The sequence below is a fragment of the Arthrobacter sp. SLBN-112 genome (assembly GCF_006715225.1).
Lineage (GTDB): Bacteria > Actinomycetota > Actinomycetes > Actinomycetales > Micrococcaceae > Arthrobacter.
Map to the genome: position 1 here is coordinate 2,976,617 of NZ_VFMU01000001.1, position 57,671 is coordinate 3,034,287.

At 63.3% G+C, this 57,671-nt stretch carries 49 protein-coding genes and 2 pseudogenes (2 of these 51 running past the window's edge); 39 read left to right on the top strand and 12 right to left on the bottom strand.

Going from position 1 to position 57,671, the window contains the following annotated elements; genetic code table 11:
- Positions 1 to 444, bottom strand: partial view of a transposase gene (locus tag FBY33_RS20940; protein ID WP_142031045.1) — the 5' portion only. 54 nt of this gene lie to the left of the window's left edge; only the first 444 of its 498 coding nucleotides appear in the window; it begins with the start codon at positions 442 to 444; its stop codon lies beyond the left edge, outside the window.
- Positions 445 to 480: 36 nt separating this feature from the next.
- The gene (locus tag FBY33_RS13755; RefSeq protein ID WP_142031046.1) at positions 481 to 717 is read right to left on the bottom strand and encodes a hypothetical protein; all 237 of its coding nucleotides are present in this window, start codon (positions 715 to 717) and stop codon (positions 481 to 483) included.
- Positions 718 to 1,365: 648 nt separating this feature from the next.
- On the opposite strand from FBY33_RS13755, the gene FBY33_RS20945 reads away from it, so the two are divergent.
- Positions 1,366 to 1,503, top strand: coding sequence for a hypothetical protein (locus FBY33_RS20945; protein WP_200831382.1), 138 nt, complete (start codon positions 1,366 to 1,368; stop codon positions 1,501 to 1,503).
- A gap of 231 nt (positions 1,504 to 1,734) precedes the next feature.
- Here the strand turns inward: FBY33_RS20945 and FBY33_RS20360 are convergent, their stop codons facing one another.
- Positions 1,735 to 2,034 carry a carboxypeptidase regulatory-like domain-containing protein gene (locus FBY33_RS20360; protein ID WP_160141956.1) on the bottom strand — a complete coding sequence of 100 codons (300 nt, stop codon included), beginning with the start codon at positions 2,032 to 2,034 and terminating at the stop codon, positions 1,735 to 1,737.
- A gap of 1,557 nt (positions 2,035 to 3,591) precedes the next feature.
- Here FBY33_RS20360 and FBY33_RS20365 point away from each other — a divergent pair.
- The 3 genes and pseudogenes from FBY33_RS20365 (at position 3,592) to FBY33_RS20725 (ending at position 6,298) form a co-directional block, all read left to right on the top strand.
- The gene (locus FBY33_RS20365; protein ID WP_160141957.1) at positions 3,592 to 4,329 is read left to right on the top strand and encodes a PASTA domain-containing protein; all 738 of its coding nucleotides are present in this window, start codon (positions 3,592 to 3,594) and stop codon (positions 4,327 to 4,329) included.
- Positions 4,330 to 4,992: 663 nt separating this feature from the next.
- Positions 4,993 to 5,394, top strand: a pseudogene (locus tag FBY33_RS20720) (M23 family metallopeptidase); the annotation flags it as partial.
- A gap of 583 nt (positions 5,395 to 5,977) precedes the next feature.
- The gene (locus FBY33_RS20725) at positions 5,978 to 6,298 is read left to right on the top strand and encodes a hypothetical protein (RefSeq protein WP_235010680.1); all 321 of its coding nucleotides are present in this window, start codon (positions 5,978 to 5,980) and stop codon (positions 6,296 to 6,298) included.
- 145 nt (positions 6,299 to 6,443) lie between these two features.
- Here FBY33_RS20725 and FBY33_RS13780 read toward each other — a convergent pair whose 3' ends face one another.
- Positions 6,444 to 6,761, bottom strand: coding sequence for a PAAR domain-containing protein (locus tag FBY33_RS13780; RefSeq protein WP_142031049.1), 318 nt, complete (start codon positions 6,759 to 6,761; stop codon positions 6,444 to 6,446).
- 10 nt (positions 6,762 to 6,771) lie between these two features.
- The gene (locus tag FBY33_RS13785) at positions 6,772 to 8,097 is read right to left on the bottom strand and encodes a COG1470 family protein (RefSeq protein ID WP_142031050.1); all 1,326 of its coding nucleotides are present in this window, start codon (positions 8,095 to 8,097) and stop codon (positions 6,772 to 6,774) included.
- A 252-nt stretch (positions 8,098 to 8,349) separates the two neighbouring features.
- Here FBY33_RS13785 and FBY33_RS13790 point away from each other — a divergent pair, with 252 nt between their 5' ends.
- From FBY33_RS13790 to FBY33_RS20530, 10 genes are all read left to right on the top strand, one after another.
- Positions 8,350 to 8,973, top strand: a complete 624-nt coding sequence (locus tag FBY33_RS13790) for a response regulator transcription factor (protein WP_142031051.1) — start codon at positions 8,350 to 8,352, stop codon at positions 8,971 to 8,973.
- A 300-nt stretch (positions 8,974 to 9,273) separates the two neighbouring features.
- Positions 9,274 to 13,134 (top strand): DUF11 domain-containing protein, encoded by a 3,861-nt coding sequence (locus tag FBY33_RS13795; protein WP_160141958.1) that lies wholly within the window; start codon positions 9,274 to 9,276, stop codon positions 13,132 to 13,134.
- Between the two features lie 3 nt (positions 13,135 to 13,137).
- Entirely contained in the window at positions 13,138 to 13,794 is a 657-nt protein-coding gene (locus tag FBY33_RS13800; protein WP_142031053.1) for a DUF4255 domain-containing protein, read from the top strand.
- Entirely contained in the window at positions 13,727 to 15,898 is a 2,172-nt protein-coding gene (locus FBY33_RS13805) for an ATP-binding protein (protein WP_235010565.1), read from the top strand. The genes FBY33_RS13800 and FBY33_RS13805 overlap by 68 nt, the downstream gene beginning before the upstream one ends.
- A gap of 115 nt (positions 15,899 to 16,013) precedes the next feature.
- On the top strand, positions 16,014 to 16,730 hold the full coding sequence (locus FBY33_RS13810; RefSeq protein WP_142031054.1) for an eCIS core domain-containing protein: 717 nt from the start codon (positions 16,014 to 16,016) through the stop codon (positions 16,728 to 16,730).
- 19 nt (positions 16,731 to 16,749) lie between these two features.
- Positions 16,750 to 20,874: a hypothetical protein gene (locus tag FBY33_RS13815; protein WP_200831383.1), complete on the top strand. Its 4,125-nt coding sequence runs from the start codon at positions 16,750 to 16,752 to the stop codon at positions 20,872 to 20,874.
- A gap of 371 nt (positions 20,875 to 21,245) precedes the next feature.
- Complete coding sequence (locus tag FBY33_RS13820; RefSeq protein ID WP_142031055.1) at positions 21,246 to 22,805, top strand: phage tail sheath family protein; 1,560 nt, start codon at positions 21,246 to 21,248, stop codon at positions 22,803 to 22,805.
- A gap of 24 nt (positions 22,806 to 22,829) precedes the next feature.
- Entirely contained in the window at positions 22,830 to 23,273 is a 444-nt protein-coding gene (locus FBY33_RS13825; RefSeq protein WP_142031056.1) for a phage tail protein, read from the top strand.
- Positions 23,273 to 23,746: a hypothetical protein gene (locus FBY33_RS13830; protein WP_235010566.1), complete on the top strand. Its 474-nt coding sequence runs from the start codon at positions 23,273 to 23,275 to the stop codon at positions 23,744 to 23,746. The genes FBY33_RS13825 and FBY33_RS13830 overlap by 1 nt, the downstream gene beginning before the upstream one ends.
- Positions 23,743 to 23,901: a DUF6760 family protein gene (locus FBY33_RS20530; protein WP_200831384.1), complete on the top strand. Its 159-nt coding sequence runs from the start codon at positions 23,743 to 23,745 to the stop codon at positions 23,899 to 23,901. Before FBY33_RS13830 ends, FBY33_RS20530 begins: the two co-directional genes overlap by 4 nt.
- Positions 23,902 to 24,299: 398 nt before the next feature.
- Here the strand turns inward: FBY33_RS20530 and FBY33_RS13835 are convergent, their stop codons facing one another.
- Positions 24,300 to 24,581, bottom strand: a complete 282-nt coding sequence (locus tag FBY33_RS13835; RefSeq protein WP_142031057.1) for a hypothetical protein — start codon at positions 24,579 to 24,581, stop codon at positions 24,300 to 24,302.
- 1,645 nt (positions 24,582 to 26,226) lie between these two features.
- Here FBY33_RS13835 and FBY33_RS13840 point away from each other — a divergent pair.
- The 8 genes from FBY33_RS13840 (at position 26,227) to FBY33_RS13875 (ending at position 33,979) form a co-directional block, all read left to right on the top strand.
- Positions 26,227 to 26,721 carry a hypothetical protein gene (locus tag FBY33_RS13840; protein WP_142031058.1) on the top strand — a complete coding sequence of 165 codons (495 nt, stop codon included), beginning with the start codon at positions 26,227 to 26,229 and terminating at the stop codon, positions 26,719 to 26,721.
- A gap of 5 nt (positions 26,722 to 26,726) precedes the next feature.
- Positions 26,727 to 27,164, top strand: coding sequence for a phage tail protein (locus FBY33_RS13845; RefSeq protein WP_142031059.1), 438 nt, complete (start codon positions 26,727 to 26,729; stop codon positions 27,162 to 27,164).
- A 12-nt stretch (positions 27,165 to 27,176) separates the two neighbouring features.
- Complete coding sequence (locus tag FBY33_RS13850; RefSeq protein WP_142031060.1) at positions 27,177 to 28,031, top strand: CIS tube protein; 855 nt, start codon at positions 27,177 to 27,179, stop codon at positions 28,029 to 28,031.
- Positions 28,018 to 29,793: a VgrG-related protein gene (locus FBY33_RS13855; protein ID WP_142031061.1), complete on the top strand. Its 1,776-nt coding sequence runs from the start codon at positions 28,018 to 28,020 to the stop codon at positions 29,791 to 29,793. The genes FBY33_RS13850 and FBY33_RS13855 overlap by 14 nt, the downstream gene beginning before the upstream one ends.
- A 45-nt stretch (positions 29,794 to 29,838) precedes the next feature.
- Entirely contained in the window at positions 29,839 to 30,252 is a 414-nt protein-coding gene (locus FBY33_RS13860) for a GPW/gp25 family protein (protein ID WP_142031062.1), read from the top strand.
- Positions 30,252 to 32,201 (top strand): putative baseplate assembly protein, encoded by a 1,950-nt coding sequence (locus tag FBY33_RS13865; RefSeq protein WP_142031063.1) that lies wholly within the window; start codon positions 30,252 to 30,254, stop codon positions 32,199 to 32,201. The genes FBY33_RS13860 and FBY33_RS13865 overlap by 1 nt, the downstream gene beginning before the upstream one ends.
- Positions 32,202 to 32,211: 10 nt before the next feature.
- On the top strand, positions 32,212 to 32,772 hold the full coding sequence (locus FBY33_RS13870; RefSeq protein ID WP_235010656.1) for a phage tail protein I: 561 nt from the start codon (positions 32,212 to 32,214) through the stop codon (positions 32,770 to 32,772).
- A gap of 670 nt (positions 32,773 to 33,442) precedes the next feature.
- The gene (locus FBY33_RS13875; RefSeq protein ID WP_142031065.1) at positions 33,443 to 33,979 is read left to right on the top strand and encodes an NADase-type glycan-binding domain-containing protein; all 537 of its coding nucleotides are present in this window, start codon (positions 33,443 to 33,445) and stop codon (positions 33,977 to 33,979) included.
- A 25-nt stretch (positions 33,980 to 34,004) separates the two neighbouring features.
- On the opposite strand, the gene FBY33_RS13880 is transcribed toward FBY33_RS13875, so the two are convergent.
- Positions 34,005 to 36,737 carry a BTAD domain-containing putative transcriptional regulator gene (locus tag FBY33_RS13880; protein ID WP_160141959.1) on the bottom strand — a complete coding sequence of 911 codons (2,733 nt, stop codon included), beginning with the start codon at positions 36,735 to 36,737 and terminating at the stop codon, positions 34,005 to 34,007.
- 1,440 nt (positions 36,738 to 38,177) lie between these two features.
- Here FBY33_RS13880 and istA point away from each other — a divergent pair.
- The 4 genes and pseudogenes from istA (at position 38,178) to FBY33_RS13900 (ending at position 42,805) form a co-directional block, all read left to right on the top strand.
- A pseudogene (gene istA / locus FBY33_RS13885) lies at positions 38,178 to 39,383 on the top strand (IS21 family transposase).
- On the top strand, positions 39,383 to 40,171 hold the full coding sequence (gene istB / locus FBY33_RS13890; RefSeq protein ID WP_142031067.1) for an IS21-like element helper ATPase IstB: 789 nt from the start codon (positions 39,383 to 39,385) through the stop codon (positions 40,169 to 40,171). The pseudogene istA and the gene istB overlap by 1 nt, the downstream one beginning before the upstream one ends.
- A 296-nt stretch (positions 40,172 to 40,467) precedes the next feature.
- Positions 40,468 to 40,770: a hypothetical protein gene (locus FBY33_RS13895; RefSeq protein ID WP_142031068.1), complete on the top strand. Its 303-nt coding sequence runs from the start codon at positions 40,468 to 40,470 to the stop codon at positions 40,768 to 40,770.
- A 58-nt stretch (positions 40,771 to 40,828) separates the two neighbouring features.
- Positions 40,829 to 42,805, top strand: a complete 1,977-nt coding sequence (locus tag FBY33_RS13900; RefSeq protein WP_142031069.1) for an APC family permease — start codon at positions 40,829 to 40,831, stop codon at positions 42,803 to 42,805.
- 497 nt (positions 42,806 to 43,302) lie between these two features.
- On the opposite strand, the gene FBY33_RS13905 is transcribed toward FBY33_RS13900, so the two are convergent.
- From FBY33_RS13905 to FBY33_RS13920, 4 genes are all read right to left on the bottom strand, one after another.
- Positions 43,303 to 44,022 carry a hypothetical protein gene (locus tag FBY33_RS13905; protein WP_235010567.1) on the bottom strand — a complete coding sequence of 240 codons (720 nt, stop codon included), beginning with the start codon at positions 44,020 to 44,022 and terminating at the stop codon, positions 43,303 to 43,305.
- A gap of 469 nt (positions 44,023 to 44,491) precedes the next feature.
- The gene (locus FBY33_RS20535) at positions 44,492 to 45,229 is read right to left on the bottom strand and encodes a hypothetical protein (RefSeq protein WP_200831385.1); all 738 of its coding nucleotides are present in this window, start codon (positions 45,227 to 45,229) and stop codon (positions 44,492 to 44,494) included.
- Positions 45,229 to 46,014, bottom strand: coding sequence for a hypothetical protein (locus FBY33_RS13915; protein WP_160141960.1), 786 nt, complete (start codon positions 46,012 to 46,014; stop codon positions 45,229 to 45,231). The genes FBY33_RS20535 and FBY33_RS13915 overlap by 1 nt, the downstream gene beginning before the upstream one ends.
- 280 nt (positions 46,015 to 46,294) lie before the next feature.
- Positions 46,295 to 47,206, bottom strand: a complete 912-nt coding sequence (locus FBY33_RS13920) for a helix-turn-helix transcriptional regulator (RefSeq protein ID WP_142031071.1) — start codon at positions 47,204 to 47,206, stop codon at positions 46,295 to 46,297.
- Between the two features lie 89 nt (positions 47,207 to 47,295).
- Between FBY33_RS13920 and FBY33_RS13925 the strand changes: the two genes are divergently transcribed.
- The 11 genes from FBY33_RS13925 to FBY33_RS13970 all read left to right on the top strand — a co-directional run bounded on the left by FBY33_RS13925 (position 47,296) and on the right by FBY33_RS13970 (position 54,641).
- The gene (locus FBY33_RS13925) at positions 47,296 to 48,708 is read left to right on the top strand and encodes an MFS transporter (protein WP_442858331.1); all 1,413 of its coding nucleotides are present in this window, start codon (positions 47,296 to 47,298) and stop codon (positions 48,706 to 48,708) included.
- The gene (locus FBY33_RS13930) at positions 48,705 to 49,115 is read left to right on the top strand and encodes a (R)-mandelonitrile lyase (RefSeq protein ID WP_142031073.1); all 411 of its coding nucleotides are present in this window, start codon (positions 48,705 to 48,707) and stop codon (positions 49,113 to 49,115) included. The genes FBY33_RS13925 and FBY33_RS13930 overlap by 4 nt, the downstream gene beginning before the upstream one ends.
- Before the next feature lie 28 nt (positions 49,116 to 49,143).
- Entirely contained in the window at positions 49,144 to 50,001 is an 858-nt protein-coding gene (locus FBY33_RS13935; protein ID WP_142031074.1) for an aldo/keto reductase, read from the top strand.
- Between the two features lie 125 nt (positions 50,002 to 50,126).
- Positions 50,127 to 50,702, top strand: a complete 576-nt coding sequence (locus tag FBY33_RS13940; protein WP_235010568.1) for a flavodoxin — start codon at positions 50,127 to 50,129, stop codon at positions 50,700 to 50,702.
- Between the two features lie 50 nt (positions 50,703 to 50,752).
- Complete coding sequence (locus FBY33_RS13945) at positions 50,753 to 51,073, top strand: carboxymuconolactone decarboxylase family protein (protein WP_142031076.1); 321 nt, start codon at positions 50,753 to 50,755, stop codon at positions 51,071 to 51,073.
- 279 nt (positions 51,074 to 51,352) lie between these two features.
- On the top strand, positions 51,353 to 51,949 hold the full coding sequence (locus tag FBY33_RS13950) for a recombinase family protein (protein ID WP_142031077.1): 597 nt from the start codon (positions 51,353 to 51,355) through the stop codon (positions 51,947 to 51,949).
- Positions 51,950 to 52,141, top strand: a complete 192-nt coding sequence (locus FBY33_RS20870) for a helix-turn-helix domain-containing protein (RefSeq protein ID WP_327436751.1) — start codon at positions 51,950 to 51,952, stop codon at positions 52,139 to 52,141. It abuts the gene before it with no gap.
- A 65-nt stretch (positions 52,142 to 52,206) separates the two neighbouring features.
- Entirely contained in the window at positions 52,207 to 52,926 is a 720-nt protein-coding gene (locus FBY33_RS13955; RefSeq protein WP_327436752.1) for a DDE-type integrase/transposase/recombinase, read from the top strand.
- 60 nt (positions 52,927 to 52,986) lie between these two features.
- The gene (locus FBY33_RS13960) at positions 52,987 to 53,193 is read left to right on the top strand and encodes a ribbon-helix-helix protein, CopG family (protein ID WP_235010569.1); all 207 of its coding nucleotides are present in this window, start codon (positions 52,987 to 52,989) and stop codon (positions 53,191 to 53,193) included.
- The gene (locus FBY33_RS13965) at positions 53,190 to 53,558 is read left to right on the top strand and encodes a type II toxin-antitoxin system death-on-curing family toxin (protein ID WP_142031078.1); all 369 of its coding nucleotides are present in this window, start codon (positions 53,190 to 53,192) and stop codon (positions 53,556 to 53,558) included. The genes FBY33_RS13960 and FBY33_RS13965 overlap by 4 nt, the downstream gene beginning before the upstream one ends.
- Positions 53,559 to 54,434: 876 nt before the next feature.
- The gene (locus FBY33_RS13970) at positions 54,435 to 54,641 is read left to right on the top strand and encodes a hypothetical protein (protein ID WP_142031079.1); all 207 of its coding nucleotides are present in this window, start codon (positions 54,435 to 54,437) and stop codon (positions 54,639 to 54,641) included.
- A gap of 182 nt (positions 54,642 to 54,823) precedes the next feature.
- On the opposite strand, the gene FBY33_RS13975 is transcribed toward FBY33_RS13970, so the two are convergent.
- Positions 54,824 to 55,084 (bottom strand): hypothetical protein, encoded by a 261-nt coding sequence (locus FBY33_RS13975; RefSeq protein ID WP_142031080.1) that lies wholly within the window; start codon positions 55,082 to 55,084, stop codon positions 54,824 to 54,826.
- Between the two features lie 668 nt (positions 55,085 to 55,752).
- Between FBY33_RS13975 and FBY33_RS13980 the strand changes: the two genes are divergently transcribed.
- Entirely contained in the window at positions 55,753 to 56,592 is an 840-nt protein-coding gene (locus tag FBY33_RS13980; protein WP_142031081.1) for a hypothetical protein, read from the top strand.
- 33 nt (positions 56,593 to 56,625) lie between these two features.
- Positions 56,626 to 57,671 carry the start of a serine hydrolase domain-containing protein gene (locus FBY33_RS13985; RefSeq protein WP_160141961.1) on the top strand. 1,294 nt of this gene lie beyond the right edge of the window, so only the first 1,046 of its 2,340 coding nucleotides appear in the window; it begins with the start codon at positions 56,626 to 56,628; its stop codon lies beyond the right edge, outside the window.

A 57,671-nucleotide genomic window follows, 5' to 3' on the forward strand; every position in this document is an offset into this window, starting at 1 on the left:
CAATGCGGTTGGTGGTCGATGCGATCTGCAGGCCCGTGAACTCACGGCGTAGGTAGGTGAACAGTGTCCGGGCCTGGCTGAGTCGTTCCAGAAGCCGGTAGGCCTTACGGAGCCTGTCGTGCGTGTACCGCCAGGCCTGATTGGCCCGCACCCAGCCCGAACGACAGCGCTGGCGTTCCGGTACGTGGGGGCTTTGACCAAGTGTCCGTAGCTCTGGTGCCAGTCATTGAGCCTGCCGAGCCACGCGGCGGCTTTGGACGTGGTGGTGATCCTCGTCAATGCCCGCCCCAGCCGCAGCAGCGCCTTGCCAGCGTCGGTTCTGGGCCTGCCAGTCAGGTACGTGCGGACGTTGCGTTGGACGTGCACCAGACAGCGCTGAACCGCGGTCTCACTCCAGCACTCGGACATGGCTGCCGCAATTGCCGCGCCACCATCGGTAATCACAGCAGTTGGGGCGGGAGACCGGCCGAGCAGGGCAGCCTAGGCGGCGTTCTTCTCGGTGTCGCACCACTGCCAGCCAAGCACATAATCACCGGCCACACTGACCAAACAGCACCACGAACCCACGCAGATCTCATCGACGTGGATCTGATCATGAATCTCGCCGGTAACCGGGATCTCCGGAGCGATGTTCCAGCAACACGAGGTGCGGCGCCGGAAGGAACGGGCCGTGCCGAACGAGGTCGCCGATGACTGGTTCGACGTGCCAGCAGCCATCCCAGAAACGCCGCGGTGGCTATACAGTTGTGTGGGTGGCGGTTCAGGGTCCTGGCTAGTGGGCCCTTCGCATGCTGTGGGCTGGGGTTATGCGGTTCCTCGTTCCGGTTCTGTCGGGTTGGGCGTGCGTGTCCAACACCAGTTCATGGTCCGGAGCTACGGGTACTACATGACCTCTAAGACTTTGGTTTCGGATCTTCGTACAAGGTTCCTAGAGGGTGATCAGGCGACTGCCGGGCTGTTTGTCCTGCCAAGAGCGTGTTGACAGTGTCAACACTTACGTCTGCTCTATGGCGTTGCCCGGGCTGTCGCTTGATACATGCAACTGTGCGACGAGATCCCAAGGCCGTCATCAACACTCATCACTTTGAGGCGATTACCGGACGGCATACTGGCTTCCTCAACCAGCGTGACGACAAACGTCCGCGGAATTCCCTTGACGCGCAGTGCCGCGCCCGCGCATGTCCCAATAGGGATGTAGAACTGTTTCGCCCATCGCGAGATAGACAGGAATGAAGCCCTATTCTGACGCCTAATGGGCTTTAGACTGCCTCAGGCTGGGGTGTGCTCCGTCGGACATATCTCAAACAACTCAAGCCACACGGATGCATCCGCCGGACCGGGGGCTATAGGTCAGGTCCCCATGCCGTGGCGCTGCACAATTGGCAGGACGTCCTCCCGGACGCCGGGCACCAGGACGGAGTAGGGCGGCTGCTTGGTGACGAACCGTTCCAGGTTCCGTTCCCGGGACGCCCACTGGGCTTCGACGATCTGGGAACCGAGTAGGACGAGGAGCCGATGTAGCGCACGTTGCAGTGGCGGACCAGGTCGGTCAGCGCGCCCAAAAGTCTCTTTGACGTCGGTGTGCGGGGTGGCCTTCTTCACAGCCCCCAGGGGAGACGACACCCCCAGACGAAGCCCTTGTGGCAAACGGGGGCGTAGCCCATCCAGCCGTCAGGAGCCCTTCGATGAATCGTCTGAGGTTAGGGTGACGTGTTCCAGCTGCTCCGGCGCTGCTTACCCGCCGTACTTCTGCCCGATAGGGGTAGCCAAGAAGTCGACCTGTGCGGATGGCGGCAAGGTGATGACATTGTCATTTGAATCAAGCAAAGTAAAGGCCGCGTTTACGACAGTCTGGTTGTCGACTGCAAAGGGGCGGTAAGTTCCCTCGGGCAGCGCTAGTTCGTAGTAGCCGTTCCTGTCTGTGTCGGTGTGCAATTCATGGCCATAGACGTTGCGGAAGAGAACAGTGACGCCGGGGTACGGGGCGCCGGAGTCCGCGTAATGGACGTGGCCGCTCACCGTCGTCGAAGTCACTTTTGGCTGAATGAGGCTAGGCGTAGAAGGAGCGGGCACTGGCGTGGAAGGAGCGGGCGCTGGCGTGGAAGGAGCGGGCGCTGGCGTCGAACTAGGGATTGTGGAATGGGGGCTTGGCGCCGGCCGAGAAGGGGTGCAGGCGGCTGATAGTCCAAGCATGGCCGCGATCAGCAACATGGACGTCAAGGAACGAGTGACAGAACGCTGTTTCATGAGATGCCCATTCCTTGTTCGGGGATTTGTCGCTTGCGATTGCCATAACAAGTTCCCAGTCTCCATGGCCGGGGCCACTTCGCCGTACCACCCTTAATCTGCCGTCGAATGGATGCATTGCTTTCCTTGGTTCCGATGGACATGCCGGGGCGCTCATTCTTGCCGGACTGGAAGAAATAGGGAAGAGCCAATGGTCAGTGACCTGGGGCAAACCCTCAACGCCGACATAACGGCCGCTTGGTCAGCAAACGCGCATCCGGATTCCCGACAAAGACGAGCCCAGTGTGGGCCCAGTAGAACAAGTACGCGGCCTGAACGAACGGATTTTGGAGCTCATGCGGGAGGCCGCCTTGGTACACGACATGTACACCGTCGGAGGGTGCACGGAGTTCAAGAGCGCAGCAGATGCACTGGCGATGCCAGGCTATTTTGACAATTCGCTTCGACTGCCACGCCAACCTGCCCGACGATGGACCGGTTTGAGTCCCGGGTAGCGAATCAGCCGAAGGTTCTAAGATACGGACACTGCCGGACGCCGTCACGACCGTTCCAAGCGCCCCGAACTGAATTAGGGAAGTGTCGACAACGGCAACATTTTCGCCTCCGAACACAGTCCGATAGCCCTACTCTGATTCCGTATGCTTCCGGACGTTCCCGGTGTTTTCGGGGGCGGGGATAAAGTTCGACTCCCCCCTCGGGCACAGTGTTTCCGAGGGCAGCGGACTCTTTCAACTTCGAGTGAAGGCAAATCTTGACATTTAAAATTCTGGTGGCAGCTCCAACGTCTGTGGGCCGTAGGCTGTGACTTGCGCCACCGGGGCCGCTCGGCAACTTTTCCTTGTAAAGGCCTTTTCGGCGAATGATCAAGATAAAGCATCACTGTCACGAAGATGCCCTTATGGGCTGAACTTTCGGTCCCTTTGGCCACCTTATACGCTCGCCTTGCAAGACGAAAAAGCATCTATGCTTGCCGCGTGCCGATACTCTTCGCAGGTCGAGATCGACCGGGATGGTACTGGCGGGGCCAATTTCCGGAGACGGGAATGGGAGCCCTTCAGTTGTTTCATGAGGGAAGCAATGGAACGGTTGAGACGTGGCGTAGGCGCCTGGATGCTTGTATTCGCTACTGCTGCATTAATCAGCGGGTCGACAGTTTCGTGTGGGGAGGCTACAGTTCCGCCACTCTCGACCGCGCCGTCGACTTTGATTGGGCCAGTGTCGACTGGATCCTCAACCCCGGCTGGGCCGGCGTCGACTGAGTCGCCTAGTATTCCTGGAACAGCGCCGACAGGGTCTGCTACTGCGGGAGGGCCGGTTGGGCCGCTGTCCAGTGGATATGCGACTGTGATCGGCAGTGCAACTTCGGATACATCGGAGTCAAAAACGCACACCACGACGAAGCGCGTGCCAACGGACCTTGTCGGTAAGACGGCGGATGCCGCTGAGGCATTGTTGGCCACCGCTGGGACCGCTTCCACGGTTGCCTTCCGGGAGGCCGAGGAGGCGGACGTGGGGCTTGTGCTGGAAGTCGATCCTGCTGGTGGGTCAGTTATCGCTGAGGGCAGAAGTGTTGTCCTGCTGGTAGGGAAGCGCAAGGAGTCCGTGGAACGAAGGGTGCCAATGGATCTTGTGGGTAAGTTGGCGGATGCCGCTCAGGCATTGTTGTTCGGCGCTGGGATCCCTTCCACGGTTGCCTTCCGGGAGGTTGAGGAGGCGGACGTAGGGCTTGTGCTGGAAGTCGATCCTGCTGGTGGGTCAGTTATCGCTGAGGGCAGAAGTGTTGTCCTGCTGGTAGGGAAGCCCAAGGAGTCCGTGGAACGAAGGGTGCCAATGGATCTTGTGGGTAAGTTGGCGGATGCCGCTCAGGCATTGTTGTTCGGCGCTGGGATCCCTTCCACGGTTACCTTCCGGGAGGTTGAGGAGGCGGACGTGGGACTTGTGCTGGAAGTCGATCCTGTTGGTGGAACACTGCTGGCTCCAGGGGGCAGTGTGCACCTTCTGGTCGGAAAGGTTAAAGAAGGTCTTCCGCCAACCCCATTAGGAGCCGAGGATCTGACCACAGAAATCCCAGAAGTTCCCTGACAAAATCACGCTCTTTGACGGTGACCGATGAGGGAAGAAGATTGCCCGTCTACTCCAACATCATTCCTGACATATGGGAACGGCAGTTCCTCCATTTACCAGCCTTCAAGCCATGGTTATGAATCCCCCTTCCTGGCTGCCCGGTTCGCGGGCAACGAAGGGGTTCGCCGGCAACGAAGGGCCGGCCTGGTAGTCGTTTTGGAAAAGAGTCAGATCAAGAAAGGCTCTGTTGTGTTGCTTTTCAACCATGTAGGGGGTGGACAGTGCCCGCTTGCCTGCCCTTTTGGGCGCCTTTGCTATGCATGTGGGCCGTAAAACAGAAACAGTAAGGGCTTCAAGATCAGAGTGAGGAGCGTCGTGTCCATTAGGGATGGATGTGACCAGCAGAAGAAAATAAGGCTCGTCCTGATGCCTTTGCGAGTTTGGCTGGGCACAAGCATTACGGTCGCAGTCCTCTGCCTCGGGGCATCGCTTGCATCCGCCGCTTCAGCTATCGGTGACGGAACATTTCCTTCGACACCGGCGGAGTCCGGAAAGCCGCAAGGACTAGAAACTGGCGTTGCTCAGATACGGGAACCAGCTGCCGTAGTGGCTGATTCTGCGGGATTCCTGTACTTCGACCGCGTAGACGTGGAAACGATCGGGGCCGACGGTACGCGGAGGATGCGGGTTGCTTCGCATGGGCTCACTCGACCCCCCGCCGGCAAGCTCCTTGCCCCTTTGGAGGTTCTTACCCTGTCATCTCGATATGGTCCTCGAATAAGTCCCCTTACCGGGGCTGCCGGAGATTTCCATTGGGGGCAGGATTTCAGCTCACCATGTGGCACGCGCGTTTATTCGGCCGACTCGGGGGTAGCCCGGGCAGTCGGTTGGCATCCTTGGGGTGGCGGCAACCGGGTCGAGATTGACCACGGCAACGGGATCATTACAACTTACAACCACCTAGAATCCGCGGCAGTAGAGCAAGGCGAATCTGTAAAGGTTGGTGAGGTTATCGCGCATGTTGGCACAACCGGATCATCTACAGGGTGCCACCTGCATTTCGAAACGCTTGTTAAAGGGATACACACAGATCCATCGAACTGGGAACTTCTGCCCGTTTCCCAGCTGGACCAGCTTGACGATCTGCCGAGGACGAGATTTGACCCTGGCCTGGGCACCAAGGTCGATAGGGCTCCCGTCTGGGCAGTTCCCGCCAACAGGGCCGACAACCGTGTTATATCTGGCGGCGATCTTGAGGCACCTGCACCTGCACCTGCACCAGGCCCTAAGCCGGGTCCGGGTCCGGGTGAGCCGGGTCCTGCGCCGGGGCCGTGTGTGCCGGCGGGTCCGGGTTCTGTGTTGCCGTGTGAGCCGGGTCCTGCGCCGGGGCCGTGTGTGCCGGCGGGTCCGGGTTCTGTGTTGCCGTGTGAGCCGGGTCCTGCGCCGGGGCCGTGTGTGCCGGCGGGTCCGGGTTCTGTGTTGCCGTGTGAGCCGGGTCCTGCGCCGGGGCCGTGTGTGCCGGCGGGTCCGGGTTCTGTGTTGCCGTGTGAGCCGGGTCCTGCGCCGGGGCCGTGTGTGCCGGCGGGTCCGGGTTCTGTGTTGCCGTGTGAGCCGGGTCCTGCGCCGGGGCCGTGTGTCTCGGCGGACCCCGGGCCCATACTGCCGTGTGTTCCAGTTCCGGTGGATCCCGTTCCTGTTCCAGTTCCGGTGGATCCCGTTCCTGTTCCAGTTCCGGTGGATCCCGTTCCTGTTCCAGTTCCGGTGGATCCCGTTCCTGTTCCAGTTCCGGTGGATCCCGTTCCTGTTCCAGTTCCGGTGGATCCCGTTCCTGTTCCAGTTCCGGTGGATCCCGTTCCTGTTCCAGTTCCGGCTGAGCCTGTGCCTGTGGATCCCGGAGCAATCCCGGCGGAACCTGTATAGGTGGACGCCGCAATTGGTGGACGCCGCACCAGGAACGGTAGTGGATCCTTCGCGATTGCTCCCGTGAGTGCCTGCGGGTCCTGTGGCCGTTCTGCTTGTGCAAAGACCGGTCCCGGTGGCTTCGAAAGCGGAACCTTCCCGGGTAATCGTCCATATGGGACGACTGGAGTTCTGGAATTCCCTAAAAGTGCATGGGCGCGGCGTTCGGCGGTCTACCCGCCAACAATGACCGTAGGGCATCCGGGGCCTGGTGCAATAGGCACCCCATGCAACGTGAAGTCGCCAACTCGGGCCGCGGGAAAGCCGCCAATCAGCACACTGAGGCTGCCGGATGCTATTCCGTTTGGGGCAGGCGAAACACAAAGTATCCCACCCGGAGCGGAGTTGGCGACGGCGGCCGGCATGCCGCCTATGAGCACAGTGTGAGTGGCTGCCGCCGGCGTTATCGGTCCGCCGCCATGCGGCTTTGGTCCGTCGAAAAGGGGACAAAGGGATGTGTCTCCGACCCGAAGGGCCGGCCCTGTAGGCACGTCGCGCCTCCTACTGTTGGGCTGACGACGGGTTCGGAATCGTTATGGTCCCGCTGAGAAAAGCCGCTGACTTGCACTGGGAGGGTGCAGCCTGATCGGGAGGTAACCCCACGCGATTGCATGACATGGTGAGATTCAGACTCTGTCCTGCCGTGACCCTAACTGATGTCAGGAAGTGGTAGTCCATGTCCCGGAAATTCTCCAAAGCCATATCCAGGAGCGGGACGCCATCAAGCTCCAGCCGCAATCGTCCGAAGTCGCCCTGCGGATTGTTTAGAACAAGGTCCGTCAGTTGCAGGACTCCCTTGGGATTCTCGAATACGAAGGGCGCGGAGGCGGACGCCCCCGCGCCCGCTTCGACTTCCAGGCGCTTAGCGATAGAACCCACTAACTGGGGTGGGGCCGTGGCTCCGGTTGCTTCCGTTGCTTTGGCTGCGGCTGTTTCCGCTGTGGTGGCGGCCTTCTGCGCCGACTCGGCTGCTACCCCCGCATCCGCAGCTCCAGCCGAGGCCTGTGAGGCCTTGGTTGCAGCCTCGGAGGCGCTCTGGCCAGCCTGATTAACAGACTCCTGAACGGCGGCCTTGGCAGTTGCTTCGACCGCAGGTTTGAACAGCAGTTGCCAGGCGGCCAGCAGGCCAACCGCCAGCACCAACAGTGCAATGACGGCTTTGGTAATCCACCCCGGCAAAACCGGCTCCTGCAGATACGTCCCATCGAGTACCACGGGTGTTCCGTCGGCCGGCGTGGCCGTGACAGCGAAGGGGTGCGTGGCGGACATGCCGCGCCAGATCTTTCTCACGGGACGGACGCGAACGTGAGCGAACTGAACGGTTCCCGGCTCCACCGTCAGGGCCTCTTCAGGCAGTCCAAGGTCCAGCATTTCGCCGGGATCGGTGCCCGTGAGTGTAACGGTAATCGGGATGTTGCCTCTGTTATCGACAGCTAAGCGGTGAACGGCACCGAATCTTCCCCGTGACGTCCGCGGCATCAATTCAGCTGTTGTTTCGTAGAAAGGGAGAAGGCTCAGCACTCCTTCCGGTACAACTGCGTCTTCCGGATGTTCGGTGGGGAGGACTTGGACGCCATAAAGAAATTCGCCGGCTTGAACGGCAGCAGAGCGGGGAGGCCTGAACTCCACAGAGGCCGTTGCGTCCTGCCCCGGGTACAAGGACACTAGGCCCGGAACAACCTCAGACCAGGGGCCGCTCGGTCCCACAACCTCCAGCTTGTACTCTTCGACAATTTCACCGTCATTGCGGATGTGCAGCGGAACGGACGCCTGAGCACCGGCTTCAAGACTTAGAGGGCGCGTATCCAGCGTCGCAGTCGTGCTCATGGCCTCTCCTTGCAAACAGGGCAGCGTCCGAGGGACGTACCGCGCTCGTCAGTATCTTTCGAGGCTATGGCTCCGAAGTCCGCGGCTATCACACCTGACAGACGGTTTTAAGGGCACGTGGATTGCCCGTTGAGCCTATGTTGACTGCACGAAGAGGACTTGCCTTTACATTGGTTTGCTACAGGGCAATTGGGGCAGGCCCCGCGAGTACACCAACCGTAACCGTCGGCCCTGAAAGTTGAGGGAGGATCCATGGAACCAATAACCGTCAGGGTTCACGCGCGTGACCCCATATCCGAGGCCGGCGTGGCCAGTGAGCTGCGCGCGCGCCCCGAGGTACGTGTTGTAAAGACAAGCGATACCGAGCAGCCGCGGGTTGTCGTCGTAGTCGCCGATTCCGTGGATGACGACGCACTGACGCTTCTCCGCATTATTCAACGGACGGGTTTGTCCCGCGCCGTCCTGGTCGCGGGCCATCTCGACGATGGCGATCTCGTTAAAGCGGTGGAGACGGGGGTTGTTGGATTGGTGCGACGCAGCGAAGCAACACCGGACCGGCTGGTTTCCGTCATCGCCGCGGCCGCTTCCGGGGAAGGCAGCGTGCCACCCGACCTGTTGGGACGACTCCTGGACCAAGTGGGGAAACTGCAGCGTCATGTCCTTGGCCCGCGGGGGATTATGTTCACCGGGCTGGCTCCCCGTGAGGTGGAGGTCCTGCGCTTGCTCGCCGATGGTCTGGATACGTCCGAGATAGCGCAGAAGCTCGCTTATTCGGAGCGGACCGTGAAGAACGTTGTCCATGACGTTACGACCCGTCTGCAACTCCGTAACCGGTCCCACGCCGTCGCGTATGCCCTGCGGGAGGGACTGATCTAGGAGGTTGCCCTAAAAGGCAGGAGCAGGTTCCCCAGCGCATGCCCGAGTCCACAAGCCGGGAGGAGGTGCGGGGCACCACTGTGGTCCTTGGGGTGTGGGGGTGTGCCGCCCGGCCTACCCCTTAACGCGATAGCGCAGGAGAGAAGTCCGGTGCAACAGCCAAGATGGGGACTAGCGTCGCTGGCAGTATGGGCGGTCGCGCTGGCTGGACTGGGCTCACCCTTGGAAGGACGCATTCAGACGACGTCGATGGGGCCCCTTATGCCGACAATAGATGTTCCTGCGCGGCAGACGCCAAGAGTGGCGTTTGCTGAAGGACGGTCGGACATTTACAAAGTCTCGATTCCCCGTGGCGGAAGTCGGGAACCTTGGGAGCAGCAACGGGAGCCGGCCGGGTATAGGGGAGAACTGTCGGCCGGTGCTCAGAGGCAGGCCTATATCAGCACCAAAGACAATTCGGAGGGTGATGTCTACGTCACCGTGAGCGATCCCGACGGCGTTCGCCATCGCCGCATCACGTGCGACAACAAGGCGGCGGAATTTCATCCGGTGATTTCGCCGGACGGCACCATGCTGGCCTACGCGTCCGATGAAAAGGGAAATCTGGACATCTGGATTGCAGGAATAGGGAAGGACGCGAAGGACTGTCCGCAAGCCAGACAACTGACGTCGTCCGAGGCTTCCGACTCGTGGCCCACATGGGTGCCCGACTCTTCCGCAGTGATTTTCAGCAGTGGACGCGAGGACCCCCTTGGTGACCTTTTCCAGCTGCCTGCCCCGGACCTGAACTCAGGCACTGAAAGACCTTTAGAAGTTAACCTCCTCCAGCTTACGGCCGGTCCCGATGCGGATACCCAGCCGGCTGCTTACCGGCCCACTGGTAGGTTTGAAAGCTCCGGATCAACCTGGGTCATCTTCACCACCACGCTGTTCGAACAGTCCGGGAGCCTGGCGATCCTTGAGCTCCCCTCCGCCGGCGCCAAGAATCCACAAGTCTTACCCGTTTGGCCAGCAGCATCGGATCCTGGTCTCCGGTTGGCCCAGGGATATGGCAGCTCGGAGGCGGCCTGGTCCCCAAATGGCGACTGGATTGCCTTCACTTCAATCCGTGATGACCCCGGCGGCGACGTACTGATAGCTGCTTTGAATTTCAACAACGGTGCCCCCGAAATTGACCCGTCGCGCGTTGTGAAGGCTGCCGCCTCTCCCGGCACATCCGAGTCCCATGCAGCCTGGCTTGCGGATGGAGACAATGCATCCCTTGGCTTCACGTCCCGGAGGGCAGAAGCGAATATTTCTGATGCCAATGCGTTCGACGGCGGGGCGCAGCGCGTCATTGCTGCTGCCGCGCTGGACGACGCCGGTCCCGCCTACTCACCCGAGGGAACATCCATCGTTTGGAGCCAGGAAGTCAGCCATGTCGATGGCGGAATCCCTCGTGTGCTTTTCCGCTCTGATGCGGACGGACAGCAGGCAGGGATGCTCAACTACGAGCGGGGCGACAAGGATGTGGACGTTGATCCGGTCTGGTCCCCGGATGGCCGGCGAATTGCCTTCACCCGCTACGCGTGGACGGGAAGGGATTACAGCGACCCGGCCGCGTGGACGGTTGACCTGGGGATGGAACGGGAGGAAGGCGCCCGTGCGCCCAGCCGCCGCGTCAGTGCGCCAGCTCCTGAGGGGGTGCGTTACGCCGAAGAGAATCCATCCTGGTCACCGGACGGACTATTCCTCGCAGTTGACAGGCGCTATGCGCCGGATCTCCAGGTCAACTTAAAGACATCCGGGCCTGTCAGAGTGGGGCAGGAGATTAGCGCAGAAGCGAATGTCACGAACGTCGGAAAAGTCACCACTGACCCGACAGAAATTAAGTTCACATTTCCCGCAGGGGTTACCGTTGCGTCCATTCCCGATGGATGCGTGCAAGGAAGAGGCCAGATCATGTGTCGGGTCGGCATATTGGCCCCTGGCGCGGATTCGGTTCACTCGTGGACGTTGCGCGGGGACACTCCGGGCGGCTGGGAACTCGCCGCGCAGGTGCTGCAGCCGGGCGACTCCAACCAGGCCAACAACCAAGCCAGCGCGATGCTGCTTGTTAGCGGAAATTCCGATCTGGAGGTCGACGTGAAGGCTACGCTCCGGTTTTTATACGATGATTCGACGAAGGTATATGACGGAGTGCTTGCCAGCGCGACGGTTACAAACCTTGGCGAACTACAAGCCGACGCCAGCACCCTGACCTTTACAACCGACGGAAATCTGACTCTTCCTTCCGAATGCTCCTTGGAAGGTCCCTGCACTGGCAAGTGTGTCGCGGAGAAGGAAGCTGTCACCTGCCCCATCGAGGCACTCGCCCCGGGGGCCAGTGCTACACGTGAGATTGTTCTAAAGGGGCTTGGCACCGGAAAGGACACTGTCACGGCCAAAGTATCAAAGGACGCCGCCGAGATCTCCACCGTCAACAATACGGCGGTTGCTGTGGTGCCCATCCCATCCCCGACTCCGACGACTTCGCCTCCTCAGCAACCCCAGATCGGCCTCCGGTTTCTGTCCTTAGTCAGCGCTGCCCCGGACGTTTCGAAAGCCGGGATACTGCCAGCTCAATCACTGCTCACCTTGTCCCCACCGCCGGAACCCATCTCCTCTCCGCCGGAGTTGTGGGTGCTGAACGCCGCCTCAGGCGAGGGGAATCCGCTGGCAGCCCCGGGTCGATGCGTAGCCGAGTGCGCGGTCACGGGCACACATCCGGCCTGGTCACCGGACGGGACCCGGATCGTCGTGACGGACGGCGGCATGTTGCAGGGTGTGACGCTAAAGGACGACGACGGGTCCAACGGTCCGGACTTTCCGCACGCTGCCGCGTCAATCGCCGCAGTCACTGGCTTCGATGCCGCAGGCACGCCCACGGCCAGCCGCTGGCAGATACGTTCCGCTGAGGACCCCGCCTGGGCCCCGGATGGGACAGAGATCTACTTCACCGGCCAGCCCGCCGGGCAGCCGGACCACCGTGGAATCTTTGCCATTGCTCCGGATGGCAGCAAAGTCCGGGCAGTTGTCCAGGGCCGCCGTCCGGAAACACAACCGGCGCTTCAATCGTGGGCGGATCTTGCCATCAAGCTGGCCGGTGATCCGGTCACCATACCGCAGGGGAACACCGCAATGCTCAAGGCGTCGGTGGTCAACACGGGACCGTCTCCCGCGGCGGCGGGGAAGGTCCTCATAGAAGTACCCGAAGGAATGACCGCCCAGAACACAACCGCCGACGGCTGTGAAGTTTCAGCCAGGTCTGTCCAGTGCAACCTCGACGAGCGGCTGGACAAGGCCGCGGCCATGGATATCGTCGTCGAGGTAAGAAGCGACGCCGCCGGGGAACACGTCTCAACTGCGACGGTCACCGCCGGAACCCCCGACCCACGCCCGGCTGACAACCAGGCGGCCACCAGTACGCGAACGCTCAGTACGCGAACCCCGGGAGGAGACTCCTCGGACATCGCTGTGGAGCTCAGCCTTAAACAAAGCGAGGGCTGGACGGGCGGCCAGCCTGCAACAGCCACGGCAAAGGTCACCAACAACGGCCCCGCTACAGCATCCGGCATCAGCATCAAGGCCGACACAACAGGTCCCCTGACCTTCGAACGAGCCGGCGAGTGCGGCGATGCTGGCTGTCCCATGGACAACCTGGACGCCGGAGCCAGCCGCGAGGTGGAACTGAAGTTCGGCCTGCCGGAAAGTGACCAGAGCGGGGGAGTCTCGGCCCGGTCCGCGGAGATCAGTGTCGAAGCCAGCACATCGAGTACGGATCCGAAGCTGGAGAACAATAAGGACAGCGAAGGGTTCACGGTGCGCCAGCCTGGCGTGACCGTTTACCCTGCCGTGGCGAAGCCGGGCGACGTGGTTACCGTTGTGGTCGAGGGCCTGCCGCCGGGAGCCGCGGTGAAATTTGCGTGGTCGAAGGGTATTCCGCCGGACCCGACAGCGATCAACCACAATGGCACTGATCTGCGCAGAGGTGTGCTGCTGGTTCGCCGTGACCAGCTCGGAACGCGGGACATCATCGTCACCAGCGGAGGCCAAGAAAAGCTGTTCGGCGAAATCCGGGCAAACATGCTCGTCGTGGCCCGTCCGGTGGCTCCGATGCCGGACTTTATTGGGCGGGGGTAAGCCATGATTGCTCAGGTTGATGAGGCCCTGCGGACGCTCGTCCGCACCGAAGCATTGGATGGTTCCGAGGTGGACGTCGTTTTCGACGCGCCGACCAAGGACTGGGCCGGCCGCCGCAACGCTCCGACCGTCAATCTCTATCTCTACGATATCCGGGAAGACGTGCGGCGCAGGGAACGCGGGATGTCCGAAGAACGCGGCGACGACGGGTATGTCCGGACACGCCGGCCCGCTCCGCGCCACTTCAAACTTTCCTATCTTGTGACGGCATGGACCCAGCGGCCGGAGGACGAGCACCGGCTGCTGGACCAACTGCTGCGGTGCTTCCTTAAGCACGAGGCGCTTCCGGATGAGCTGGTGGTCGGTCCGCTGGCGGAGACGGGACTCGTGGTCCCACTGACCGTAGGTCTTCCTCCTCCGGAGGACCGTGCATTCGCGGACGTGTGGTCCGCCCTGGGAGGCGAGCTGAAGCCGTCCCTCGACATCGTGGTAATCGCGCCCGTGGCGACCGGCATCATTTACGAAACAGCCGTTCCGGCTTCCAAGGGGACGCACGTGGACATGTCCGATCTTGTCGGTGGAGGCGCCGACGTTGGACGCCACCAGCATGTCCCGCCGCCGGCAGCGGCGCGCGGATCCCAGCGCCGGGCGGCGGGGTGATGGGGGTGTGGGCACGATGACCGGGAGCCCCAGTCTCGCCCATGTTCTCGGCCGCGTGGGGGTGGTGGAGGAGCGGATCCGTCTCCTCGTCGCAACGCGACGCGCCGATGACCCGCAACCTGATGACCCGTTCCGTGGGCTCTACCTCAGCGACGACGCCGTCGACCGCCTGCTGTGGCAGGAAGCGGCGGGACCGGAGGATGAAAGGACGGAAACGGACCCGGGCTGGCGTTCGCCGCGCCTCGAGGAATGCGAGGCTCGGGCGGACGATGCCCAGGCCGACGGGCACCGGCTGAGACTGCGGGAGCTGGCCGCCACCTTTGGCCTCGAACCGCTTGACGTCGATCTGCTGCTGGTTGCGCTCGCGGCCGACCTCGACCAGCGCTTCGAACAGCTTTTCGGCTACCTTAACGACGACGTCACCCGGCGCCGTCCTTCGGTCGCTGTCGCGCTGGCACTGTGCGGCTCCCCGTTGTCCGCGGCCGACGCGCGTGCGCGGGTGCTGTCCGGTCCGCTGATCACTGGCGGGCTGCTCGTCGTCGAGGACCCCGACCGCCCGTTGCCGGGAAGGTCACTGCGTGTGCCGGACCGCGTCGTCGGGCATCTTTTGGGCGGTGATACGCCGGAACTGTCCCTTCAGGCTGTTCTGGCCGAACCGCCAACCGTCGACTGGGGGGATGCTGTCCCGCTGGAACGCGCGCTCCGGGCAGGTGTCCGTCTGGCTTACCTCCGTGAGCCCGCCACAGGCTCGGGCCGTGTTCTGGCTGCAGGCGCTTTGAACGCCGCGGGCTACGGAACGGTGCTGCTGGACCTGGCCCTGCTAGCCGCCGAGCGTGAACCGCTCCAGCTCGTGGAAGCTGCCGTGCGGGAAACACGGCTCCGGGGCTCTGGCCTCGTGGCGGGACCACTTGCTGTGGTGGCGGACCGGCCTGCAGTGCTGGAGGCCCTGCACGCTGAACCGCAGCCCGTGTTGCTCTTCGGGGACGGCGCGTGGGATCCGGCATGGACCACCCGGCCGCCACTCCTGGTGGACGTTCCTGTCAGCACAACTGCCGAACGTTCAAGCCTCTGGCGCAACGCGCTCGGCGCCCTCAACGGGATGGACGTCGAGGCCGCCACGTCGGCGTTCCGGCTGCGTCCGGAGCAGGTGGCCCGGGCTGCAGGGTCGGCGCAGGTGCAGGCCACATTGACGCCCGACGGGCGCCTCACGGCATCGCACCTCGGTGCGGGAGCGAGGGCAGAGAACGGTTCAGCCCTTGACCGCCTGGCCCGGCGGGTCGAGCCGGTGGTGGGCTGGGAAGACCTGGTCCTCCCGGATGCGGTGCTGCTGGCGCTCAAGGAAGTGGCGCTGCGGGCCAGGCACCGCGAACAGGTCCTCGGCGACTGGGCGATGCGGCCCGGAGCGGGCCGGGGACACGGCGTGGCGGCGTTGTTTGCCGGGGATTCCGGGACAGGCAAGACCATGTCCGCTGAAGTTGTGGCCCGTGCGCTGGGACTGGACCTCTACGTGGTGGACCTGGCCACCGTCGTCGACAAATACGTGGGCGAGACCGAGAAAAACCTGGAACGGATCTTCACAGCCGCGGCAGGTGTCAACGGCGTGCTGCTCTTCGACGAGGCGGACGCCGTCTTCGGGCGCCGCTCCGAGGTCAAGGACGCCCACGACCGCTACGCCAACATCGAAAGCGCCTACCTCCTCCAGCGGATGGAAACGTTCGACGGCCTGGCCATCCTTGCCACGAACCTGCGCGCCAACATTGACGAGGCATTCACCCGCCGGCTGGACGTCGTCGTTGACTTCCCGCTGCCGGACGCCGCCCACCGCCGCATCCTGTGGGACCGCTGCCTCGGGCGGACGCTTGCCCGGGCGGAGGACATCGACCTCGCCTTCCTGGGGCAGGCCTTCGAACTTGCCGGCGGAGCCATCCGCTCTGCCGCCGTCACTGCCGCCTATCTCGCCGCCGATGACGGCGGCAGGGTCACCATGACCCACCTGGTCACCGCAGTGCAGCGTGAGTACCGCAAGCTGGGGCGGCTCACCCTGGAGAGCGAGTTCGGCCCGTACTGGGGCATGTTAACCTTGGCGCGAAGGTCCGGTGGGTAGGCCTGCGGCTGCCCATTGGGGCAATGCCGGATGCCCGTAAGGACGCCGTGGCGGAGCTTGCGGGTCCGTAATGCGGGGCGCATCGTCGGGGTAGGTCTGATGAAAGGGATGCACCATGCACAGCCACGACCACGACCAGTCCGACGTCGACGGGCTCCTCAGCAAGCCAGCCCGGAAGGAAGCCGCGGATTCTGCGGTGGTGTTCCGGGCGGCGGCGGCCGGCCGGACCGACGTCGTTGGGTCCCACGGGATGCTGGCGCTGCAGCGCGCCCTCGGAAACAGCGGCGTCCGCGGCCTGGTGGAGGAGGAACGGTCACCTGTCCTCGACGTCGTCTCGTCCGGGGGCGGCCAACCGCTGGAGGAACCGGTGCGGGCCGATATGGAAGGCCGGCTGGGACACAGCTTCGCGGACGTCCGCGTCCATACGGGGGAGACTGCCCACAATTCTGCTGCGTCCGTAAACGCCCATGCGTATACCGTCGGGTCCAACATCGTTTTCCAGCGGGACAAATACGACCCCGGCTCGGACACCGGCAGGACGATGCTCGCCCACGAACTGACGCACGTGGTCCAGCAGCGGAGCGGCCCGGTGGACGGAACCGCGACGGGCACCGGGGTGCGGGTCAGCGACCCGGGCGACCGCTTTGAACGGGAGGCTGCCGCTACAGCCGAGCGGGCCATGTCCGCACCGGCAGCCCCGGCGACGGCACAGCGTTCGACGGCGGGCGCCGCCGTCGTGCAGCGTGCCGCGGATGAGGAGACCGCGCAGGGGTCTTTCATTGATGGCCAGAGCGTCCAGCGGGACGAGGCAGAAGAGGAAGAGCCGGGCTGATCCCCGGCGGGAGCGGTCCATGGCGACGACTTTCCAGGGCGGACCAGGAAAGGTTCCGGTGAAGGGTGCCGGGCCTACGGTGGCGCGCCACGTCGCGACCGCCAGGAGCGATGTCACCGACGTCCTCATTGAGGGCAGGCGACGTGGCCCTGCCCCGGCCGGCGCTGATCCCCGTGCCATGCTGATGTTGCAGCGGCAGGCCGGTAACGCCGCCGTGGGCGCCCTCATGGCCGCGAAGCTGAAATCGCCCGGAGAACAGGCCGGCACAGGTATTGACGCGGCCCTGAAGGAGATCCGCAAGAACGATCCCGCGATCGGAACGGTGGAGAAGGGCCTCAAGGCCGCCAGTGCGGCCGGCGTGCCGGTCGAACTCGAAGGACCCAAACCGCCGGCCTCGGCACTCGCCGTCACCAAGACGGGGTTCGGCCCCGGGTCGGTGCCCGCGAAGAAACCCGTGCAGCCGCCCAAACCATTACCTGCCGTCAGTCCTCTCGGAAAAGCCGCTGCGGCAAAGATGAAGGTGCCGGCCAAGGGTTCAGCACGAGGCAAGCCACCAGCCGCCGGTCCCGGCGGGGGCGGCGTAGGCCCAGCCCTTCTGGCACCCCTCGCCCTGCCTGCCGACAAGCTTCTGCAGCCCCCGGTGGCACCCGTAACGGTCCGGCCCGAGGATGATCCGGGCTTCGCGCAGGTTGCCGGCAGCATCAAGGGCGTCGCGCAGTCCCGGAAGGCCCACCCTCCGGCCGCGGCCAAGGCCCAGGAAGCCCAGGGCGCTGCGCTTCCGCCTACAGACGACGTGGCCGGTCAGGCCAAGGCTGCCAAAGTGGATGCCATGGACGCCCAGCAACCTGGCACGTTCGACAAGCAGACGTTCATCGCAGCGGTTAAGGCGGCAATCGAGGCGAAGTCGCCGAAGACCCTTGAGGAAGCGGACGAATACAAGAAGTCCGGGAAGGCCGGCGAGGCAAAGGGGCAGGTCCAGGGGCTTGTCGGCCAGGGGAAGGCCGGGCAGGCCAAGGACATCGAGGCGGCTACAGCGGCTCCGCCGGACCAGTCCAAGGCGGTCCCGAAGCCTGTCACCCCGATGGCGCAGGAGCAGGCGGGACAGGTCTCAGCCGTCCCCGCGGCGGGGGCCGCGCCCAAGCCGGCACCGGCCGATCAGCTCAATCTTGCTGCCGGCCCGCAGCAGGCCAACCAGGAAATGGCCGACGCCGACGTCAGTGAACAGCAGCTGGCCCAGTCCAACGAGCCCGAGTTCCAGCAAGGCCTCGCGGATAAGAAGGCCGCGGCCGAGCATGCCCAGACTGCACCCGCGGAGTACCGCCAGCAGGAACAGCATGTCCTTCAGCAGGGCAAAGCGGAGGCCGGAACGGAAACTGCCGCCGGCGTCGCGGGAATGCAAAATGCCAAGGCATCGGCACTGGCCAACCTGGTCGCGAACAAGGGTAAGGCCAAATCCAAGGATGAGACCCGCCGCGCCGAGGTGACGGCCAAAGTGCAGGCCATCTTCGCCGCCACCGAGGCCGAGGTGAAAAAGACCCTGGACGGGATCGACCCCGCGGTTGAGGAGGAGTTCACGACGGGCGAGGCGGGGGCCCGCTCGGCGTTCGAGGCGTACGTTGAGGCGAAGATGTCGGCGTACAAGAAGGACCGGTATGGCGGGTGGCTCGGCGGGTACCGCTGGCTCCGGGACAAGATCGCGGGCATGCCCCCGAAGGTCAATGAGTTCTATGAGGCCGGCCGCGAGCTGTATCTCGCAAAGATGAACGTGGTCATTTCCAGGGTGGCGGACATCGTCGGGAGAGCCCTCACCGCAGCCAAGCAGCGGATTGCCAAGGGCCGTTCCGAGATTTCGACTTACGTTACGGGTCTGCCGACCGACCTGCAGAAGGTCGGAGCCGAGGCGACCAAGGAGATCGGCGACAGGTTCGAAGCGCTTGAGGGCGAAGTCAACGCCAAGCAGGAATCGGTGGTTGATGCCCTGGCCGCCAAGTACGTTGAGGCGGGCAAGGGGCTCAACGACCGGATCGAAGCGCTGCAGGCAGAGAACAAGGGCCTGGTGGACAAGGCGATCGGTGCGTTGAAGGCGATCATCAACACCATCCGCGAGCTTGCCGGGATGCTCAAGAACGTGCTCTCCCGCGCGGCAGGCGTCGTGGGGGACATCATCAAGAACCCCGTGGCCTTCCTGGGCAACCTCATCGAGGGTGTGAAGGGCGGCATCCTCAAGTTCAAGGACAACATCCTGGCCCACCTCAAGAAGGGCCTGATGGGCTGGCTCTTCGGTGCCCTGGCGGAGGGCGGAGTCGAACTTCCGGACACCTTCGACCTTAAGGGCATCATCAAGCTGCTCGCCTCCATCTTCGGGCTGACGTGGGCCAACATCCGCAACCGGCTGGTCAAGCATATCGGCGAGCCGGCGATGGCCGCTGTGGAGAAGGGCGTGGAGATTTTCCAAGTCATCGCCAGCCAGGGCGTCGCGGGCCTGTGGCAGATGCTTTTGGACAAACTCGGCAACATCAAGGACATGATCCTTGAGCAGGTGAAGGACTTCGTGATCACGAAGATCATCACCGCCGGCATCACGTGGCTGATTGGCCTGCTCAACCCCGCGGCGGCGTTCATCAAGGCCTGCAAGCTGATCTACGACGTGGTCATGTTCTTCGTGAACAACGCAGAACGGATCATGAAGTTCGTCAACACCATCATCGATTCGGTGGCGGACATCGTGCGCGGCAACGTCAGCGCCGTGGTGAACAAGATCGAGGACGTCCTGGGCCAGATGGTCCCGATCCTCATCGGCTTCCTCGCCAGCGTGATCGGCATCGGCGGCATCGGCCAGAAGATCCGCCAGATCATCGAGACGCTGCAGAAGCCGGTCAACAAGGCCCTCGACTTCGTGATCAAGACTGGCCTGAAGCTTGCAGGCCCCATTATCCGCGGGATCAAGGGCTTCGCCGGGAAGGTTAAGGGGAAGATCGCCGCAGGAAAGGCGTGGGTAAAGGGGAAGGCCGAGGCTGGGAAGGCGTGGGTGAAGGGCAAGACAAGTAGGGGCACTGGCCTAAAACAAACGAAACGCGGAGAAGAGCCGAGCCCCAGCCAGATGGCGAGGGCTGCTAGGAACGCGGCCAAGGACGGGCACAGTGCCATCGCGCGTGGCATTTCACCCGACGAGGCTCCTCAAGTGCTGGCCGCCGTACTCGACCGCCACCGTGAATCTGGGGTGAAGGCGCTTGACCTCGTCGCGGAAAGCGACGGGCTCCACGTTATGGCCTCGGTCAATCCGACGCATGTCTGGCGGGATGGAGTTCGAATCACGATCAGCCCGATCGTCATACGCGAGATATCCGGTGGCGAGAAGCATCAGGTCGGCGCCCTAGAGAGCGAGGACTTGCTCTCGTCGCGTCAAACGACCGCTCGAGGGTATTTCCTCTATGACGGGAAAGGGCACGCTGTCGAAGCGATGACAAGCAGCGAGTCGACACACTATCGCCGGAATGCTACACGTTCCGCCGAGGGCGCCCACGCCGAAGAACAACTGACAAACGCATTTGAGATCATCTACGACGATGTGCTGGGCCAGCGAGCGAGGAAGCATAATGGGGTTTCGCCATCGAAATACTCGATCGAGTTGGGCATAGACGTTTCGGTGAGCAGTTGCCCGAACTGCGCGAACCACATCGCCAGCTTTGTGCGACGAATGCTTTCTGACGGGTGTAACGTTCAGGCGACCATGCGGTTCGGCGGCCTATACCACGGTCCATCCAAGGACGGCCCCACGAAGGGCCGGATCATAATGCCCACGGTCATTGCCCCCGACGATCAAGCCCTTCTCGCAATGTTCTATAGGCGCGGCGAAGTGCGCTCCGTCAAGAAGGGCAGAACATGGGGCGCATTGACGATGTCCATGGAGCCACGGACGTCTCCAAGCGGGTACCAGAGCCTTCCCTCTGGCCAGCGGGTGGGCAAGCTTGGGCTTGCCATCTTGAGCTCGGCGGGCGTGAAGATCGAAGTTCTAACCAGTAATGATCTCCGCGCTCCATCAACAAGCGAAGGTAACGTCCGCATTGAACAGAAGGCCGAAAAACTGAAGAAGGCCCTGGCCGCTGTTGAGGAGAAACTCGGGAAGAACGCCAAGGCAACTTGAGCTCTTGGCTGCCGCTTTTTTGAGATTATCCTCGGCCGGTAGCGGTGGTATCGCCGGCTGGCGGCATTTTGATTCCGACAACTTGTAACAGCAGCCATATTGATCCCTGCAAAGGTCGACGCCTTCTCGAACGCCAAGGGGCTGTGATAGTGCATAGGATCAAGGACAAAACTCGCAAGCCAGTGCTATCACGCTGCCACTTCTCTTATGGCTGACCTCTCAGCGCAGGTGCGCATCGGGCCTCGGCTCCGACTGCGTTCCTGCCCCTTCGTGCACCCCATCCTTCCCGTCAGCGCATCCGCATAGCCTTACCGCCGCACCCCTCCCCGCTGGAACCTTGAAACACGTTTCGGTTTCATCGAGGAGACAAAATGCCAAGCTATCTTTCGCCAGGTGTGTACGTAAATGAAGTCGAAGCGGGCACGCGTCCGATCGAGGGCGTAGGCACTGCAGTCGCCGCCTTCGTCGGGCTCTCCGCCAAAGGACCTGACAACGAGCCCACCCTCGTTTCCAACTGGACCCAGTTCTCGGAGATGTTCGGGGACTTCATCCCGGGCTCGTACCTGGCCCACGCCGTCTACGGCTACTTCCTGAACGGCGGTGGTAACTGCTACGTCGTCCGCATCGGCGCTGACGGCAGGCGCGAGGAAAAGCCGAAGCAACAGCAGCCCAAAGCCGTGGCCGCGGCCCCAATGGCAGAACTCGGCGGATACCGCTTGACGGCGAAGTCCAACGCATCCAACCCCAAGCCAGTGACCATCGAAATCGCCGACCCCAGCGGTGAAAACCCGCCGGAAGACCAGTTCAAAATCGTCATAACGGCAGAGGGAAAACCCCCCGAGGTCTGGGACAACGTGACCACCAAGCGCGGCACCAACAACGTTGCCACCAAGGTCAGCGCCGAATCAAAGGTAGTGACCATTGAGGAGGTCGCCCCGGGCGCCGCCCTCCTGAAGCCGGACAAGGGCACCATCCAGCTCGTCGCCCCGGAACCGGAGCCCGAACCGCCCAGCACCGAGGAACTGAACGTGAACGACTACGTCGGTGACGCGGCAGACCGCACCGGTTTCAGCGGCCTGGAAGCCGTGGACGAGGTGACCATGGTCGCCGTTCCGGACCTGATGGCTGCCTACGAACAGGGCTCGATCGACCTGGAAACCGTCAAGGCTGTCCAGCTCGCCGCCATCGCCCACTGCGAGCTGATGGGCGACCGCATCGCCATCATCGATGCGCCACCGAACCTGAACGCACAACAGATCAAAAACTGGCGCATGGACGGCGGCGGCTACGACTCGAAATTCGCCGCGCTGTACTGGCCGTGGATAAAGACTTTCGACCCGTCCACCGGAACCAGCAGGTTCATCCCGCCGTCCGGCCACATGGCCGGCGTCTGGGCACGGAACGACGACACACGCGGCGTCCACAAGGCCCCGGCGAACGAGGTGATCCGCGGCGTCACCAGCCTGCAGACCCAGATCACCAAGACGGAACAGGAACTGCTGAATCCCATCGGGGTCAACTGCATCCGCACCTTCCCGGGCCGCGGGATCCGCGTCTGGGGAGCGCGAACCCTGTCCAGTGACGCCGAATGGCGGTACCTGAACGTCCGGCGCCTGTTCAACTACCTGGAGGAGTCCATCCTGCAGGGGACGCAGTGGGCTGTCTTCGAACCGAACGACCCCGCGCTCTGGGCCCGTATCCGCCGCACCATCAGCGCATTCCTGACCAACGAATGGCGCAAGGGTGCGCTCTTCGGGCTGACCCCCGAGCAGGCCTTCTTCGTGAAATGCGACTTTGAAACCAACCCGGCCGAAGGCATCGACGCAGGACAGGTCGTGTGCCAGGTGGGCGTCGCCCCGGTAAAGCCGGCCGAGTTCGTGATTTTCCAGCTATCCCAATTCTCCGGCGGCACCAGCCTCGTGAGTGAGTAAGTACCCTTCAAAAGGAGCAAGACCATGGCCCTCGGCGATTTTGACAACTCACCAGCCAACGCCTTCTCAGTCACGATCGACGGCATCGAAGTGCCACGGGTGATCGAGGTCAGCGGCCTCAAGACCGAGGTCGACAAGATCGAGCTGAAGCAGCAGACCAAGGACGGCAAGTACGTTATCCGCCAACTCATCGGACGGCAAAAAGCCGGAACATTTTCGGTCACCAGGGGACTCACCGAAAGCAAAACCGTGACCGACTGGCTCAAGACTGTCATGGAAGGCGACGTCGCCGGAGCCCGCAAGACGGCCGCCGTCTCACTGCTTGACTACAAAGGCGAGACGCTGAAGACCTACAACTTCGTCAACTGCTGGGTGCAGAGCGTTGAACTGAACTCGCTCAAGGCAGGCGCAACAGAGCAGGCCACCGAGAAATTCACCATCTGCTACGACGAATCCACCATCTCGTGATGCAGCGGACGCATGGCGCCGCAGTGTTCGCTGACCCCGATATGGACGACGGGCATCAGCCGGACCGGCGCACCGACAGAGGAGGGCCAGCGGAGCGCCAGGAACTCCGCACGGAGTTCCGCTTCGTCCTGCCCCGCGGCTACATGGACCAGGACGGCACCGTCCACAAAGACGGAGTCATGCGGCTTGCAACTGCCCGCGACGAACTACTTCCCCTCTACGACGCCCGCGTCCAGGAGAACTCTGCCTACACCACCGTGGTTCTCCTCGGCAGGGTCATTACCTCCCTCGGCACGCTCGGAGCCGTCACCTCCGCGGTGGTGGAAAACATGTTCGCATCCGACGTCGCCTTCCTGCAGGACTTCTACCGCCGCATCAACGCCGAGGGCCATACACGTATTGCCGTCACGTGCCCGGAATGCTCCTACCGGTTCACCGCAGACCTTGCCGGTGGCCGCCTGGGGGAATCATGACGTACGCCCCGGACCGGATCTATGAGGAGGTGGCGTACGTGGCCTACCACTTTCACTGGCCGCTCAACGAGATCCTCGATCTGGAACACGGCCAGCGCCTTCGCTACGTCCAGGAAATCGCCGGGATCAACACGCGCCTGTCGCAGGAGCGGTAACCCATGCGGTGGCCATGGCAGCGCGAGTGGACCCGGCCTCCGGCTGACGACGTCGGCGGGGGACTTCGGCAAGAGGCAGCGCCACCGCCTGGCGTTCCGCCCGCGGGCTGGGCCTTCCTGCCACCGCTGCAGCGCACCACCGGAAACATCCATCTGACCGCGGATCCAGGACATTTCACCGGCACCCTCGCAGCTTGGGGCAATCCCTCATTCACCGGTCCCATGTCCCATCTAGTCAGCGCAGCCGCGCCGCCGGGGATTGTCGACGTCGACGGCGGCGGCACCGTTCCGGGCAGCGGCGGCTATGCGCCGCCGTCGTCCGTGGAAATGACGCTGCAGCAGCCACCGGCTCCTCGCCCCAGCACTGCAACGCGCACAACGGGGAACACGGCGCCGCTTCAGCGCACAGCGTCCGACGGCGACACTCCGGCAGGTGCCTTCGCTCCGGCGGATACTGCGCTCACCGCAGCGCCCGGAACCTTTCCGGTCCTGCAGGTTGACGCTTCCCCGCCGGAACCGCCTGCGTTCCCTGCCGAGAACGAAGCGTCCCCGGCCGAGGCGCCCCCTACAGAGGACATGCCGGTGCCGGTGACTGCAGTGGACACCTCCGGGGCGGGCAGCGTTCCGCCTTCCAGCCAGCCCCTGCGCCCCGCCGGCAGCACCTCCGACCGGAATGCCACGTACGTTCCCCTTCCAGTTCCAGCGGCACCATCCCTGCAGCGTGCACAGTCAGGAACGCCGGGCATTCCAGCAGCCGTGAGGAAAGTACCGCCGGCGTCGAAGCTTGGCCTGGGAATGCCTCTGGCCTACTCCGAACCTGCCGGACCGTCGGAGCCTGCTGCCGGACCTGTCTTGGGGTTCGACGTTCTGCCGGTCCAGCGTTCGGCGGTCCCCGAGACTCCCGGGCCAGCCCCGGCCCCGCCAGCGACCGCAGGAACCGAGGACTCCGTTTCGGCGCGTGATGTCCACGGGGATGACGGCAATGGAAGAGGCGCCGCGGTTACAGAAGCTGAAACCATCGACGGGAATCACGCGAACGGGATCGCCGACCTGCCACTCTTTAGTCCGCCTGAAGAAACGCCGTCGAACGCCGTCGCGGTTCAGGCATCAACGGACGTCGGCATGGGTGACAATTCGGACGCCGGAGCGAATGGGCACGCTGACCAGGCTGCCGTCGGAGCGGAAGACGGCCAACCTTCGCTTGTCGTCCCTGCTTCGACAACGGACCAGGGCGGGGAAGAGGGCCATGACCCGTCAGTCGTGGGGTCCCAGAATCATCCGCTGTCGACGCCACCGGAAGAGACGGTTGGCGCGTTACTGTCGGCTGCCGGACCGGCCGCGTCGCTGGCCAGCGTGGACTACAGCTACCCGGCCGGCGTCCCAACCCCACGGACAGCTCATGAGGGCCGCGCCGTTGGCATGCCGGTTGTCTCGCGGTTTGGCACCGCGCCAGTCCTGTCAGGGCTGGCGGAGCCCATTGGCGAGCCTGAAGCCCCCGAGCCAGCGGCTGGGGAATCATCAAATCCCCCGCCCTCGGCGGTTGCTCACCAGAACTCGGGGGACCTGCCAGCTGCATCCCGGGACACCGGCTGGAGCGGCACAGCCCAGAACACCATCGGGAATCCGGGAACTGGCCAGCCGCCAATCACCGAAGCACGGACTCCGCTTGCTGATCTCCCGCTCCAACGGGCCATCCAGCCAGAAACTGAACGCCCGGCCACAAGCACTCCCACGCCTAAAAGCATCGCGGCTTCTGTTCCCATGGTGTTCCGGATTCCTGGGGCCACTTCCGGAGCTTCCACCCCGGAAAGCTTGCAGCGACTCACCGAAATGCCGGTCAGGCAGCAGGTGGCAACCCTTTCCCCAAGCTCGGTGACTGCCGCCCCGTCGGGACCAGTCGCACGAAGGTCTACGCCCCTCATCGCAGCGAACGCCCTGCCACATCACCCCGGCAACTTTGAACCTGGTGCTCCGTCAGCCGGACCACCGGACCTTCCCGGAATCGACCGCCCAGGCAACCTCGGTGGGGTGCCCTCAGCGGCCGGCATGCAGTTATCCGTTGCTGACCCCGCTTCCTGGCCGGCGGAACCCGGGGAGCCGACTGCCGCCGTCGGACGGTCCATCCAGCGGACCCTCGCTACGGAGGGTGCCGCCTCCGCCCGAGTCCGGGAAGCAAGACGCACACCCGCTTCCTGGCGGCCGGCGGAACTGGTTTCAGTAGCGGCTAACGCGGGGGCACAGACCGGCGCTCGGCGGGCAGTGAGCCTCCAGCGGGCCGCTGTATCGTCACCGTCATTCCCACGCCCGGCCGAGCATCATCCTGCAATGCCTCAAGGCGCAGGGGCAGCTTTTGGCTCGCGATTTGCCGCTGAAGCAGTCAGTGCAGAAACCCCTGCCGGCCCACAGACCCTCGAAGGTTCTTCGCGTTTCGCTACGCTGAGCCTCGCGACCCCACCCGCCGCCGCGGCCAGTGCCAACAGTTCCCTTCAACGGGATGCCGCCAACTCCGCGCCCGAACCGCAAATCCATGTCCGCCCGGAAGCCATGGAGAGCACCGGCGGACCTGCAACCGCGGGAGACAACTCGTCACCCTCCGCGGCTACAGTGCAGGCCGACGCCGAGTCCGTTGCCGCGGGACCAGCACAGCCGCTCCCCGGGACGGGCGGCGCCGGGGGACGGCAGGCCGCAGGCGCACCGGCAGCCACGCCTGAGCAGCTGGAAGAGCTGGCGAAGCGGCTTGCCGGGCCGCTGATCCGCCGCATCAAGGCAGAAATGCTGCTGGACCGCGAGCGCCGCGGTCTGCGGACCGATGTGAACTGAGGAACATGATGCTGGAAGACGTGAATACAGCGGTTAGTGTCCGGTACACCGTGGCTTTGGACAACGCGGACCTGGGAACGTTCAGCACCTGTGAAGGGCTGGGCTGCGAGGTAGTGATTGAATCCCGCGAGGAGGGCGGCAACAACGCCTTCATCTGGCAACTTCCCACCCGGCTCAAATACCCCAACATCACGTTGACCCGGCCGCTGGGGCGTGACACGGAAAAAATAGCCAAATGGTTCGCGGACATGGCTTCCGGGTACACGCGCTGCACCGGAATCATCGAGGCCATGACCGGCAGCGGCCGCAAGATCGCGGGCTGGGAACTCTACGACGTGGTGCCCGTGCGGTGGAAGGGTCCATCCCTCAACCCTGACCAGCCAAAAGTCATCATGGAGTCGCTGGAGATTGCCCACCACGGCTTCGTTTCGAAGCTGCGCTAGGCGGAGGACAGCATGACCACGCATGCGATTGTTTCGGAACCGGAGGCGGCTCACGACTCCAACCCGGCGGCGTCGGGCGCGGTTGCTGCCGGCCGTGCCCCGAACAAGGGCGGGGCGGAGCACCTGAAACTCTCCCACGCGTTCCTGAAACTTTACGAGCCTTCCCAGGATGGCTCCTTGGATAAGCCGGGCCCGAAATTCGGTGAGATCGAGTTCCAGTTCAACCCCAAGGAACTGACCATGGGGAAAGCCGCCACGTGGGCCCGGCAAACAGCGAAGGGCAACAAGACTGCCGGACCGCCGCAGTACGTGGGCCCGACGCCCTCCAAGCTCACACTTGAAATGTTCTTTGACGCCTCCGGCAAGCAGGACAAGGACGTGGTGAAGCGAGTCCAACAGTTGCTGGCCTGCTGCGTCCCCACCGAAGCCTCGCGCACGCACGGCAAAGGCTCCCCGCCCTGGGTGGTTTTCCGGTGGGGGGAATTGACCGGCTTCCTGGCCTATGTTGCCAGCGTCCAAGTCAAGTACACCCTCTTCACAGCTTCAGGGCTTCCGGTACGTGCCATATGCACCGTGGCGCTGGAGGAGATTGCAGGAGATCCGCCCAAGCAGAACCCGTCCTCGGGCGGTCTGGTGCCGCGGCGAAGGCATGTGGTGATCGAAGGGGACACGCTTGCCGGCATTGCCTACGGCGAATACGGCAACGCTTCACTTTGGCGGGCCGTGGCGGCTGCCAACCGGATCGATGATCCCATGCGCCTGCGGCCCGGCTCGGCGTTGTTACTTCCCTCGGTTGATGAGCTGCCATCCGGAGCAACGCAGGAGGGGCCGGCGGAAAGCCGGGAGGTGCTTCGTGGCGCACGGTGAAGAGTTCAGCAACATGCTGCTCGTCGAGGTGGACGGCCGGCTGCTTCCACCGGATGTAGCCGCACGGCTCGTGGCCAGTTATGTCGATGACAGCAGCAACGTCCCGGACCTATTTCTGCTCCGTTTCAGCGATGAATACTCCACTGTCCTGGAGAAAGGCGGCTTCAGCATCGGAGTTCCCATCAAGCTGTCGGTGCAGCAAAGTGGCCCGGGAGGACCTGTTCCGCTGATCTCCGGTGAGGTGACGGCCCTGGAAACGGAAATGGACCAGCAGGGCCTGCACACCATCGTCCGCGGCCTGGATCATTCCCACCGGCTGTTCCGGGGCCGCAGGGTGGAGGCGTACCTGCAGAGCACTGCCGCGGACATAGTCCGCAAGGTCGCGCAGCGGGCCGGAATCAAGGCCGGGACGGTCGATGCAAAAGGCCCGGTGCTGCAGCACGTTGCCCAGGACGGCATAAGCGACTGGGAATTCCTGCACCGGCTGGCGGTTGAAGCCGGGGTGGTGCTTTCCGTGTCCGACGGCGTGCTGCACTTCACCGCATCAACGGATTCAGCGACTGCTCCGGCCGGTGCCGGTGGGGCAAAGGAGGACCCTCTGGTGCTGGAACGGGGCGTCAACCTTGTGGCGCTCAACGGCACCGTCACCTCCGCAGACCAGGTCCCCGACGTGGAAGTCAGGGGATGGGACGTCGCAGCAAAGCGGGCGATCGTTGCTGTTGCGGCGGCCAAGACCCGCAGCGCCAAGCTTCCGGATGCCAACCCCGCAGACCTCGCCAAGACGTTCCAAAGTCCGAGGTACATCGCGCCCGCCACAGCCTATGACCAGGCTGCACAATGTGATGCTGCCGCCGCCGCCATAGCCTCGCGCCTCGGCGGCGCCTTCGCGGAACTCCAGGGCCTAGCGCGCGGCAACCCGAAACTGCGGGCCGGAACCGCCGTGGTGCTCAAGGGCGCCGGCAAGCCGTTTGATGGCCAGTACACCCTCAGCTCGTCCCGGCACGAGTTCAGCCCGGACACCGGATACCTCACATCCTTTGCAGTCAGCCACGAATCCGAACGGTCACTCTACGGAGTCGCGGCCGGCGCAAACAGCAGGGCAGGCGTGCCCGCCGTGGTTAACGCTGTCGTGACGGCCGCGAAGGATCCGGAGAACCAGGGCAGGGTCAAGGTCAAGTTCCCGGTCCTGTCTGATAACTACGAGAGTTGGTGGGCACGGACGGTTCAGGCAGGAGCCGGCGCCTCGCGCGGCGCAGTCGTCCTGCCGGAGGTGGGGGACGAGGTCCTCGTCGCCTTCGGCCACGGCAGCTTCCAGCAACCATTCGTGCTGGGCGGCCTCTACAACGGCAAGGACCAGCCGGACAAACCATGGGCGGACCACGTGGGCTCCACCGACGGCGCCGTCCAGCGCCGTGCATTTGTCTCCCGCTCGGGAATGCTGGTGGAGTTCCTCGAGTCTCCCGACGGCGAACAGCTCACCGTGAGCACGAATGGCGGAAGACAAACGATCTCGCTTGTTCAAAAGCCGGATGCCGCTATCGAGATTCTCTCGGAAGGACCCGTCAACGTCACGGCAAAGAAGGACGTTTCTGTGACGACGTCAACAGGCGACGTGGTGATCAAGGGCAAGAAGGTGACTGTGGAAGCATCGACCGGCCTCGAGCTGAAAGGGGCCACAGTAAAGATCACGGGAAGCGCGTCGGCGGAACTGACTGGCGGCGCAACCACAACGATCAAGGGCGGCCTGGTCCGGATTAACTGATCCAGGGCACAAAGGGGCTTCGGCCGACGATAGAAAGGGAACGACGTGGGACAGGAGTTCATCGGCGCTGGCTGGGCGTTCCCGCTGCGGACCGACAGGACCGGCGGGATCGCCCTGGTTCATGACCAGCGGGAGATCGAGGAAAGTATCCACCTGATCCTGGCCACGTCGCCGGGGGAGCGGCCCATGCGTCCGGAATTTGGCTGCGCCGTGCACGACTACGTTTTCGCGCCCGCAGACGCATCCACGGCCGGAGATATCGCCTATGCGGTCCGGGTGGCACTGAACCGCTGGGAGCCCCGGATAGACCTCGAAAACGTCCTGGTCTACTTTGACGGGGCGCAGGACGGGGTGCTGCTGATCGATATCCAGTACACCGTCAGGGGAACCAACGACCCCCGGAACCTCGTGTTCCCGTTCTATGTCATCCCGCGCAACGGAGAAGAGCGTGACTACTGATGCTGCCCTCACCAAATCTTGATGACCGCCGCTTCCAGGACCTGGTGGACGACGCCAAGCGCCTGGTGGCGAACAACTGCCCGGAATGGACGGACCACAATGTCTCCGATCCGGGCGTGACCCTCATCGAATCCTTTGCGTACATGGTTGACCAGCTGTTCTACCGGCTCAACCGCGTGCCGGACCGACTTTACGTTGCGTTCCTTGAGCTCCTGGGCGTTACCCTCCACCCGCCCACGGCTGCATCCGCTGAGCTCCTGATGTGGCTCTCCGCGCCCCAGCCGGACGACGTCGTGATTCCACAGGGAACCGAAGCTTCCACCCGAAGGACGGAGGAGGACGAGGCTGTTGTCTTCGCAACAACGCGTGCGCTGACAATTCCGCCGCGCCGCCTGGCCCACGTCATGGCCCAGGCTGACGGCGGGACGCCCGTAACGCACGCCGAGGTATTGCATGGAGACGGCGGCTTCGCCTGCTTCAGCACTCCTCCGGCGCTGGGGGATGTATTGTTGCTCGGGTTGAACGACCAGGCACCATCCTGCGCAGTCGCATTCCGCTTTGAGTGCGAGGTCAGGGGAGTCGGCGTCAACCCGAGGAACCCGCCTCTCGTGTGGGAGGCGTGGAACGGTTCCGAATGGGTTTCCTGCGATCTCGAAACGGACGGGACCGGGGGACTCAACCGCCCGGGCGATGTTGTCATTCACCTTCCCGACACGCACGCAGCCTCCGTGCTGGGCGGGTCCAGGGCAGGCTGGGTGCGGTGCCGCGTTGTGGAACCATCATCCGGGTATCCGTCCTACAGCGCCTCACCCACACTGCGGTCGGCGAGCGCGTTTACTATTGGCGGTTCCACGCCGGCCGTCCACGCCGAGACGATAACCGATGAAATCATCGGCATGTCGGAGGGCGTTCCGGGAGAGAGCTTTGAACTGGGCAGGCGCCCTATTGTTCCCGGCGGATGGGTTTTCCTTGTCGAGACCGCCGCCGGCCCAGGGTGGGAGTCCTGGACGGAGGTGGATTCATTTGCCGGCTGTGGACCGAAAGACAGGGTTGTGGTACTCGACCGCACGGCGGGCACTGTCCACTTCCCGCCCGCGGTGCGTGAACCTGACGGTTCGCTGCGCCACTACGGGGCAGTGCCGCCCGCCGGCAGCCCGGTGCGGGTTCCGTATTACCGCACCGGAGGCGGTCCGAAGGGGAACGTGGCCGCCCGGGCGGTGTCCGTGCTGCGATCCACCATTCCTTTCGTGAATAGTGTCGAAAACCGGCGGGCCGCCCACGGCGGCGTGGCTCCGGAAACGATCGAACAGGCCAAGGTCCGGGGTCCGCTCGCACTGCGCACCCGTGACCGTGCCATCACGGCGGAGGACTACGAGCAGCTGGCGAAACGAGCCGCGCCGGACATTGCCCGGGTCCGCTGCATTCCGGCGCTTACTGCGGATGAGGCTGGCGGGGTGCGGGTGCTGGTGGTCCCGGCAGCCGTTCCGGACAAGGAAGAACGCCTTGCGTTCGAGGACCTGGTTCCCGATGAAGATACGCTCTCCGAAGTTGCGTCCTACCTGGATACGCGCCGGCCGGTAGGCGCGCGGGTCCTCGTGGAGCCGCCTTTCTACCGCGGGGTTACAGTGGTGGCCCGGCTTACGGCGCGGCCGCGGATCTCGCGCGAGGTCCTGCAACGGGACGCCTTGCGGGCACTCTACCGGTACTTCGATCCCATCCGTGGCGGGCCCGACGGCGACGGGTGGCCGTTCGGGCGTCCCGTTCATGCCGGGGAAGTGCATGCCGTGCTTCAGGGACTGGCCGGAACGGAAATCGTGGACGACGTACTCGTGTTCGCGGCGGACCCCATCACAGGCCGGCGCGGGGAACCGCTGCAACAGGTCGAGGTGGAACGGAACGCCCTGGTGTTCTCTTTCGACCACCGCGTTCGAGTGTCGGAAGGAGCCTGAGGTGCGCGGAATGATCAAAGGCCTGCGCAGCGCCGTACCGCTGGTACCGCAGCTCCCTGCCGTCCTGCAGGAAGACGCTTTCCTGCAGCGGTTCTTGTTGGCTTTCGATGACGCTCTGGCCCCGGTGTTCACCGCCCTGGACGGACTGTCCTCCTATATTGACCCGCGTCTGGCCCCCGAGGATTTCCTCAATTGGCTGGCTGACTGGGTGGGCGTGCGGGTGGATGAGACCTGGCCGGCAGCCCAGCGTCGAAATGTGGTTGCCAATGCAGCAGCCATCCACCGCCGCCGCGGTACGGTCGCCGGGGTGGCCGACGCCGTACGGCTTGCCGTCGGAGGCGTGCTGGATGTGCGGATAGAGGACAGCGGCGGCGCCACCTGGTCCCCGACTCCGGGCGGCCGCCTTCCTGGAAACGCCCCTGCGCTGTTGCACGTTCGCGTGTACGCAGCCGCTATCGAGGACGTGAACCTGCGGCGCCTGGAAGGAATCATCAACGCTGTGAAGCCGGCCCACATTCCGCACACCCTGGAAGTACTGCCCCGAGTCACCCGTCTGCCTGACGATTCCTGAGGAGGCCCAGGTGCTGATCTGTGGAGAATGTAGTACCCGAAATAACGACGGCGAGAGCTTCTGCGCCAACTGCGGAGCGTATCTCGTGTGGCAGGGTGAGCAGGGAAAGCCTTCAGAAGGCGCAATAGCCAGGCCGGAAACGGACTCCGGCGACGGGAAAACTGTTCTCATGCCGAAGCTACCGGTGCCTCCCGACCATGACCCCATGCACCCGCCGGGCCGTGAACGTGGTTCCGAACGTGGCACGGCCCCGCAGCGGGGCACAAAAACGGACCAGCTCTCAAGCGTGCCACGCGTTACGCGGCTCCCCGGAACCTTCCCGGAGCAGGAGTTTGCAGGGGTCATTAGAGCGGAAAAGCCGCTGAAGCCAGATACCCGGGACAGGACCGAGCCGCCCCCAGAGGTAAAGCCCGGCCCGTCGACGATACCGCTGGCAGCCGGCACTCCTCCTTCCACTGATGAAACGCCGCCAGCTCCGGGCGAGCTGATCTGCGGACGTTGCGGTGCCGGGAACAGCCGCGAGCGCCATTACTGCCGACGGTGCGCGGCGAGCCTTGACGAGGCCGTCGCGGTACCGCCCCTGCCCTGGTGGCGCAGGCTCACTGCCCCGCGGCCGAAGGCCCCGTTGCCCGCCGGGACACGGCCGAAGCGGAAGCGGCGGCACTTTCCCGTGAGGCTGGTCTCCTTCCTTGCGGTGCTCGGGATTTTAGGCGGCGCGGCGTATGCATGGAGGGGCACCATCGACACCGCCGTGGCACAGGTTGAGGACAGATTCCTAAGTTCGGATATGCGGGCGAAATCGATCACCGCTTCCAGCTCACAGCCGGACCGCCTGCCTGACTTTGCCATAGATACCTTCAGCGACCGTTCATGGGCCGCGGGGGTAGCGGGCAACAACGGCGACCAGTATTTGGACTTTGCTTTCGAAAGGGAGTTCCGTCTGACCCAAATAGTCATCAGCGGCGGCGCGTCAAAGGACTCAAACGTCGCTATAAAGGAACGGCGCCCACGCAATGTGGAGGTGACTGCCGGCCAGGCGGAGGGACAGTCGACGACCGAAAGATTCCAACTCAAGGACAAAACTGAAAGTCAGACCTTCAACATTGCTGCGGACCGGGTCACGGCAGTTCGGCTCAGGATTTTGGACTCGACGGGTCCGGAGGAGGCCCCGGTAGCCATAGCGGAGGTGCAGTTCTTGGGGCGATAATGACACTTCCCTTCACACCGGGACGCTACTCAGCTGTAACGCCAAGCGAGTTCAGAACGAGGTCGTACCTCCTTTGGGCCCGTTGTGCAGCCGCGGGATCACCCAGCCGCCAGAATGTATCCACCAAGGTGCGCCAGGATTCGTCCCGCCATGGATCAATTTCAACACTTCGCGTTGCGGCGGCGGCTGCAGCTGCAGTGTTTCCCAGGCTAAGTTCAACGCTGGCAAGGGTAGCTGCGGCCTCAGCCGCCCGTTGGCGGTAACTTTCGCGTATACCTGAAACCCAGTCTGCCGGACCGTCCTCCGGCAACACCTCACCGGAATAAAGCCCGACGGCGCGGCGGAGCTCCTCCGCCGCGCCAAGGGTGTTGCCAGCGGACTTCGCCAAGGATGCAGCGTGCAGGGACTGTTCGAAATCGGCGAGATCTGACGTGGACCCTGTTCCGAGAACCAGCGCGTAGGCTGCACCTTGCCGCACAAGGAGTTGCCCGCCTCCGGACTGTCCCTCATGCTGCAAAACTCCCCGGAGGCAGGACAGGCTCACTTGAAGGGCATGTAAAGCTGCCGGTGCCTCCAGGTCCGGCCAAAGTATCCCTGCTAGTCGCTCCCGGTGCACCAGCCGACCCGCGTTCAGGCAAAGAATCCGCAGCACGGTCCGGGCCTGGGGTCGGATCCTGGACAAATCCACGGGTACCTTTTCGCGGCTGAGGGCGAACCCGCCCAGGCAGGTGATCTGCAGCGAAGGCAGTGGCGCACGCTCCGGCCAGGGGTGGGTGTTCCCGTCACTGTGTTCTATCGAGGGTCCATTGCCGTTGGGCACGTCCCGGGGCAGGCTTGACGGTAGGACTAGTTCATGGCGGCACGGCGCCAACCACGTCCAGGGACGGCATACCAGACCTCCAGATTGTGCGGTCTCGGCAGCCTGACGCATGAGTTCCCCGTATGCCTCAGGCTTTTGGAGCGCCATTGCCGCGTAGGCGACCGCAAGGGCGCCTGGCACCCCCGCTGTTCGGGCGAAAGCTGCCGCTGACTGCGCGTTCTCAGGGGCGCATGGCAAGTCGAGGTTTGCGGAGACCAGTGCCTCCGCGGACCATGCCCAGGCCTCAAGTGTGCCGGCGGAAAGCCGTCGGAAGCGTCTAGCCAGCGCTTCAAGTTGGCCAAGATCCGCGGCGCCGGTCCGTAGCCGCAACAGGGCCGCACCTGCGGCGATGAGCGCAGCGCCCCATTCATCGCCGCGGTCCTCGCAGGTTTTAATGGCGGAATTCACGGCGGCGAAGGCGGCAGCGGTTCCTGAAAGGGCAGCCTGCATACCACCGGCCAGACGGGCCAGCCAGGTGAAGCCACGCCGCTCGGCCTGGCGGTGGACGGAATCGACTTCGGCGGCGGTGGCGTCGGCGTCCGTGCCGTCGAAGCGGTGTCCAGCTACGGCTAAAGCAAGTTGTGCTGCGAGGGCAGACACAGGATCCATGTCCAGCCTCTCGGCGCACCGGATGAGCAAAGGCAACGCCGACCGCTGGTCGCCCGCAAGCAGTAGTGATAACCCGGTGAACAGGTCCTCCGGCTCCCGCCGTTCGCCCAATGAGCGGGCCGCTGCACAGGGATCACCGCGGATGGCCTTCCGGAACTCCCATGAGGAGGTATCGGCAGATGGTGCTTCGCCACCTCCGGACCACAGGGCTGCCTGCAAGCGTAAATCTTCCGCACGGCGGAGGCATTCAGGATCAGTTGTCAGGTCCGGGATCCTGGCTGCCGCGCCCTCTGCCGCCGCTACCCGCCCGTCGTCGAGCATCTCCCTCGAGCGGGCGACGACGACCCAGGCGTCATCCGTTAATACATGGTCCGGAATGGAAGCTGCCCATCCGCACCTGCCGGGCTGTAGGGCTGCTGTGCCGGCCCTTGCCAGCAGGAGTTTCACGCTCTCCCAGTCACCGCCCTCGGCCAGGACACGCAAGCCCTCTCCCACTGCACCTTCCAGTTCAAGCATTGCGGCAGTGCGCAGCCGTAAGGCAACCTGCTCTTCGGGCTCCATCTGTTCAAGACCGGCAAGGAGATACTGACGCAGTACCTTCGGCATTCGGTAGGTGGCCCCGTCGTCATCCGTAGAGACAATGCCCAAGTGTTCAAGCCTGTGAAGCATGACTCGGCTGTCGTGCCGTTCGAGCAGGGCGTCACACCGTGATGGCGTGATGAAGTCCAGCAAGCTTGTCACGCTTAACAGCCGATTCATATCCAGCGTTGTGCCCACGAGGAAGTGATTGACCAGATAGTCGCCGGCGAACCGCGACCTGGAGTTGAGGGACTCTGCGGCACGGCGCCTTTCTAAGTTCGAACGACTCGTCGCCGCCAGATGGAAGAGGTGCAGCGCCGCAGCCCACCCATCCGTTACCCCGGCCAAATTCGATATGCCGTGCACGCTGAGTGGATGCTTGAAGGTAGTGCGGAAGAGCTGTTCAATCTCATAATCGCGAAACCGCAGGTCGTCACCAAAAACACTGAAAGCGTTTCGCAGTTCAGACTTTGCCATATTGATACGGGGGAAATGCCTGCTTCCAATAAGGAAGTGCATGTGCGGCGAATTGACTGCAATGATTTGCTCCAGCTCCTCCTCCAAGGATGTACCTGCGAGAAGGTGTAAATCGTCCACGACGAAGTAGAAATGCCGATCGAGCAATTCTGCCGCTCGGGCAAGGTCGGGAAAGGAGCTTGCCGGCTCACGTTCAACGGCGGCTCCTAAGGCACAGGCAAAGAAGGAAAACATCTTTCCTGGTTTCACATCCGGGCTTCCCGATTGATACCAGACCACATCGCCGGGACAGTGAGCTGCCCATTGCGTGAGCAGCGTGGTCTTTCCGGTTCCGGGGGGACCTACTGCAAGTCTTAGCCGCGGATTGAAGACACCTTGGGGCGCTGACATCAACCGCGGACGCAGCAATCCCGGAGGTGAAGGTGTGGTGCTTCGGCGTTCAAGAGGCGGGTCGGCCATACCGTCCTGCTTTCCTAAGTTCTCCGTACTCATTGTTTCGCCGGGCCCTATACAAGTCCACCGTTTCGAGTATTTGCGGGGCGTGTTAGGTAGCTCGATCAGAAAGAAGGGGTTTACGGTGGACAAACGGGGTTACGGCTATCAGTTGTCCCGGTTTTGCCTAGATTGTGCCAGCATCAGCTGCAGGAAATTGTTGGAGTACGGTTCCCCTGGAAAGATTGCGAGGTAGCTGCCCTGGCTGTGAAACTGCGAAGCGCGAGTGCTTGAGAAGATCCTCCCGTTCCGGATGCCACGGCATTACTGCGCGCAAGTGCCTGTGCTCCAGCCGGATCGTCGGCAATGTTTTAGAGTCCTGGACTACTCCCTCGTGCAGCTTCAGTGTGTCGTCTACTAGCTTGACTGTGTGCCGAGCTGCCGCCTCCAGCGGGCCCTATTCAAGATACCTGCTGCCGTCTGCACCGGCGACATTTTCTGAACAGGTGCATACCTTCATCGACAATCTCGAAAAGAAGGTGTTGACAGTGTCAACACCTTTGGCTTCGGACCGGGTCGTAGTTCGGTGGGACCGGCTCGGATTCCTTATGTTTTCTGGGGTTTCCGGTGTTTTCAAGGCCGGGAATACAGTTCGAGTCCCACCTCGGGCACAGCATATCCCCTCGTCAGAGGGGTTTTTGCTTTATTGTGGTGGCGTCCCTCTGACGCTAGGTGCGCGGGTTGTAGCCTGGCCGCCGCGGTGGCCTATTCAGGTGTGTGGGTGGCGGGTTCAGGACCCTGGCTGGTGGGCCCTCCGCCTCCTGTGGTGGCCTTCTTCATTTCGGTTGTGTCGGGTTGGCCCGGGGTGGCCAACACCTGTTCATGTGCTGTGGAGGCGGGACGACATGACTTCGGCCATCTCGCTAAGGGCGCCCCCTGCGGGCGGTCTTAGGGCGTGCCCGCGAGAGAGTAGTGCCCCGAGGTATGTCCTGCCAAAGAGGGTGTGGACACTGTCCACACTTTCGTCTGCTTTATTGGAGGGCCGAGAGGACCTGAGGCCGATCTCAGATCGGGCCATAAATCTTCTGGTCGCGGTGCCTGAAAAGTTGTCCTTGGAGCCAACGTGACTGCGATTTAGGGTGGATTGGTCCACTGGATGGCGGTGCTTCTGTCGGTGACGGTCGAAAACTGAGCCATTGTGACGGTTGAAAACTGAGCCACCCGTTCCAAACGATTGGGTGGGTGATCACAGTGGAGGATTGGGCGCTTATTCGGCGGTTGCATCTGGCCGAGGGTGAATCGATGAGGTCGATAGCGGCGCGGTTGGGGGTTTCCAGGAACACCGTGGCGAAGGCGGTGAGCGCTGATGGTCCGCCAACATATGTCCGGGCGCCGCAGGACTCCGGGATCAAGGCAGTGGAACCGGCGATTCGTGCGCTGCTCAAGGAGAACCCGCGGATGCCGGCGACGGTGCTCGCGGAGCGGGTGGGCTGGAAGGGGGCTCCGGCCTGGTTCCGGGAGAACGTTGCCAGGATCCGGCCCGAGTATGCCCGGCTGATCCTGCTGACCGGATCTCTTACGATCCCGGGGATCAGGCGCAGTGCGATCTGTGGTTTCCGGAGGTCCGGATACCGGTCGGTGCCGGCAAGGCCAGGGTGTTGCCGGTGCTGGTGATGGTCTGCTCGCATTCGCGGTTCATCATGGCCCGGATGATCCCGTCCCGGATGACCGGGGATCTGCTGGCCGGGATGTGGGAGCTGCTCGGATCCCTGGGCGCTGTTCCGCGGCGGCTGATCTGGGACAACGAAACCGGCATCGGCCGGCGGAACAGCTACGCCGCCGGGGTCGCGGCTTTCGCCGGGGTCTTGGCCACCCGGATCGTTCAGGTCAAACCCTACGACCCGGAGAGCAAGGGCGTGGTGGAGCGGGCCAACCAGTTCCTGGAGACTTCCTTCCTGCCCGGCCGGGTCTTCACCTCACCGGAGGACTTCAACGACCAGCTCGGCCAGTGGCTGCCGAAGGCGAACGCACGGCTGTCAGGCGGACCGGTGCCCGGCCGGTGGATCTGCTCGCTACGGACAAGGCGGCCATGCTGGCGCTGCCGCCGGTCACCGGGTTCACTTCAAGGGTCCGGCTCCCGAGGGACTACTACGTCCGGATGGGATCCAACGATTACTCCGTGCACCCGCAGCCATCGGCAGGTTCGTCGACGTCACCGCCAACCTCCAATCTGTCACGATCAGCCTGGAGGGCCGGTCCGTCGGCGCTCACTCCCGGTCCTGGGGTCCGGGTCTGACCATCACCGACCCGGACCACGTTGAGGCGGCAAGGGCACTGCGGAAGGCCTTCCAAACCCCTCAGCCGGTTGGCGAAACCACAGGGCTGCGGGACCTGGCGGACTACGACCGGGCGTTCGGTGTTGTCCTCGATGACGGGCAGGTCGCCTGATGCCGGCCGCTAAGGAGACCATTGGGCAGATCGAGTACTACTCGCGGGCGATGAAAGCGCCCCGGATCCGTGAAGCAGCCACCCGTCTCGCAGATCAGGCCCGTGAGGCCGGCTGGACCCATGAGGAATACCTCGCCGCTGTCTTGTCCCGGGAAGTTGCAGCCAGGGAAGCCTCTGGCGCCGAGATCAGGGCCCGGGCAGCTGGTTTCCCGGCCCGGAAATCACTCGAGGACTTCAACTTCGATCACCAGCCCGGCCTCAATCGCGACACCATCGCGCACCTGGCCACCGGCGCGTTCCTCACCGAAGCGTCCAACATCGTCCTGCTCGGACCGCCCGGGACCGGCAAAACCCACCTCACCACCGGCCTTGGCTTACGGGCCACCCAGCTCGGGCACCGGGTCCTGTTCGCCACCGCCATCGACTGGGTCGCCCGCCTCCAGGGCGCCCATCAGAACGGCCGGCTGCCCCAGGAACTGGTCAGGCTGCGCCGCTACGGGCTGATCACCGTGGACGAAGTCGGCTACATTCCCTTCGAGCAGGACGCCGCGAACCTGTTCTTCCAACTGATCTCGTCCCGCTACGAGCACGCCTCGTTGATCCTGACCTCGAACCTGCCGTTCGCCCGCTGGGGCGACGTGTTCGGGGACCAGATCGTCGCCTCGGCCATGATCGACCGCATCGTCCACCATGCCGAAGTCATCACCCTCAAAGGCTCCAGCTACCGCCTCAAACACACCCAGGTCGACTCGCTGCCCTCGACAAGACCGGAAAATACGGCAGAATAACCAGCGTCAAAGTGGCTCAATTTTCACCCCGCGAAATGGCTCAGTTTTCGACCATCGCCGACAGCTTCAGCCCCCTACATGTCGCCTTCGGATGCCCTTCGCGGGTGCAAGAGGCAGCAAGGCCAACCCTCGACTGCCGCCGGGTGTCTCGGAACGCTAGGGTTGTGTGACGCCTACTGCGGGAAGGTTCCGAATGCCCCGCTCCGGAGTTGGAGCCCTGGTTAAACTGCGGCGGTATCTCAGGACGCACTCCGCGTTCTGGGTCTTCGCCGTCCATGAACTGACAAACTGTGGATATGGCAAGAGGAAATCTTCGCATTTTTCTGGGGTCGGCACCCGGGGTCGGCACCACTTTTGCCATCCTGCAGGAAGCTCACCAGCTGCTCAGCGCCGGCAAGGACGTGGTTATTGGCGTGGCGTCGGACCACGGCCGGTTGGAAACTCGGGAATTGATGGCTGGGCTGGAGGTGGTCGCCCCTGTACCCGGGGAGCCCGCAGGCATAGATATGCAGGAGATGGATGTCGATGCCGTGTTGGCCCGGCATCCCGAAGTCGCCGTCAGCAGCCGGACGCGCGCAAGGCCACCGGTCCGCCGATAGACTTGGCCCGTCCCTTGGCTTCGTCCTGGGGACCACGGCAACCAACAGAAAGACCTTGATGACACCCCGTTCTGACCATGCCGTACCGGCACAGGTTGACCTGAAGCTGGGCGCCGATCCGGAGCGCAAGCCCCTGGTCCGCTGGCTGCTCGCCAATCAGGTGGCCCCTGCCGGCCCGGAAGCCACGGAAGACCACAGGCCCAATGCTTGGTGGAAGGTCATGTGCCTGACCGGTGTCGACTACTTCTCCACCTTGTCTTACCTGCCTGGCATCGCCGCACTGGCGGCCGGGGCCCTGTCCCCGTTGGCTACCTTGCTGATCGTGGCACTGACACTGCTGGGCATGCTGCCGATGTACCGGCGGGTCGCGCAGGAAAGCCCACACGGGCAGGGTTCGGTGGCCATGCTGGAGAAGCTGCTGCCCTTCTGGCGCGGCAAGTTCTTCGTCCTGCTGCTCCTGGGCTTCGTCGCGACTTCGTGGATCATCACCATCACCCTCTCCGGCGCTGACGCGACAGTTCATCTGCTGGAGAACCCGCTGATCCCGGAGGCCCTCAAGGGAAGTGCCGTCCTCATCACTGTGATCCTGCTGCTGATCCTGGGCGGGGTCTTCCTGCTCGGCTTCAATGAAGCCGTTGGCGTCGCCATCCCCCTGGTGGCGATCTACCTGCTGCTCAACGCAGCCGTCGTCGTGGCCGGCTTCGTCCACCTGGCCGCGGATCCGTCCCTGGTCAGCGGCTGGACCGACCGGCTGCTCTCCAGCGGCGGTGGCCCGCTCGGGCTGGTCAGCCCCGCCATCATCGCCTTCCCGCTGCTGGTCCTTGGCCTGTCAGGGTTCGAAACCGGTGTGTCCATGATGCCGCTGATCAAAGCCAACGGAACCACACCCGATGAGGTCATGGCCTCCCGGGTCAAAAACACCCGCAAGCTGCTCACTACCGCGGCGCTAATCATGAGCATCTACCTGATGTCCACCAGCTTCCTCACCACCGTCATGATCCCGGCGAAGGAGTTCCAGGACGGCGGACAAGCCAACGGACGCGCCTTGGCGTTCCTCGCCCACGAACTCTTCGGGGCCGGCTTCGGCACCGTCTACGACATCTCCAGTGCCCTGATCCTCTGGTTCGCCGGCGCCTCCGCCATGGCCGGGCTCATCAACATCGTTCCCCGCTACCTGCCCGCCTACGGCATGGCCCCCGAATGGGGCCGCGCCGTCCGTCCCGTCGTCCTCGTGTACACCATCCTGAGCATCGGTATCACCGTCGCGTTCCATGCAGACGTGAACGCCCAGGCCGGCGCGTACGCAACCGGCATCCTGGCCATGATGGTCTCCGGGGCGGTCGCCGTGACAGTCTCGGCCATTCGGCGCCGGAGCAGGACCGGGGCCGTCGGCTTCAGCATCCTGACCCTCATCCTGCTCTACGCGCTGGGCGACAACGTCCTCGAAAAACCGGACGGGATCCTCATCTCGGCATTCTTCATCGCAGGCATCATCGCAGTCTCGCTGGTATCCCGGGTCAGCCGGACCACCGAGCTAAGGGTGGATACCATTGAGTTCGACGAGGCGGCCCGCCAGTTCATCACCGACTCGATCGCCTTCGACGGCCAACTGCACATCATCGCCAACAAGCGCCAGCACGGTAACAAGGCCGAATACGCCGAGAAGGAATTCGAACAGCGCGGACTGAACCCCGTGCCCGGCCCGGCTGACGTCATCTTCCTGGAAGTCGAGATCTCCGACCCGTCCGAGTTCAGCCACACACTTCGCGTCGAAGGCATCGAAGTCGAGGGCTACCGGGTCCTGCGCGTGAAATCCCCGGCCGTGCCGAACGCGATCGCCGCGGTCCTGCTGGCCCTGCGCGACTCCACCGGCGTCAACCCCCAGTGCTACTTCGAATGGTCCGAGGGAAGCCCCGTCGCCCACCTCATGCGCTACTTGTTCCTTGGCCAGGGTGACACCCCGCCGCTGGTCCGCGAAATCCTCCGCGGGATCGAACCCGACAAGGCGGCCAGGCCCGGCGTCCACGTCGGCTGACCGGCACGGCGCAGAGCGACGTGCAAGGACAACGAATGCACCAACGAGCCCGATAAGGGCACACAGACCTCTCCAGCGCGCAACAACGACCACCACGACCGCGTGCACGGCGGCGAGTAACAGAATCGGTACAGTCCCGACGAACAACGAAATATAGGCCGGCGTCCTCTGCTCAGGGAGTAGCCGGGCGTCCCCGAGCCCTTGCCCATGAACTCCCGATAGATCCCTTAGCCACCCCCAAGCCCCGAACCTCATCGGACAGTCGCAGCCCCGCAAGCGGATCCCCTTACGGACAGGAAGACCATCGCATAAGCCGACTTGATGTGTCTCGAAACCTCAGTGCCTCAAATCGCTAGGGATTCGAGGCGCCTCGGTTACGAGACATGCAGGTGGGTTCAGAGAAGGAACCGGCGCCCGAGGGCGGGATTGCCCATCGCATCAACTGGTCTTGTCGGACTTGAACATGATCGAGTCGAAGACGGCGCGTGCTTCTCTCGTCAGCTCCGGATTGATTGATTCGCGATTTGGCCCACTGCGATCACAGCGCGCTGGCCGTTCAGGTCGATCACTCGGTAGGTTTCGCGTTCGTCCTGAGTCAAGTACCAGCGTGAGCAGTCGTATGCGGATCCTGAGTGGATGCATAACTTGCCGCCGTCGCAGGCTGTGATGTCCTCGGCGGCCTGGACGAAGTGGTCGAACTCGAAGCCGGAGCAATTGCCGACCATGACCTCCACGGGAGGGGTGCTTGCCGTTGACGTCTGCGCCGCCATCGCGTCAACGAAGGCCTCGGCCGACGGACCGACATCGGCAAGGGCACCACTCCAGGCGCATGCGTCCTTCGCCACATAGTCCGCGGGCCAAAGAGTCAGGTAGACGGCCCATTCAGCCGGGTGCTCCGGGTCGTCCTTGCCCAGGCTGTCGCCGTCGAGTGCAAACCAGCCGTCTGGGACGGTGATCTCGAAAGGCTCCTTGTAGCCGGCGATGGGGACGAGGTATGTGCCGGCGTCGATGTCGCCGCTCTCCGGCAGCGGTGGGACCGTTCGACTGCCGCCTTGGTCCGGCAGCGGCGGGGCCGTTCGACTGCCGCCTTGGTCTGGCAGCGGCGGGGCCGTGCGAGCCTCCGTAGTCGGAGAACTGGCGGACGGGAGGGAGACGTCGTTGGGCTCATACTCACACCCGCCGAGACATCCAATCAGTGCGATAGCAAACAAGGGCAAGAGATGGCGCCACCGCTGAGCGGCCTTTTCGAAGGGTGTCATGGAGCTCATCGACCCACCAGGCCGCTACAGGGTGCTGTGAGGCCCCGCGGCTGGGTGGCCTCGTGGGCTGCCCGAGATGGGATGCCGCCGCCTCAAGTCGCCTCCGGCACAGAACCCGTGACAATGTACGAAGATCAGTTTCGACTCATGCAATCCCCCGAATGACAGAGCGCGCTGAAGCAGTGTTGAGGAAACGCCGGATGTTGAGCGCTTTTCACTGCCCGGGTCTAAGTAGCCCGAGAGACCCTTGAGACTCGAGACGGGAAGGTTTCGAGTCACCGGGTGACATGCGACTTTCGACAGTAGCGCAGTAACTCGCCCGGGGGCTGCGTCTGGCTCATCACCCCAGGACCCCACACGCATGCTTTGAGGTTTACATAGTGGGGATTGCAGTTGTGCTCGCGACCAAGGCTCCGGGGTCCGAGCCTTAGTCGGCTTTTGACGCCGGGTAGAGGAAGACGTCCACCGAGTGTCCGCGGTAGTGGAACCGGGCGATGCTCCCGTCTGGGAGACCTGGGATACCTTCAATAAAGTCGTGGTTCTGCAACGGCCACGTATCAACGTCAGCAAAAAGATCCACCCCAGGCGGTACGCAATTTGGGTTAGGCTCCCCGTAACCTGGTCCGAAAATCCTTAAGCACTGGTAGCCCCGCCTGTCCATGTGGAACACCGGCTGGCGTCCCCGATACGGCTGGTAGCCGCGAATAGTGGACTCATCGGCGTTCGATGAATAGAAGCTCAGCGTCTTGAACACCGCGTTCTCTCCCTCGTCTGCGATTGGTTGCAGTATGGCATCGGGACGCGGCTGTCCGACGAGGGACGCCATGGTGTACGCGAGGGCCAAAAAGACCACCAGCGCGCCGGCCACTAACGAGCTGCGGCGGGCACGTGTAGCAGTAAGACGACGCCAAAGCGACTGCGGCGTGCCCTCGCGCGGCGCAGTCCAGGCGGGATCGGGGCTGGGCGCGCCATCCGCGGCTGCAGCAGGTTCGCCGAGGCCGGTGTCCGCGGCGTCGGGCGGGACCGCTTTGCGTGCTGCTTCCAGTTCCTCCAGCCTTGCCAGCGCAGCGGGGTCAGTCTGGATATCGGGATTCGGACCATACGCCCTCCTGCGGAGCGCATCCAGTTCACGCTTATCGTCTGAGGGCTGTGAGGATGTGTCCATCAGTCGGCCTCTGGCAAGAGGTAGACGTAGGCGTCCACCGTGTCGCCACGACGTATGAACCTAATGATGCCGTCGCCGGTGGGTATGTCGAGTCCGTCGCCGGACGAAGAGACGTCCACAATGAGGTCTGCCGGAAACGGAGCGCAGCGCGCTCTTGAGAGGTAGTCGAATGCCCGGTGGACGGCCACGAGACACGGAGAGCCGAAAGCATTCACGCCGGACCAGACATTGAAGCCATGGTACGACCCGTATGCGCGGAGCGTTGAGGGGTCGATTTCGTACCTGCCAGCTCGCTCCGCGGAGGTCACCAGGGTGCGGACCTGGTCGTCAGCCTCGACCGCCGTCAGACGCAAGGTAGCGTCGGGTCGTGGCGCGGATATCAGGAAGGCCGCCACGACGATGGCGGCAGCGACTACCAGCATGCCAGCCACCCGCGCGAGGCGACCCCACCACGTCCTCATCGCGCGTCCCAGGAGCGACCGCAACGAGCTTTCCCTTACTGGCTGCGACAGCGGCGCGATCGCCCGTCCGGGCTCCGGCGACCCCTGAGCTTCAGCTAAGGCGACGGCGGGAACCGCCGCTTTCACGGTTTCCGTACCGGCCGAGCTTTCGCTCGCGGGGGCGTCCGCCCGGCGTTCGACGTCGGCGAGGTGCGCAGCCTCAAGTTCGCGCAACCTCGCGAGAGCCCGAGGATCACCATCGATGTCGTGATCCGGACCGTACGCCCTCACGCGTAGTTCATCTAGCTCGCGGCCGGCGTCAGAAGGGTGGGTGAAACCTTCCACAGCTGAAAGTACACCCGCCGCCAGAGGCGAGTCCATACGCAATCACGGATGGGCCACTCCCAGACGCGTCAAGTAATGGAGGAGCTGTTGGTTCCCAAGAGAGTTTCGTCTCGAAACCCTTGGGAAACGAGACGTCTCGAACGAGCGAATAGACTCTGACCTGAGCAGTCATGGAATTTCTGTGTGGACTTCGGCGCTTGGTGGCGGCTTTCTGTTACCGCTTGGTGGCGCGAGTCCGGTGGGCGGTTCAAAATAACGTGATCAAGGGACAGGTATGCAATTAGTCCTGCAAGCCGGCTGGAGGCGGTGGTGCGGTTATGGTGCGCTCGTTTGCTGCTGCGACCGGTGGGGTACCCGTGGTGCTCCAGCTGGCGAGGAAGGCCAGTTGTTCCTCGGCTTGGCTACCGGGTTCAGCCGTGTAAGCGATCAGGGTTAGGGCTTCGCCGGGAAGCTCCAGAGCGTCGCCTGTGAGTTCGATTTCACCGATCAATGGGTTTCTCATCGTCTTCCGGGCTGATCGGTGGAAGCGCACGTTGTGTCGGGCCCAGCGTGTGGAAAATTCAGTGCTCCCTGCGGCGAGGTCGCCGATCAGTCCATTCAAGTAGCGGTCACGGGGGCGACGACCTGACTCCACCCGGAGAGCTGCCGCAAAATCATCGGCGATAGTCTCCCACTCGACGAAGAAGTCCTTGGAACGGGTATCGAGGAACATAAACCGGGCAAGGTTCAGGGGCAGGGTCGCCGGGCTAAGGATGCCGGTATAGAGGGCGAAGCAGAGGCTGTTGGCGGCGACAATGTCCATCTTGGCGTTCCGTACGTATGCCGGAGTGCCGGTCATTCCGGAGAGGATCCGTTCGATGCTGGGACGGACCTCGGCCCGTTGGGCGCGGATGCCTGAAGGCCGGGTAGGAGTGGCTGCCTTGGCCAGGTCCAGCAAGTGGGAACGTTCTGCCTCGTCCAGCTGAAGGGCACGAGCCAGAGAATCCAGGACGGACTCGGAGACGCCCCGTAGGTTCCCGCGTTCCAGGCGGGCATAGTATTCCGTGCTAACGCCTGTCAGCATGGCTACTTCCTCGCGTTTGAGCCCCGTTACCCGCCGTGTCCCGCTGTAGGCGGTCAGGCCCGCTTGGGCTGGCGTGATGCGAGCCCGCCGCGTCATGAGGAACTCGCGGACGTCTTTGTTGTTGTCCATGGCTCAAGGCTACGTGGGGCCAAGTCTGCCTAACAGGAACTGCCAGTACACCGCACAGCAGGCACTCCCGCGCATGGGAAAGGGCTGGTTTGCTTGAAGAAGCTCCCATTCTCACCCGAAAGGACCCCATGTCCCTGACTGCTGTCAGCCCTGCGAAAACCGCGGCACGGCCGAGGGCTTCACTGACGGTAGCCATGCTTGGCTTCTTCGTCGTGGCCCTGGATGCGCAGATCGTGAATGTGGCACTGCCCGCGATCCGGAACGACCTCGGCGGCGGCCTGGCAGGGTTGCAGTGGGTCGTCACCGGCTACACGCTCATGTTCTCGGCGCTGCAGCTATTTGCCGGGACGTTCTCCGACAGAACCGGGGCCCGCCGGGCGTATGGGATGGGGATGATCCTGTTCACTGTCGCGTCGGCGGCGTGTGCATTCAGCCCCACCCTTGCCGCTTTGATCCTCAGCCGGATCCTTCAGGGTATCGGAGCAGCAATGATCACTCCGACCTCCCTTGCCCTGATCCGGGAGGCATACCATGACGCGACACAGAGAGGCCGGGCCATCGTGTACTGGGGCCTGGGAGGCTCCGTCGCGGCCGCGGCGGGACCAGTGCTCGGGGGTCTTCTCACCGAGATCGACTGGCGGCTGATCTTCTTCGTTAACCTCCCCGTGGGGGCAGTCGCCCTCATGGTGCTCTCGCGGGTAGGCAAGTCGCCGCGCCGGCCCTCTCCGTTCGACTGGACCGGGCAAATCACCGCTGTCCTGGCGCTGGCAAGCCTCACGTACGGCATCATCGAGGGAGCGTCTACAGGATATGGAAGCCCCGGGATACTCACGGTTTTCGCAGTCTCTGCCGTATCACTCACGGCGTTCCTGATCGTCCAGGCCAGGGGGCGGACGCCTATGATCCCACTTGATTTGTTTAGCTCTCGAACGGTCTCCACCACCCTGGCCATTGCGCTGGTCACCATGGCAGCCTTTTACGGCGTCGTATTCCTGCAAAGCCTCTACTTCCAACAGCAACGCGGTGCCACAGCACTGGAGACCGGGCTGTTGTTCCTGCCGATGACCGCACTCGTTGCACTGCTCAACCCCTTGGTTGCCCGGCTCATGGCCCGCTACGGAGAGGTCGCCATGATCGCAGCCGGACAAATCATCATGGCAGTCGGGCTCACCGGGCTTTGCCTCCTACCCTCGGACTCACCGGCGCTGTTGGTCGCACTCGTCATGGTGCCCGTCGGTGTCGGCGGATCCTTCACCGTGCCGCCGATCATCGCGATCGTCATGGACAACGTGCCCGCCCAACGCGCGGGCACGGCCAGCGGCGTGGTCAACACCGCACGACAGGTCGGCGGCTCCCTCGGCGTCGCGATATTCGGTGCCGTCCTCGCAAGCGGACGGTTCATGGACGGGCTGCGCACCAGCCTCGGTTGGACCGCTGTCATCCTCGTCATTCTCGTCATAGCCTCCCTGACGCTGCGCCACGGACAAAGGAGAACCGCATGAAACTCATCAACCCCGCACCAACGGTCAAAGCACCCAAGGAAAGATTCACCGGCGACGCCTACCTCAGCCCGCTCCACACCGGCGAGGCACCCTCGCAACTGACGGCCGCCCTGGTGCACTTCACACCCGGTGCCCGCACTAACTGGCATTCGCACCCCCTCGGTCAAACCCTGCACTGCACCGAGGGCGCCGGACTCGTGGTGACACGGGACGGCACCGTGATCGTCATGCGCCCCGGAGACACAGTCCACACCCCGCCAGGTGAAGAACACTGGCACGGAGCAACATCGGAGAGCATGATGTGCCACCTGGCCATGGTCGAACGCCTCAACGGGGAAAGCGCCACCTGGCTTGAACCCGTCCATGACGCCGACTACCAAACCGCGCACAGCCGTCAGACCAACTGATAACCACATCAACGCAAAGGAAAAAACCATGCACAACGTGACCCTTAACAACGGCGTAGAGATGCCGATTCTCGGCTTCGGCGTCTTCCAGATCCCGGACAATGAAACCCAAGCCGCGGTCGAAGCCGCAATCGCAGCCGGCTACCGCCATCTGGATACGGCAGCGTCCTACGGCAATGAAGAGGCCGTCGGCGCCGCGATCAAAGCAAGTGGCGTGGCCCGCGAGGACCTCTTCGTCACCACCAAGCTCTGGATCCAGCACGCCCCCACCGGCAACGTCCAGGACGACAGCAAGCGCGCCTTCGAAAACTCCCTGACCCGCCTCGGCCTGGATTATGTGGACCTGTACCTGATCCACCAGCCGCTCGGTGACTACTACAGCGAATGGCGGGCCATGCAGGAAATCAACAAAGAAGGCCGCGCCCGCGCCATCGGTGTCTCAAACTTTCACCCAGACCGTCTCGTGGACCTCATCGACCACAACGAGATCGTCCCCGCCGTGAACCAGATTGAAACGCACCCCTTCCACCAGCGGGCAGAGGACCAGGCACTCATGATCGAACGAGGCGTTCAGATCGAATCGTGGGGGCCCTTCGCCGAAGGCAAGAACGGCCTCTTCACGAACGAAACCCTTGCCGCGATCGGGGAAAGCCACGGCAAATCCGTCGCCCAGGTCGTGCTCCGCTGGCTCATCCAGCGCAACGTCGTGGTGATCCCCAAATCCGTACGACCCGAGCGCATGGCGCAGAACCTCGACGTCTTCGACTTCACCCTGACCGAGGACCAAATGGGCGCCATCGCAGGCTTGGATACCGGTGACAGCCAGTTCTTCGACCACCGCGACCCGGCCATGGTGGGCTGGCTGGGCGGACGCCGGTACAGCTGATCCGTCCAGCCATGAACACGCCACCAGACGCTGGCCGGCGCTCAGTACTTCGCTTCGGAGTCGGAGCGCTGGCTGGCGTGCTGATGGGCACAGCAACAACTGGCTGCACCCCAGGAGTAAGCACCATGCCTTCACAAGAACCGTCTTCGCAGAACCCACCAGCCCGCCAAAGTCGAGGCCGGGTGCTGCTGGCCTACTTCTCCCGTGCCGGCGAGAACTACTACTACGGAGGCCGGACGGACCTGATAGTGGGCAACACGGAAGTCCTTGCCGGCATGATCAATGACCGCCTCGACTGCGATGTTCACCGTATCGAGGCCGCCGACCCTTATCCCGACAGCTACGACGCCACCGTGGCCCGCAACGTCCGCGAGCAAAACGACAACGCCCGCCCTGACATCGCCAACCCCCTGCCGGCCATCGACCAGTACGACACCATTCTGCTGGCCAGCGGGATATGGAACGTCCGCGCACCCATGATCATGGCCACGTTTGCCGAGAGCTACGACTTCACCGGCAAAACGATCCATCCAGTCACCACCCACGCTATGAGCGGGCTCGGCAACACCGGAAGCGACTACACCAAATTCTGTCCTGGCGGGGTCATTGGCCAAGGTTTGGCGGTGAAAGGCGAGGAAGTCAGGGACGCCGGTCCGGACATCGACTCCTGGCTGCAACGCATCGGACTCCTCGAAAAATAGCACCTTGGCAAGCCACGCTCATGCACAACCAACCATCCGAAGGACCAGCCATGAACGAACAAACCCAAACACGTGCCCAGCAACTCATCGGTGACTTCGCCCCCAAACTCGTCGACCTCACCGATAACGTACTCTTCGGAGACGTGTGGGAGCGTGCCGAATTGTCCCCGCGCGACCGCAGCCTGGTCACCGTCGCCAGTTTGGTCACCAGCGGCAGCACCGAACAGCTCCGCGGGCACCTCGTTCGGGCCAAGGACAATGGCCTGACGGAAACGGAACTCAAAGAAGCCATCATTCATCTGGCCTTCTACGCAGGATGGCCCAAAGCGATGTCCGCCATCACGGTAGCCAAGGAAATTCTCACTCCCTGAAGCCGGACAAAGCGCGGCCCAGACGATGAAGTAGTTCGTCTGGGCCGCCGTTACCTGCGACCGGTATAGGACCCTAGTTGACCGTCCGCTCCGGGCGCGGCGCGACTGACGAGTGGGAATGTCTTAGAAAACAAAAGCTTTCTGAGACACTTTTCTGGACCTTAGGAGGGGCCAGCAGCCGGCTGAGAAAGCCGGGCACGCCGTTGTCTTGCAAACACGTCTCACCATAAATCGTCTCAGCAGGGACCCGTAAGGGACTTTTTGAGTCAGAATGGCCTAATGAGGCATTTGGGTTACACGCGGGTGAGTACTTCGAGCCAGGATGCCCAGCTGCAGCTCGACGCACTCGTCTCCGCCGGCGTGCAGAAGCGCGACGTTTTCGCCGACGTGACCTCCGGAAGCAAGACGGCGATCGAGCGGCCCGGGATGAAGAGGCTCCTCGAGTATGCAGAGGAGGGCGACACTGTCGTTGTGTGGCGGGTCGATCGGCTGGGCCGGTCATTGATCGACGTGCTGAACACCGTGAACCTGCTGAGAGAACGCGGCGTCCAGGTCCAGTCAATCTCAGACGGCATCGACCCGGCAACCTCGACGGGCCGGCTAATGCTGAACATGCTCGCCACCTTGGCCGAGTATGAGCGCGAGCTGATCGTAGAGCGCGTCAACGCCGGCATCGCCGCTGCCAGGCAGAACGGAACACGCTTTGGCCGGCCACTGACGGATCCGCTTGTCATTGCCGACAAGCTCGCGATTGCGCAGGACGCCCGGGCGAAGGGACGCACCGCGGAAGACGCCGCACGCCTCGTGGGCTGGAGCCGTGCCACTCTCTACCGCCACCAGCAAGCCCTCGCCGCGCGCGAGGGCATCACCATGTAGGTGTTCCTGACCGGCGGTGAGCGCTGGAGAGTCCTTCGACTTCACGTCGAGGACCAGATCCCGCTTACCGCCCTCGCCCGTGAAACCGGGATTAGCACCCGCACTCTTCAACGCTGGCTTCGGCTCTACCGGCTGGTGGCGCGGGTGCTCTCGAGCTGCGACCGCGCGCCGATGCCGGCACGCGGCGCATAGACCCAGGAATGGTTAGGTTTATCGAGGGACTCGCGCTGACCAGACCGCGCCCGAGTATCGCAACGTTGCACCGACTTACGGCGGCCGAAGCAGGCAGACGAGGCACCCAAGCGCCGAGTTACTCCGTTGTCCGCAAGATCGTCCAGGCACTGGACCCTGCCCTGGTGACCCTGGCTCTCGAAGGTCCCGCATCCTATCGGGACCGGCATGAACTTGTCCTTCGACGCCGCGCCGACCGCCCAAACCACATCTGGCAAGCGGACCACACCCAACTCGACATCCTCATCAACGGAGCCAACGGCAAACCTGACCGGCCTTGGCTGACGACAGTGATGGACGATTACTCCCGGGCGCTCTGCGGCTACACCGTTTTCACTGGAGCGCCGTCAGCGCTCAACACAGCTCTCGCCCTCCGGCAGGCCATCTGGCGCAAGAGTGATCCCAGCTGGGCAATGTGCGGATTGCCCGACATCCTGCACGTGGACCACGGCTCCGACTTCACCAGCCACCACCTTGAACGCACTGCCATCGAGCTGCACATCCGCATCATTCACTCGACCCTCGCCCGGCCTCAGGGCCGAGGAAAGATCGAGCGGTTCTTCGGGACCATCAACACCGAAGTTCTTCCCACCCTCCCCGGGCATCTGGGGCCCGGGACCAGAAAACCACAGCCCGCACTAGATCTCCCCGGACTGGATCGGGCTATCGGAGGCTTCGTCGCCGCCTACAACGACCGGCCCCACAGCGAGATAGGTGACACCGCGGAGCTGCTCGGATGCATTTAGTGCAATTAGCGGGGCGTGCAGTCCAGTCAAGAGCGGGTACCGTTTTGGTACCATAGTGACATGGCTATGAATCTCCGTGTCCCTGAAGACCTCGATCGGCGGCTGGAGAAGTTGGCCGCCGAGGAACACACGTCCAAGTCCGCGCTTCTGTTGCAGGGCGCAGAGTTGGTTCTGCAGCGCCACGCGCGCCGGCGCGAAATCAGCCAGGGCCTTGATTTTGTTATGAGTCATGATGCTGAGTTGCTGAAGCGTCTTGAGGACGCGTGACAGCATACCTGGACATTGAGGATGCACTTCAGGTAGTCGATCGGTACGGCTTCCATATCCGTGATGTCGGGTTGTTGGCCTCGGCATTGGCCAGGCCGGCCACGACTGTCATGGGCGCGGAAGCCTATCCGGAACTGGCGGTGAAGGCGGCAGCCTTGTTGGAGTCGGTCGCCCGGTTCCATCCACTCATTGATGGGAACAAACGGACTGCGTGGACGCTCATGGTGCTGCTGCTGTGGATCAACGGTTACCGGCATGGCTTCACCACGGATGAAGGCTTCGACCTCGTCGTCGGAGTCGCCGCGGGCACTGTCGACTTGCTGGACTCTGCCGCCGAGATTTCCAGGCATCTGGTGCCCCGGTAGTCCTCCAGCGCCCCCGGAAGGGGGTGTGGACAATGTCCACACTTTTCGTCTCGTACTGGGCCAAACAGCCTCCGGACTGCTCCGGATTCCGCATGTTTTCGCCGGCTCGCAGTGTTTACAGGGGAGGGAATGCAGTTCGAGTCCCACCTCGGGCACGACAGATCGCCTCGTCAGAGGCGATTTTGCTTTGACGTGTGTATCAAAGCTTGCTGTCGCGTCGTCTGACGGGTGGTTCGCGGGCTGTGGCCTGGCCGCCGCGGGGCCTGTTCAGGTTTGTGGGGTGGCGGGTTCAAGTCCCTGGCTGGTGGCCTTCCGCCTGCTGGGGTGGGGTTATGCAGTTCCTCGTTTCCGTTCTGTCGGGTTGGCCGGGGGTGGCCTACACCTGTTCATGCGTCGGGGAAGCGGGGACGACATGACTTCGGAGATCTCGCTAAAGAGCGCCCCTCGGAGTCGGTCTTACGGCGTGCCGGCGAGAGCCGCGCCCCGAGGTTTGTCCTGCCAAAGGGGGTGTGGACAGTGTCCACACTTACGTCTGCTTTATTGGAGGGCCGAGAGAACTCGAGTCCGATGTCAGGTCGGGCCACCAACATGTCGCCTTCGGTTGCCCCTCCGCGGGTGCAAGGGGCAGTCAGGTCAGCTCTCGCCTGCCGCCCGGTTGCTTGGAAACGCTAGCCCATTCGCGACAGGTCGCTTATGAGACGCTGCACAGGGCAACGATGCTGGCGTGGGCTATGATCTCTTACGCTGCAGCGTTGTCGGTGCTCACTGCGCTGATCCTTGTATTTTGGTCGCCCGTGAAAGACGTTCGGGGAATTTGATCGCGACGGCTGTTGGGGCCTTTGCCGGTCCTTTGCCTTGAACCGGATCCTAGGGTCGGTGAACCCTCCGCAGTTCTTCGTGGACGCGCCCCTTCCGGTCTTCCCTGTCACTTGGCAGGACACTGGTTCTGGTGTTTTCGGGTTCGCCGCGCTGGCGCTGGTTTTGGGTCTGGGGCCGCTGCGGTCAGCACCGGCCCGGCGTCTGGTCCTCTTTGCCGGCCTCGGCGCAATCGCGGCACTCGTAGTTGATGTCTTCCTCTACTGACCGCGCCAACACCGAGCCAGCCGCAATCCGGCGGCAGCCCGAACCTGATGCCGGCGCTCAGCCCCACGACGGCGAAAGCAACGGCGTTAACGCAGCTCGACGCCGGAATGACATTGTCCCCATCAGTCCCAGCGGCTGAACCAGCAGGAGGATTTGGTGTCCGTTCAACGGCCCGGCGAAGTCTAGGATTCGACGAGCGTCAAGATTGATTCCGGGCGGACGCCGTCGAATTTCATCGCATCGGCTGCAGCTTTGGACTCCATCATTCGCTGGAATTTATCCATGTCCGGGACTTCGACGATGAGTCCTACACGGTTGGTCTTCACCGGATCAATGAACGTTCGAACGGTGATGCCCGCGGGACCGAAGATTTCTGCGCGTTTTGGTGAGCTTAGCCAGTGCTCAACGTCGTCGACCTCGTGGGTGATTATTAGCGTTGGCATCGTCGCCCCTGCTTTCTGAAGTTGCGTCAGAAGCCAAACGGGAGAGGGACCGCGTTAGGCATCCTGATCACGCTGAACCTAGCATGGCCTCGATCGCAGGGCTAGGGACGGAAGATAGGTAGCCGGCGCCCTCCTGTCCTCTGCATGACGCCAAAAGGGGATCCACCGTTTACCGGTAGGGGCACCGAAGCGTCACCCAGGGTAGCGGACTTCTCGTCTCGTATCCCTAGCGTTTTGAGGCGGGAAGGTTATGAGACGCCTTCCGGTAGTTGCGAAGGCCAAGAGGGGTTCCGTCGCGTTTGAGTGGACAGGACACATAATGCGAATGACTTTGCAGACCGCTGCTTTGCTGCCGTCGTGACCAAAACTGATCCCAAGGGTTTGACCCGGCACGGGGACAGTCATGTAGGAGCCAGCTGGAAGGCAATGCGTGTAGCGGGCAATGCTAGCCCTTGCATAGGTTACGAGACGGACGCTACCGCCAGATCTCTAGGGCGAGTTAGACCCGGGCGGTGAAAAGCTGCCCCAGATTTGGCGCCGTACAACTCTTCATTGTCACGGGTTCTGCGTCGGAGGAGACTTGAGGCCGACGGCATCCCATCTCGGGCCGCCCGCCGGGCCACCCGGCTGCGGGGCCCCACAGTATCCTGCAGCGGCTTGGTGGATTGATGAGCTCCATGACACCCCTCGAAAAGGCTACTCAGCGGTCGCGCCATCTCTTGCCCTTGCTGCTTATCGCGCTGATTGGGTGTCTCGGCGGGTGCGAATATGAGGCCGACGACGTCTCCCTCCCGTCCGCCAGTTTTACGACTACGGAGGGGCCCTCCCCCGCACCAACTATGGAGGCTGGCACGGTCGCACCGCTGCCGTGCAGCGGCGACATCGGCCCCGGCACTTGCGACATCGACGCCGGCACGTACCCCGTCACCAGCTTCACGGAGCCTTTCGAGATCACCGTCCCAGACGGCTGGCCTGGCGGCGGCGGGGGCCTGGGCAAGTACGACCCGGATCACCCGGATGAAGGGGCGGTCTTCGTGGGTTGGTGGCCCGCCGACTACGTGCCGACGGACGCGTGCGCGTGGCAGGACGCGCTCGTCAAGCTCGATCCGTCGGCTGAGGCCTTCGTCGAGGCGATGACGGCGCAGACCTCAACGGCTAGCACCCCTCCCCTCAACGTCGTGCTGGGCGATTACTCCGGCTTCGAGTTCGACCACTCCGTCGAGGGCGACGTGGACATCACAGCCTGCGACCGCGGCAAGTTCTGCATCCACTCAGAATTCTCAAACGAATGCTCACGCTGGTACTCGACTCAGAATGAACGCGAAACCTACCGGGTGGTCGACCTGAACGGCCAGCGCGCTGTGATCTGGGTGGCCCAATACCACCCAGCCATCAATGCGGGGCTGACGAGAGAGGCTTGGGTGGCCCTTCACCCACCCATCAATCCGGAGCTGACGAGAGAGGCACGCGCCGTCTTCGACTCGATCGTGTTCAAGTCCGACGAGTGAACCAGTTAATGTGCGGCAAGGTGAGCGGAGGGTGTGGAAGTGAGCAGCGGGGTGTGGAGTCGTAAATCAGGGCGTCAGCGGGTAGCGGCGCTCACTGTCAGCCTGGGACTAGTGTTGGGGGTCGGCGGCTGCACCTATGAGGAGCCGGATTGGGAGCGATCGCTTCCAGGTTCGGCCTTTCCGGTGCCTTCGACTTCGCAATCTGAATTATCTGTTGCCGGACGCGAAGGCTGGGGCCCGGATGCCTTGTTCTACACGGATGCGGAAGGCCTATATGTCGGGGAAAACAGATGGCCACCGGCTCGCGTGGCGTCATTTACAACGACTTCCACCGGTGTGGTCTATGTGGATGCCGAGACGTCGAGGCTTGTTTGGGCAGACTGGGAACACGGCAGCAGGGAGCTCGGCTGGATGGAGCCCAAGGAAACCCGCGGGCGCCGTCAATGGGGTGAGTTTCGGGATATTCGGGACCTAGTGGGTAACTCCAGCCTTGATCTGGTCTCTTGGGTCCACAGGGGCGCATACAGCGGGGACATCGTCGTCGTGCGTCCAAGCACCGGGGAGGTGCTCGCCCAGGCACCAATCCCGTCTCTACCCGCCGAAAAAAGTGTGGTTTACGGATCAATCGATGATGCCGCCGTCTATTACGCAACCTCGCCCGGTGAAGGGGTGATCGGGGATGTGTGGGTTTGGCGGTGGGCCGCCGGCGCAGCTCCTCAACTGAGCGACCGGCCCGTTGCCGATGTCAGTGGAGACATCTGGGCGGTGGAGAGGGAGTATCGCATCGATTTTGAGAACGCTGACGGAACCGTCTTGTCATCGGTCCACTCTTCCTATGGAGACCGGACGGCTTTCGGCAGTGGCCTCAGCCCTGGGGGTCGGTTTTGGTACGCCCCGACCTATGATCTGATCGTCGAGACGGCGACAGGGGCAGCAGTCAAGATCGAACGCGGTTTCCAGCAGCGCTACGGCTGGGCCGGGCCTGAAGAGTTGACCCTGATTGGCCCAGGTATCTCGGTTTGTTCAGCAATAACGGGAAAATGCGAGGAATCATTCAAGTCCATGAACACGATGGGCTA

What these genes read in the sequence shown, in the direction of transcription:
- FBY33_RS13790 (WP_142031051.1), top strand. Translation starts at nt 8,350, where the DNA reads ATGGAACCAATAACCGTCAGGGTTCACGCGCGTGACCCCATATCCGAG.
- FBY33_RS13845 (WP_142031059.1), top strand. Translation starts at nt 26,727, where the DNA reads ATGATGCTGGAAGACGTGAATACAGCGGTTAGTGTCCGGTACACCGTG.
- FBY33_RS13960 (WP_235010569.1), top strand. Translation starts at nt 52,987, where the DNA reads ATGGCTATGAATCTCCGTGTCCCTGAAGACCTCGATCGGCGGCTGGAG.
- FBY33_RS13850 (WP_142031060.1), top strand. Translation starts at nt 27,177, where the DNA reads ATGACCACGCATGCGATTGTTTCGGAACCGGAGGCGGCTCACGACTCC.
- FBY33_RS13940 (WP_235010568.1), top strand. Translation starts at nt 50,127, where the DNA reads ATGCCTTCACAAGAACCGTCTTCGCAGAACCCACCAGCCCGCCAAAGT.
- FBY33_RS13810 (WP_142031054.1), top strand. Translation starts at nt 16,014, where the DNA reads ATGCACAGCCACGACCACGACCAGTCCGACGTCGACGGGCTCCTCAGC.
- FBY33_RS13815 (WP_200831383.1), top strand. Translation starts at nt 16,750, where the DNA reads ATGGCGACGACTTTCCAGGGCGGACCAGGAAAGGTTCCGGTGAAGGGT.
- FBY33_RS13935 (WP_142031074.1), top strand. Translation starts at nt 49,144, where the DNA reads ATGCACAACGTGACCCTTAACAACGGCGTAGAGATGCCGATTCTCGGC.
- FBY33_RS13870 (WP_235010656.1), top strand. Translation starts at nt 32,212, where the DNA reads ATGATCAAAGGCCTGCGCAGCGCCGTACCGCTGGTACCGCAGCTCCCT.
- FBY33_RS13840 (WP_142031058.1), top strand. Translation starts at nt 26,227, where the DNA reads ATGCCTCAAGGCGCAGGGGCAGCTTTTGGCTCGCGATTTGCCGCTGAA.
- FBY33_RS13980 (WP_142031081.1), top strand. Translation starts at nt 55,753, where the DNA reads ATGAGCTCCATGACACCCCTCGAAAAGGCTACTCAGCGGTCGCGCCAT.
- FBY33_RS13900 (WP_142031069.1), top strand. Translation starts at nt 40,829, where the DNA reads ATGACACCCCGTTCTGACCATGCCGTACCGGCACAGGTTGACCTGAAG.
- FBY33_RS13930 (WP_142031073.1), top strand. Translation starts at nt 48,705, where the DNA reads ATGAAACTCATCAACCCCGCACCAACGGTCAAAGCACCCAAGGAAAGA.
- FBY33_RS13820 (WP_142031055.1), top strand. Translation starts at nt 21,246, where the DNA reads ATGCCAAGCTATCTTTCGCCAGGTGTGTACGTAAATGAAGTCGAAGCG.
- FBY33_RS13895 (WP_142031068.1), top strand. Translation starts at nt 40,468, where the DNA reads ATGGCAAGAGGAAATCTTCGCATTTTTCTGGGGTCGGCACCCGGGGTC.
- istB (WP_142031067.1), top strand. Translation starts at nt 39,383, where the DNA reads ATGCCGGCCGCTAAGGAGACCATTGGGCAGATCGAGTACTACTCGCGG.
- FBY33_RS20530 (WP_200831384.1), top strand. Translation starts at nt 23,743, where the DNA reads ATGACGTACGCCCCGGACCGGATCTATGAGGAGGTGGCGTACGTGGCC.
- FBY33_RS13950 (WP_142031077.1), top strand. Translation starts at nt 51,353, where the DNA reads ATGAGGCATTTGGGTTACACGCGGGTGAGTACTTCGAGCCAGGATGCC.
- FBY33_RS13880 (WP_160141959.1), bottom strand. Translation starts at nt 36,737, where the DNA reads ATGTTTTCCTTCTTTGCCTGTGCCTTAGGAGCCGCCGTTGAACGTGAG.
- FBY33_RS13865 (WP_142031063.1), top strand. Translation starts at nt 30,252, where the DNA reads ATGCTGCCCTCACCAAATCTTGATGACCGCCGCTTCCAGGACCTGGTG.
- FBY33_RS20535 (WP_200831385.1), bottom strand. Translation starts at nt 45,229, where the DNA reads ATGGACACATCCTCACAGCCCTCAGACGATAAGCGTGAACTGGATGCG.
- FBY33_RS13825 (WP_142031056.1), top strand. Translation starts at nt 22,830, where the DNA reads ATGGCCCTCGGCGATTTTGACAACTCACCAGCCAACGCCTTCTCAGTC.
- FBY33_RS13830 (WP_235010566.1), top strand. Translation starts at nt 23,273, where the DNA reads ATGCAGCGGACGCATGGCGCCGCAGTGTTCGCTGACCCCGATATGGAC.
- FBY33_RS13920 (WP_142031071.1), bottom strand. Translation starts at nt 47,206, where the DNA reads ATGGACAACAACAAAGACGTCCGCGAGTTCCTCATGACGCGGCGGGCT.
- FBY33_RS13800 (WP_142031053.1), top strand. Translation starts at nt 13,138, where the DNA reads ATGATTGCTCAGGTTGATGAGGCCCTGCGGACGCTCGTCCGCACCGAA.
- FBY33_RS13785 (WP_142031050.1), bottom strand. Translation starts at nt 8,097, where the DNA reads ATGAGCACGACTGCGACGCTGGATACGCGCCCTCTAAGTCTTGAAGCC.
- FBY33_RS13975 (WP_142031080.1), bottom strand. Translation starts at nt 55,084, where the DNA reads ATGCCAACGCTAATAATCACCCACGAGGTCGACGACGTTGAGCACTGG.
- FBY33_RS13755 (WP_142031046.1), bottom strand. Translation starts at nt 717, where the DNA reads ATGGCTGCTGGCACGTCGAACCAGTCATCGGCGACCTCGTTCGGCACG.
- FBY33_RS13945 (WP_142031076.1), top strand. Translation starts at nt 50,753, where the DNA reads ATGAACGAACAAACCCAAACACGTGCCCAGCAACTCATCGGTGACTTC.